Below are 57,203 nucleotides of genomic sequence, written 5' to 3' on the forward strand. Positions count from 1 at the left end.
GCGCCGGGCTCTACCACCAGCCGCCCACCGTGCTGCTCCACCTGCCGGCCATGGACGTGTCGGGCCTGAACCACGGCGTCCAGGAGGGCGCCCAGTTCGACGTGGGCGCGGAGTGGAAGCTCGGCTCGGGGCTGGAGCTGTCGGGGGACGTCTACTTCAACCCGCTGTTCCGCACGGTGGAGTTCGAGGTGATGGACGTCCTCGAGAACCGCAAGCGCCGGGGCCAGCCGTACGCGGACCCGAAGGCGCGTGGGTACGCGTATGGGTTGGACCTGATGGTCCGCCACCCGCTGGGCCGCGACTGGTTCGGCTGGGTGACGTACAGCTTCCTGCAGAGCAAGCGCCACCGCCGCTTCGCGCGCTACAACGATGACAACAGCATCCGGGAGGTCGCGGAGGGAGAGCTGCCCTTCGCCTTCGAGCAGGCCCACGTCTTCAACGCCGCCGTCAGCTACAAGTTCGGCGACAACTGGACGGTGGGCTCGGTGCTGCACTTCAACACGGGCAGGCCCGAGTCCGGCGAGGTCTCCTCCGTCACCCAGCGCGAGTCGCGCACGCACGATGGTTATCGGCTGTGGGTGCGTCAGGACGCCGACCGCGTGGAGCGACTGCCCGCGTTCTTCCGCGTGGACTTCCGCGTCGCCAAGGCCTGGGCCTACGAGGAGTTCAACGTCGAGGCGTACCTGGACATCCTCAACCTCTCGCTGCAGCAGGAGGTGTTCGCCTACGAATACAAACGGAAGGCCGGCAAGCTGCAACGCAACGCGATGGGGTTGCCCGTCATCCTGCCGATGTTCGGCCTGAAGGGGAGCTACTGAAGATGCGCCCATCTCTTCCGAGTCTGGGGTTGTCCGCCGTGCTGCTGCTGCTCGCGCCGGGGTGTGATCGCTTCCAGGATGACCTCATCTTCGTTTACGGCCGATTGGAGCGGCGCGACGGCTCGTCCGTCACCGACGGCGTGGTGCCCTATGCGAGGACGGCCCACCACGAGCCGCGTGGCGAGGCGAACGTGGAGTACGTCATGCCGGAGTTCATCCACTACGGAGAAGGCGTCACCGACGGCTACGGCGACTTCTTCCTGGAGATGCGCTACGGCGACGTGCAGTCGGCCAACTCGCCGGACCCGGACCTGCACCAGCCCTTCCGCTTCCGGGCGCAGTGGCGGGACGAGACGGGCGCGGGTGTCTTCGCGTCCTTCATCTTCCATGACGACGTGGAGCTGCCCACGCTGCGCATCTGGGATTCACAGCTCGCCGTCTCGTCGGGCGCGGAGGGCTCCGTCGTGAGCTTCGGCGCGCTTCCTCCGGTGCCGGTGCCGCCGCTCACCGGCGAGTACGCCATGACGTCGGACGAGAATCAAAACGTCATCCCGAACCTGCCCACCACACCGGAGCCCGCGCTCTTCATCGTCGATGGCGGCCAGCCCCTGTTCCGGGTGTGGGCGGCGTCGTCCGGGTGGGTCGCCAATCGCTTCGTGCTGGAGGACTTCGCCCAGCCCGCCGTCATGCTGCGGGCCCACTCCCTGGGCGAGTTCATGTTCTACCCGCTGGGAGGCAAGCACAGCCCGCTGGTCTTCCGGGTGGACTGGCGGACGGAGGAGCTTCCGCTGCCGCCCGCGGGGCTCCGGCCCGTGAGCCGCGGCGCGACGTGCCAGCCCGCTCCTTCGAGGGGCGCCTGTCCCTGGACGGACGGGAGGCTGGAGCGCGTCGCGCTGGGCCTCAAGCCGGTGGATGCCTTGACGCTCACGCTCGAGGAGCCTCGGAGCCTGCGTCACGCGGTGGTGCGCGGCGCGGAAGGCAACTTCCTGGGCTTCGTGGTGGAGGGGAGCCTGGACGCCGAGCAGTGGACGCGGATGGGCGTGCTGCGCAACTTCGCGAAGGACTATGTCCCGCCGCCCCTGAACCGCAGGGGGCCGCGCGCCTACAACGAGCAGACGCAGTGGGACAGCCCCTTCGACGGGCGGTTCTCCTGGTCCCAGGGACCGCACTTCCTGGAGGGCCCGCTGGAGCCGGTGGGACCGGTGCGCTACGTCCGGCTGCGACCGGCGGGCTTCGACCACGCGGGTGAGGCGCAGGTCTCCGGAGAGATACAGGCCCTGGGCGAGCTGTCCGTGTTCGAGTAGCCGGGCCTAGCCAGCACGCAGGCGCGCGGAGTCCTCCGCGTGCTTCTCCAGCGCCTCGGCGATTCGCGGCGCGTTCCACAGCGGGTCCAGGCACGGGCAGAAGTAGCCCGGGCCCGCCTTCTCGCGCACGGCCCACTCGAAGAAGCCGCGCGCCGTCGCGTGCAGCTCCTCCGGGAGGAAGAGCACCGCCACGTCGTACTCGGTGAAGCGCAACAGGCCCGGGACGCGCCACTCTCGCTCCCAGTCGAAGCGGTAGTTGTAGGGCGCGTTGTGGGAGTCACCCTGGATGTCCACGAAGGGCGTCATGGACCACAGGGGATGCGCCCTGGATTCCGGCGCCGCCAGGGCCTGGTCCACCTGGTGCTTGAGGGACAGGTGCGCGGGCGACGCGTACTGGACGTACCAGACGGGTCCTCCGCCCTGGGAGAGGATGAAGCTCTTGCGGAAGCCGATGCCGTACAGGCTGCGGCGCTGGACGAGCCGGGCGAGCTGGTCCAGGGGGATTTCGCTGAAGCACACCGCGCGGTGACGCTCCGCGACCTGGGGCTCCTTGCGCGCGAGCCCGAAGCCCTGGGCTCCGGGGATGAGCGTGCGCGTGCCCAGGATGTTCATCATGTTCTGGTAGGCGTCATGGAATGGCGCGCCCGGCTTCGTGAAGTGCACCACGAAGTCAGACATGTCCCGCCATTGTGCATTCGCCTGATAGCCCAGCATCGTCCTACCCCCGCGGTACTGTTCCGGAGCGGGGTGGGGCGCGCAACCCGAGTGCAGATGCCTCCCAGATGCCTGTCTGCCCTCCTGCCGGCGATGCGCGATGGGTGGGGACCTCCGTGCGCCGCCCTCGTCGCCTGCTCGGGGTGTCGGGCAGCGGCGTGCATCGCAATCGTTCCCAGGCACGTGGCCGACGGAGCGGTCAGCGGGAGAGCGAGCGATGCGCAACGGAGGATGGTTGTCGCCAGTGGAGCGGGTGCGGCGTCTCGCGTTGTCGCTGGAGCGGCTGGCCGCCCACGGGCTGGCGAGCGGCGCGGTGAGCGGCGCCACCGAGGGGCTGCAGGAAGAGCTGCCGGCGCTCGACGGCACCCTGAAGGAGCTCATCCAGGACACGGTGCTCCTGCTGGCTCGCACGGTGCACGAGGCGAACGAGCATGCGCCAGGTGCCTGGACGCACACGCTCGCGGAGAGCGCGGTCCGGAGCGCGGTGGAGGAGCTGCGGCGCTCGATGCCAGGCGTGGACCTGATGTCGCGCGAGCTGGTGGAGCGGATGAACGGGTGGCTCGAGCGCACGGCGGAGACCGAGGCGCTGCGCCGCAGGGAGCTGCGCAAGCCTGGCGCCCGGGCCCGGACGATGGCGACGGGGGCGGTGCGGGGCGCGGTGAAGGAGCTGGAGCATGACATGGAGATGGTGGCCCCCATGGCCGCGCACCTGGCGTCACGCGCGGGTCAGGGGCTCATCGAAGGGTTGAGCCACGCGCTGGAGGCGCGGTCCGAGCGGCTCGACGAGGTGCTGGAGCGAGCGGGCCGGAGGTTCGTCCACTCCGTGGTGGAGCAGTTGGCGCTGGAGCTGAAGGCACGACGAGAGGGGACGGACCTGGGCGGAGCCGTGGCGGCGATGGCCGAGCGCACTGCGGTGGCGACCGTGAGAGGCGCGTCGGAGGAGCTGCGGCGGCAGGGCAGGGCGGCGCGGGACGAGCACTCGGGCTCCTCGTTACGGGCGGCGAGCCGGGACGTGACGCTGGGCGTGCTCTCCGCGTTGTCGGAGCACCTGCGTCGGCCGTTCGCCGTCGTGGCGGGAACGGGCGGCGCGCTCATGCTCACCGCGCTCACCCTGAAGCGCTGGCGTTGACGCACGGGCTTCGTGCCCGCGTCGCGCGAGGGATGTGTCCGCCGCCGCGAGGTAGACCCGGTGGCTACGTCGAGGGGGCGGATGGGCTTCGGCTCCTCGGCGGAGAGGCCAGCTCCGGCGCCCACGTTGATGGCTGGATGAGGCGCGGCGCTTGCTTCGCGAGGCAGTCTCGGCTTGGCACCTCCGTCGATGACCGGGTGCGGCGCCGATGGGAATGCTCCCACGTGTCATCCGAAGGGGGCGCCCGGGTGAGTCGCGGAGGCCCGGAGGAAGCCCCTTGTGCGGCGACGCTCGGTGGCGACTACGATGGTCGGCCATGCTCCGCTCCCGCTCGCTGTCTCTGGTGGCCCTGTTCACGCTGGTCGTCGCGCCCTTGGCGCTCGCCGCCGCGGGTCCCCGGTTGCAGGCCTTCTTCCAGCCCGACCTCACGAACGTCGCCTACCAGCAGAAGGTCTATGCGCAGGTCGCCGGCAAGTGGAAGCAGCCAGGACGCAAGAGCGTGCCCGCCGTGGGGCGCAAGGCGGTGGTCCAGGCGGTGATTGGACGGGACGGCAAGCTCGTCTCGGCGGTCGTGGGCGTGGAGTCTGGCTCCAAGGCCTGGGACGCCGCCGCGCTGTCGGCCGTTCAGAAGGCCGCGCCTTTCGCGCCGCTGCCGGCGGACTATGTCCTGCCGACGTTGGATGCCCACTTCCACGTCGAGTGGACCGCCTCTCCTTGAACATCCAGCCACGTCGCATCGCTTCGGAGCCATCGATGACCCTCGGGTTGCCGCGCTTCGCCCTCGTGGTCGTCCTGTTCCTGTTGGCCGCGCCGCCTGTCGAGGCGGCCCGTGCGCCTCGACGCGTCACGAGCGCGACCAGCGTCATCGGCGTCTGGAAGGAGTCCCAGCACCTCTACGTGAAGGGCGACGTCGGCGTCACCGACGACCAGCTCGAGGACCTGGAGGCGTGGCTCACGGAGGAAGCGCCGCGCTGGACCGTGGTGTTGATGTCGGACGCGGAAGGGGAGCGCTACGTCGACGCCGAGGGGACGACCTTCCGCGACATCGACGCCGCGCTGCACGCGCTGGGCAAGGGCCTGTCGAACCGGACGGGCTTCGGCGCGCTGAAGAACCCCCGGACGAGGGAGCCCGATGGCACCGTGCTGTTGATCTCCCTGGCGGAGCGCCGCTTGTCGTACTTCGCCTCGGAGACCAAGGACCAACGCCGGCTGGGCGAGGACCGCTGGGCAGGCTCGCTGGACGCCCGCGCCGTCGAGGCCATGCGCAACGGCGGCCGCCTCATCGACGCGGTGAAGAACACCGTCGACTCCATCGAGACCCAACTGCGCGCCGCCCTGGACAGGGAGGAGCTTGAGCGGACCCGTCGCATCGAGGCGCTGAGGGCGAGTCTCGTGGCGCTCCAGAAGGAGCTCCCCGGGCTCGAGGAGCGTCGCGCCTCGGTCTTCAGGTCGGCGATACCGCCGGGATTGTCCGCGGCAGCCGTCGACCTCCAGGCCGCGGGCAAGACGCTCCTCCAGGCGCTCGCGCTGCTCACGCCGCCGGAGAAGGCGGACCTCGCCAGGGCGACGTCCCTGTATGACGGGCTGCGCGCGGACCTGGAGGGGCTGCGCGCGGCGATGGAGTCCCATCGGCTCGCGAGCGACCGATTGAAGGTCCTGGAGGCCGCGCTGGAGAGCCTGCCCGGGCACCGCTACGCGGGCTTCGCGAAGCCGCAGCTGGAGGCGCTGGACACGGCGGTGGAGAATGCCAACGCCGCGGTCCGCGACATGTCGCCGTCCCATCGCGACGCGCTCGTCGCCGCCGAGTCCGCTCGCGTGAAGGTCGCCGAGGCCCTGACGTCCGCCGAGAAGGACGAGCGCCGGCTCGTGGAGATCGACGAGGCGCTCAAGGCCCTCGAGGCGCTGCCGACCGCGGAGGCCGTCCAGGACGCGCTCACGAGGGCGAGGGCCGCGCAGAAGAAGGCCCGCGAGACGTTCGAGTCCCGCTCGCAGCTGCATCGCCACGCGATGGACGAGAGCGAAGAGGCGCTCCGGCGGGCGGAGCGGGAGACCCAGAAGGCGCGGAAGGCCCGGCGGATGCGGGACACGGGGGCCACGGCGGGTGGCGCGGGGCTGCTGCTCGCGGGCGTGCTGGCGCGCCGTCGTCGCAACGCGAGCCGACGCACGGCCATCGAACAACACGAGCGCTTCCGCACCGTCGTCGACGAGAAGACCCAGGCGCTGTTCGACCTGCTGGAGCGCACGCACCTGGTGGCGGGCAAGTCCCGCGACGACATCGCGCGGCGCTTCGAGGGGCTCACGCGCGAGCGGGGACAGCAGCTCGCGTCCAATGTGGACGAGCTCTTCCTGCTGGTGACGGCCGCCGCGCGGGTGCTGCACCGGGCCGAGGACCTGCTCGCGGGCTCGGGCCCGTTGCACGGGCTGGGCGCGCACCTGGGCACCTCGCGCTACGAGAAGGTCACCGAGCTGCTGCGCGACGCGCCCATCGTCTTCCACCCGGATGAAGGCGTGGAAGGCGTCCTGCGCGGGCCGCGCTCGCACGCCCAGCGACTCATCGGAGACGTGAAGAGCTATCAGCCGTTCTCGCTCTCGTTCCTGGACCTGCTGGAGGCGTTCAACTCCCACGCGGAGCGGGGGCTGCGGCTCGTGGAGGCCCTCGAGAGTGTCCCCCAGGTCGCGCTGGACGCGGTGAACGCGCTGGAGACGTTCTGCGCCCGGCTGCGCTCGCTGACGCCCGGGGCGGAGGTGCTCCGGGTGAAGCAGGTGGTCGCGCTCGTGGCGCCGTCGCTGGAGACGCTCGTCGCGGCCGCGCGCCCGCTGCTGGCCAAGGACCCGATGGCCGCGGTGGAGGGACCGCTGACGGAGGGCGGACGGCGTCTGGAGGACGCCGAGGCGCTCGTGGCGGTGATGGAGGCGGCCGTGGGGCAGGTGGCTCCCGCGGTGGAGCGCGCGGGGGCGGCGCTGGTGAAGGCGGGCCTGTCGCGTCGGTGGCTGGAGGATGCGCTCGCGGCTCGGGGCGAGGCGACGGAGGAGGTGGCGCAGGCGCTGCTCCAGGCTCCCGCGGGGGACTCGGTCGCGGTGCTGGCGCGGTCCTTCACGGCCCTGGCCGGCCAGGCGGCGGAGACCTCCGAGCTGGTGACGCTCGCGGCGCGCGCACAGGACGAGCTCGGCCGCGCGCAGAAGGAGACGGCGTCGGCGCGCGAGGCGCTGGGGCGTGAGCTGGACAAGCCCGCGTCGGCGCTCTTGAACGAGCCGGAGTCGAACCCGACGGACCGGCACTCGGTCGGCACGAACCTGCTGGCCACGGGGCGCGAGGCGCTCGCCGAGGGCCGGCTGGAGACGGCGCGCGAGGCGCTGGACGCCGTGCTCGCCCGCGTGGACGAGGTGCGCGCCATCATCGCGAGCAGTCGCGAGGCCCGGAAGACCTTCGCCTCCCGACGGGACGCCTGTCGCGAAGAGGCCCGGCGACTGGAGACGCGGGTGGCGGAGGGCACCGTGCTGCTCGAGTCGCTGCTGAAGCGCTACCGGCCCACCGCGCTGCGCCTTCGCCCCGAGGACCCCGTGCACCCCGAGGCCAACGGCACCGTCCAGGACAACCTGACGGAGGTCGTCCGGCACCGCCTCGACGCCGCGAGCAAGCTCAAGGCCGCGGAGCTGGCCTTCGCCGAGGCGCGGCTGCTCGCCTCCGCGGACCTGCTGGGCCAGGTGGAGCGCCTCCACGCGCTCAGCCATGCCCGTCTGCTGGAGGTCGATGAGAAGGCGCGACGACTCCAGGCCGCGGAGGAGCACAACGCGGGCGTCCTGCTGGCCGCCCGGGGCCTGCTCGCGGCCTGCACCGCCGATGTCTCCGACGCCCGGGTGAAGCGGTCCACCGTGAAGGCTCGGGACGCGGCCCAGGGGCTCCTCCAGGCGGCCGTGCAGACCACGGAGGCGCGGCCCGCGGACCCGTTCGCCGCCGGAGAGAAGCTCGCCGCCGCGTGTCTGTCATTGGAGCAGGTGCGCCAGTCCGTCGCCCGGGACAGGGCCCAGCACGCGCAGGCCCAGGACAGCCTGGCGTCGGCGGAGCGGGCCGTGTCCTCGGCGGACGTGTGGATCCGCCAGGCCGCCAACGACGGCATCGCCGACAGCCGGGCGACGGTGGTGGCGGTCAATGCCCTCCTGTCCCTGGGCAAGGACCTGTCCAAGGCCCAGGCGGAGTTCGGCAAGCCCCACAACGACTGGGCGGCGGTCGACACGCTGGCCGGACGCATCGCCGCCGACGCGGCCCGCAGGACGGCGGACCTGCGCGGAGAGCTGCGCTCCGCCGAGCAGGCCGCCAACGCCATCTCGGGCGCCGCCGAACTGGTGCTCCAGGCGAGCTCGTGGCGGGGGCGGCCCGGAGGCTCCTACCTCGACGAGGCCCGGCGCTCGCTGGACCGGGGCCTGTACGTCGAGGCCGAGCAGTCCGCGGGCAGGGCCTCCCGCGCCGCGTCCGACGCCATCGTGGAGGCGGAGGAGGAGCGCCGCCGCGAGGAGGAGCGCTCCCGCGCATCGTCGTGGTCCTCGTCCTCCTCGTCCTCTTCGTCGTGGTCCTCGTCCTCGTCGTCCTCCTCGTCGAGCAGCGGCTCCGGCTTCTCCAGCTCTTCCTACGGAGGCGGCTCTTCGGGGAGCGGCTCGGGTTTCGGCAGCTCAAGTTGGTAATCCCGGGCTATGGTGCGCGCCCATGGCAACTCCTCATATCTCCGCCGCACCCGGCGACTTCGCCGACGTGGTGCTGATGCCCGGTGACCCCCTCCGGGCTCGCTACATCTCCGAGCGCTTCCTGGAGGACGCCCGGGGCGTCACCTCCGTGCGCAACATGTTCGGCTTCACGGGCACCTATCAGGGCCGTCGCCTGTCGGTGATGGGGCACGGCATGGGGGTGCCCTCCATCTCCATCTACGCCACGGAGCTCATCAAGGTGTACGGCGCCCGCACGCTCATCCGCGTGGGCAGCTGCGGCGCGCTGCGTCCGGACGTGAAGCTGCGCGACGTCATCGTGGCCACCGGCGCGGGCACCGACTCCAAGGTGAACCGGATGCGGCTGTTGGACCATGACTTCGCGGCCGTGGCGGACTTCGAGCTCGCCCGCTGGGCCGTGGAGGCGGCCGAGCGTCGCAACAAGCCGGTGCGTGCGGGCTCCGTCTTCACCTCCGACCTGTTCTACCACCCCCAGGAGCAGCTCAACGCCGCGCTGGTGCGCATGGGTGTGCTCGCCATCGAGATGGAGGTCGCGGGCCTGTACGGCGTGGCGGCCGAGTTCGGTGCGCGCGCGCTGGGCCTGCTGACGGTGTCGGACCACCTGCAGACCGGGGAGCACCTGTCGCCCCAGGACCGGCAGACGACGTTCGACGAGATGATCGAACTGGCGCTTGACGTCGCGCTCAAGGTCCCGCCGCCGGCCCCCTGACGCCTCCCTTCCTGCTCGGCAAGTGTGGTGGGGGCCACTCCAGGTGGCCCTCTGGGCCGGGAGGGCGCCAAAAAATCCGGGGAGGGGCTTTGTGCTCGAACGAATCTCGGGCAATCCTTCGCCCCGGTGCGTTACCCCCTTTGGCTCCTTCTGGTCTGCGCCGGCTGTGCCGGGCGCGTGGTTCCCCACTCTGGCGGCGAGTCCGCCCTGGCCTCCGTGCGTTCAGAAGGACTGACGCAGGGGAGTCAGGAGGCGCCGCCGGCGGTCGTGCCGTCGCCGGTCGCCGTCGAGACAGCCGCCGTGCCTGTCGCCGCGGAGGCTCCGGCCGAGGGCTGCTCCTTGTCCGAGGAGGACCTGGAGGGCGAGGACGAGACGGCGGAGGCCGGCGAGGGGGAGGGCGACGACGGCGAGGGTGAGACGCCGGTGGTGGGCGGCGAGGTGCCCACGGGGCCGCTGTACACGGCGGACATCTCCGACGAGGAGCTGGCGCGGCGCTGGAAGGACGACATCGCGTCGCTGGGCTCCATGGCGGTGGGCTTCGCGCACAGTGGCCGGCTGGTGAACTCGGTGCAGTTCCCGAAGGGGGAGGGCGCCGACTGGCTCGTGGTGCAGCCCGAGATCGCGTGGGGCACGCAGGAGAGCATCGACTACCTCATCACCGCGATTCGGGAGGTGCGCTCGCGCTTCCCGGAGGCGCCGCCCATCCGCGTCAACGGCATCAGCAACAAGGAGGGTGGCTACAAGCGCCCCCACAAGAGCCACCAGAACGGCCGCGACGTGGACGTCGGCTTCTACTACCCGACGGTGGACCCCATCCGTGAGCGCGAGCGCGAGAAGTACATCAACGTGCCGCTCAACTGGGCGTTCATCCGCGCGGTGGTGACGAAGACGGACATCCAGCTCATCCTCGTGGACAAGCGCGTGCAGAAGGTCCTGTACGACTACGCGCTGTCGGCGGGCGAGGACAAGGCGTGGCTGGATTCGTTGTTCCACCCGGCGGGCATCATCCGGCACGCGCGTCGGCACCGGGACCATTTCCACCTGCGCTTCCACAACCCGAAGGCGCAGGAGCTGGGGCGCCGGGTGCAGCCGTTGCTGTCGCTGCAGCCCGAGCACAACGTGACGACGCACCGGATCCGCTCGGGTGACACGCTGGGTGGCATCGCGCTTCGGTACAACTCGTCGGTGGCGCTGATTCGCAAGGCGAACCGGATGAAGGGCAGCTTCCTGCGCGCCGGTCAGCGCCTGGCGGTGCCGCTGCGAGGGCCGTGCACGCACTGCCCCGTGCCGCCGCCCTTCGTGTTGCCGCCGCGCATGCTGCCTCCCGAGCCGAAGGCCCCGCTGGTCGCGTCGGTGGGCGCGGTGGCGGCGACCGAGGCGAAGGCCGTGACGGATTGCGCGAAGCCCGTGCTGGCTCCGGCGCCGGGCACGCAGGTGGCGAAGTCCACCGCGTCCGCGCAGCCCGCCGCGGTGGGCGCCGAGTCGATGAACGCTGCCGCCGTGCAGGCCGGTGCCGCGTCCGTGAGCAATGCCGCCGCCGTGCAGGCCGGTGCCGCGTCCGTGAGCAATGCCACCGTGCAGGTGGCGGGCACGCCGGTGAACGCCGCCGCGGGCCCTGTGGCGGGCACGCCGGTGAACGCCGCGGTGCAGGCGGGTGCCGAGTCCGTGAACAGCGCCGCCGCCGTGCAGGCCGGTGTCACGCCGATGAACGCGGCCTCGGTCGAGCCGGCTCGGGCCGTGGTGGCCCCCGCGGGCGCGGCAGCGCCGAAGCCGACGGTGATGCCCGCGTCCGCGCGCGAGCCGTCCGAAGGCGCGTCCGTGGGAATCACGCACGGACGCTGAGCCGGTTCGAGGTGCCTCGACGTGGGGCCAGTGCGGTGGCCCCACGTGAGCCCTGCTCGAGTCGCCAACTCGCGACCGACAGTCTCCGCTAGAACGGAATCCGCAGTCCCACGTCCGCGGCGGGGATGAGCTTCCACTGGGTCCGCTCATCCAGCCGGACGACGACCACCGGCAGGCGCCCGCCCACCGTCACGGCCATCTGCGGCACCACGTACAGCGCGAACGACGCGACGGGCGCGGCCGACGGGCCCATCGTCCAGCCCGAGTCTCCGTCCCCCGTCTGCACCACCACCTGCAACCCCGCCTCGACGCCCAGCGCCAGCTCCGTGTAGCGGTAGCGCTTCTTGAGCGCATAGCCCACCGTCAGGCCCGTGGTGAACTCACGGTTCTCCTCGTGCGGCCCCTGGCCCACCTCCAGCGCGAACGTCAGTCCCTGGAGCGCCTTGGACAGCTCCGCGCGGAACGCCAGCAGCGCGCCCGCGGGGTCCACCACCGTGTGGCGCATCCCCGCCGTCAATGTCAGCTCCCGGTCCCCGGGCGTCGCGGGCACATACGGCGAGATCTCCAGCGGCGCAGACGCGCGGGCCGAATCAAGCGTGCGCCCCTCGGTGACCGGCTCGGGAGAGCGGGCCACGAGGGGCTCGGGGGCGTTCTGATTCTCGGTCAGCGCGGCGGCGGCGACACGTTGCTCCACCGAGCCCCAGGGCCTCGGCTCCTGGGTCGGGTCCGGCTCCGGTGGCGGTGCCTCCTCGGGTGGGGCCTGTGTCTCCTCCGGCGTCGGCTCCAGCCACTGCCACTCCTCCGGTGACGCGATGACCACCTTGCGCGAGATGGGCACCGGATGGCTCCCCTTGAGGCCGGCGAGGGTGGGCGATGGCGGCGCCAGCTTCAGGTCGTCCCAGCGCACCTTGCTGACCTGTCCGGCCGCGGCGTTCACCGCGCCCACGTGCTGTCGTCCCGCTCGCCACGCTCGCAGCTCGTACTCGCCCGGAGGCACGGCGAGCCGAGGCACCGCGCCCGGCCCCAGCTCCGCGAGCACCTGTCCTCGCCCCGGCTTCAACAGCAGCGCGCGCTCGAAGTCCGACGGCAGCTCCAACGCCGTGCCCGGGCTCGGAAGCTGCGTGAGCACCAGCTCCCCCTTGCCCGTCAGCCGGTAGTCGTACGCCGGATGCTGCGCGCCCGTCAGCACGTCCGCGGTGGACGAGACGGTGTGCGCATACGCGTATTGATACGCCTCCGCCAACGTCACCAGCCCGTCTCCGGACGAGTCCGCCGCGCCGCGCAGCCCCGACACCAGATGGTGCGTGAAGAGCGAGCCGCCCACCTCCCGCGACTCCAGCGCCAGCTCGTCCTCCGCGCTGGACGTCAGCAGCGCGTGCCCGGTGCTGTGCACCTCATCCGTCAGCCGCAGCTCGAATGAGGGACCCGGGCGGCCTCCCTTGAAGCGCAGCAGGGCGCCGCTGCGGCAGCTGTCGACGATGGCCAGGCGCACGTCCGCGCGCGTCGCGTCCAGCCAGCGCCGCAGCTCCGAGTACAGCAGTCGCTCCGTGCCCAGCTCCAGCGCCACGCCGTCCGAGTGTCCGGAGAAATAGAACAACAGCACCACGCGCGTGTCCGGCTGACGGCGCAGGGCCTCGACCTTGCGAGCCGCCTCGTCCAGCGCGTACCGCACCGGCGCCAGCCCCTGACCCTTCAGGATGATGAGGTCCGAGGGCGCCACGTCCCCCAGCTCCGACAGCACGCCCGCGAGCTTCGTGGCGTCGGCCTCCGCGTAGCGCAGGGGCGGCCGCTCCCCGCTGCCCACGTTGTGGCCCACCAACACGGCGATGCGTCGGGTACCCGCCTCGACGGGCAGGGACGCGCACAGCACCGCGGCGACGACGAGGCAGCGCAGAGAGGTCATCACGGCTGGGTCTTCTCGAAGAGGAAGGTGGCTTGTGCTCCCGCGGCGACCGGCAACCGCCTGCGGTCCCGGATGACTTCCGCGCCTCCGGTGGAGAGCTCGCGCAGCGCCGGCGCGACCGACTCGAACGACAAGGGCTGGCGGGAGAACAGCGCGAACAGTCGCTCGGGTCCCGGGGCGTTGTCGAGCACCACGCTCCCCGGAATCTCCACCGGCAACCCCCGCGACGGCAACTGCACGCTCTCATGTCCACCGAAGGGGTAGTAGGTGTTCACCTGTCCGGCGCCATCCACCGACACCACCAGCACGTAGGGCAGGCCCAGCCCCTCCACGACGAAGCGCACCTGGTCCCCTGGGGCCAGGGCCTCGCCTTCCTCCACCTTCCACGTCCGCTCGCCCCGGTGGGCGAAGAGCTGGAGCATCGCGCCGCCCTTCACCGCGAGCTCGGGCTCCTGGGGTGAGGGCACCGCGACCAGCGCGAACAGCAGCACCACCGCCGAGGCCAGCGCGAGCGCGGGAGCCCACCAGCGCCAGTTGCTCCAGGGCATCCCGCGCGGGGAGGGGAGCTGGGCGCGGGGGAGCACGTGGGCGGTGAAGTGCCGGCGGTGGGAGGCGAGCTCCTCGGAGCGGGCGCGACAGGTGAGACAGGTGTCCAGGTGGGCCTGCGTGGTGGCGCGCTCCGGAGGGGGAAGCGCGTCCATCGCGAGGGCCTCCAGCTTGAGGCTGGAGACGTGAGGGGGGGCGTTCATGAGGGGGGCCTCCCGGCGAGCGCGTGGGCGTGCCGGTGGAAGTCTGCGAGCCGGTTGACGACGGTGCGACGGGAGATTCCGAGGAGCTGGGCCACCTCTTCCTGCGTCATCCCGTCGGCGAGGTGGAGCCAGGCGACCTCGGCCACCTTGGGGGGCGCGGTGGTGATGAGGCGGCGGGCGAGGTCCCGGTCTTCCAGCAGGCGCTCGCTGTCGACGCCGGGCACGTCGGGCAGCTCCTCCACGGGCACCGCGCGGCGGCGCCTGTCTCGGGCCTGGTTGAGGCAGTAGTTGGTGGCCACGCGGTAGATCCACGCGAGGGCGTGCTGGGCATCCGGGGCGCGGTCCAACTGGCGGTGCAGCCGGAGGAAGGTCTCCTGCGCCGCATCGGCCGCGGCGGCGTCATCGCCCAGGATCTGGCGACAGCGGGCGTACAGGGAGGGCCCGTAGGTGCGGTACAGCGTGTGGAGACGGTCTTCGGACATGGTGGTTTCGCGATCCGGCCTCCCTACCAACACCGGGGGTGGGCGGATTGCGCAAGGGCCCCTCCGGACGCGGCCGGTGTGGTACCACGGGGTCGCCCATGGCCCTCCCCCCCCGTCGAGGCCCCTCGCTGGCGCACAAGGCCCGCCAGCGCACACCCGGCCACCACTACAACGCGAGCTTCCTGTCCGCCCTGGACAAGGAGGCCATCCTGACCTGGCTGGGAGGGCTGCACCCGCTGTGGGAGGAGCGCTTCTCGAAGCACTTCCCGCCGCCGCCGGGGCAGCAGCAGCGGCGCCTGCTCCGACCGGTGTACTGGCTGGGCAACTGGCAGTTCGCGTGCCTGGACTACTACCGGCCGCCCAAGGGCGTCTGGAACCGGTGCGTGAAGGCGGAGCCGTTCCCGGAGGTGCTCCAGCGGCAGGTGACCAAGATCGAGGAGCTGGCGCGGCGCATGTTCCGGGGGCCGGACATGCCCAAGGGCTGGCACCTCAATACGTGTCTGGTGAACTTCTACGGCAACCGGCTGGAGGAGGACCGCTGGGTGGACACGGCGCGGGTGGGCGAGCACAAGGACTTCGAGCCCGGCCCGGTGGCGTCGCTGTCCTTCGGCGAGCGGGCGCTCATCCAGTTCGTGACGTCCTCTCGGCCCGGTGAGCGGGACGCGGTGGTGCTGGAGCAGTGGCTGGACGACGGGGCGCTGGAGCTGTTCGGCGGGACGCGGTGGAAGGAGGAGACGTTCCACCGGGTGCAGCGGGTGGACACGCGCGCGGGGCATGACCTGGCGCCGAAGCTGCCGGACTTCCGCACGCGCCGCATCAACCTGACGTTCCGCTACGTGCCCGACGAGCACGTGACGCCGTTCTTCAAGCTGTCGCCCGAGGCGCGCGAGGACGTGCGCGGCTACATGCGCACCCTGGCCGAGGGCAGCGCGTTCTTCCGCGCGGAGCTGGCGCGGGAGCAGACCGCCACGCCCTGAAGGCCGTGCGCCGTCGAAGCCGCGCGTGCGCGGCAGGGCGAGCGCCACGCAGGCGCGCCCGGGGGCTCCGAGAGCCTCCTGCGGCGGAGCGGCGGATGGGGGCACGCTCGAGCGGTGGTGCCGCTCAGCGGGGCCTGCGCTTGCCGTGGGTCCGGGCGTGGCGACCCTGCTCCTTGCCGGGGGACGCTCCCGAGTCCTTCTGCGGAGGACCGGGGTCCTTCTGGGATGCGAGGAAGCGCGTCCACGCCTCCTGGAACACGGGGTCCTCGCGCGGCACGGGGACGCGGGGAATCTGTCCGCGCATGATGCGTTCGATCTCCGCCACCACGTGCTTGTCCCGCGACGTGGCGAAGGTGGACGCGACGCCGCTGGCCTGCGCGCGCGCCGTGCGGCCGATGCGGTGCACGTAGTCCTCGGGCGAGTGCGGCAGGTCGTAGTTGATGACCTGTCCCACGTCCTCCACGTCCAGGCCGCGCGCGGCGATGTCCGTCGCCACCAGGCACCGGTAGGTCCCCTCGCGGAAGCCCTCGAGCGCCTGGCGCCGCTGGTTCTGCGTCCGGTCCGCGTGCAGCACCGCGCTCTTGTGGCCCTCGCGCTGGAGCAGCCGCAGCACCTTGTCCGCGCGCTCCTTCGACTTGGCGAAGACGAGCGCCGTCGAGTCGCTCTCCGCGAGCAACGTGAGCAGCAGCGCCGACTTCTCCTCCGGCTTCACGATGTAGAGCCGCTGCTCGGCCCGCTCGGCGGGAGTCCCGCTGCGGGTCACCTCCACGCGCACCGGCTTGTGCAGCCGCTCCCGCGCGAACCTGCCCACGTCGGGGCCGAGCGTCGCGGAGAACAACAGCGTCTGCCGCTTGCGAGGCAGCGCGGCGAGGATGCGCTCCAGCTGGGGCAGGAAGCCCATGTCGAGCATCCGGTCCGCCTCGTCGAGCACCAGCCCCTCCATCCGGTACAGGCTCACCGAGCCCGTCTCCAGCAGGTCCACCAGCCGGCCCGGCGTGGCGAGCACGAAGGTGGGATGGGCCTTCAGCGCCTCCACCTGCGCGGACATGTCCTCGCCGCCGATGACCACGGTGTGCGTCAGGCCGCGCGCCTCGGCGAAGACGCCCAGCGGCTCGGCAATCTGCCGCACCAGCTCCCGCGTGGGGGCGAGCACCAGCCCCAGCGTGCCCTTCCGGCCCGCGAAGCGCTCGACGAGGGGAAGCACATAGGCGGCCGTCTTGCCGGTGCCCGTGGCCGCGCAGCCGATGACGTCCTTGCCCGCGAGCGCGGGAGGGATGGCCTGGACCTGGATGGGGGTGGGCCGGGTGAAGCGCACCCGGCGCAGCGCGCCGAGCGTGTCCGGAGACAACCCGAGCCGTTCGAAGGAATCACTCACGGCCTGGGGGTATCACGGCGTCGGGCCCCGTGGGAAAGGGCCTGACGCCGGCACTGTCCTATGGCGTGTCGCGCAGCTTCTGGGCCCAGGGCTCCACGGCCCGCAGGACGCTCTTCACCCGCTCGGCGGGCTTGCCGGCGTCCCTGAGCCGCCTGCCCAGCGCGTCCAGGTGCGGCACGGCGCGCTCGGTGAGGGCCACCAGCGCGGCGGCCACGTCGCAGGTGTCCGCGGCGTCGTCCATGCAGATGACCCGGTCCTCCAGGACGATGCGCCAGATCTCCTCGCAAGAGCCTCGGCGGCGCTGGTCCGGGATGAGGAAGAACGGATGGAACGTCCGCTCCAGCCGCTTCACCGTCTGGTAGATGGGCTGGTTGTCCTTCATCGAGTCGCCGATGAGCTTCGTCACGTGGCGCGCCGCCACCTCCTCGGAGGGCGGCTCGTCGCCCGTCATGAAGAAGTATCCCTTCTTGCCGCGCTTCTCGAAGCAGTCCATCGCGGTGTGCTCGGCGGCGAAGTACATGCCCAGCTCGTAGGACTCGGAGGGGTTCGCGCCGCCACCGCGCTCCAGGAACATCCACGTGAGCCACTGGTCCATCTGCTGCTCGGAGGACTCGAACTGGCCGACCTGGAGCGGGGCCCTGTCGTAGTCCGCGTCACCCACGGCCATGAAGAGCACCTGCGGGTCCGCGATGCCCGCGTCCATCAGGTCCTTCATGAACGAGGGGAACGTCTTGCGCGCCAGGATTTCGGGGATGTTGCCCATGGAGCCCGTCACGTCGAGCGACATGACGACGGCGAGCGAGTTCGGGTGGGCCGCGCTGTCCCGGCTCTCGCGGAACTTCACCCCGAACGGGTCCATCCTGGGATGACACGCGCGCTGCTTGAACACCTCTTGCGGCGGCAGCTCGCTGCGAGCCTCCGTCATCGCCCTGTGCGCTTCGTGACTGTAGGACCCGTACCCCATGTTGGCTTGACCCCCTCGTTCGAGACACCGCGACGCTAACGCGGAGGCATGGGTGGCGTCAGCCTCGGGGCTGCTTGTCCCCGGCCGTCGGCCCCCGGGACGCCACGGTGACGCGCGCGCCCAGGGCGGCTTCCACCCAGCCGAGGAAGCGCTCGACGCGAGCCTCCGGGGCCCCACCCAGCTCCAGGGGCCTCCGCTCGGGCACGCAGCGCGCCAGGGCCCGCGTCAGGCGCGCCTGCCAGTCGAGGTCCCGCTCGGAGTCACTGGGACGCAGCGCGGTGATGCGCTCGGAACCCGGCGCTTCACGCACCAGGGTCGAGTCCTCGCCGGAGCCGACCTGCCCGGGCGCGGCGCGATATGCGTCGCACACCGGCCAGCGCGAGGTCAGCCGGTCCAGGTGCGTCACCGCGAGCGCATCCACCCCACCGCAGACCGCGAGCGCATAGCGGCCGAGCACCGCGTCGAAGGCGCCCACGCGAAAGCCGCCCTGCCAGCCGTCGGCGCCATTGTGCGGCTCGGGGAGAGAGGGCGCGAGGCTCGCGTCCTCGGTGGGGAACGGGCCCTCTCCGTGGCGCGTGGCATACGCGCGCAGCACGCCCAGCCGGTGCACCTCGCCATCGAAGCCATGCTCGCGCAGCAGGGCCAGCGCGGGCTCGAAGGTGCACGTGCTCCAGGTGGTGTGGGGATGGAAGCCGCGCCACTCGTCCAGCAGCACGCCCTGCGCGCCCTCGAAGAGCGTGGTGCCCGCGCGAAGCCGGGCCCCGAGCCATGCGTCGTCGACGACGCGCTGAAGAGGCTCGATGCTCCGCACGGCCTCCGCCCAGCGGGCACTCACGCCGGAGTCCTCCAACAGGGCCCGCTCCGGCGCGGCGTCGGAGAGTCCCTCGGTGAGGCGCAGCACTTCCTCCAGCGCCCCTCGCAAGCGCTCCTGCGCCGCGCGGGCCTTGCGCACGAGTCCGCCCGCGTCCCTCAGGTCGCCCGCGAGCACGGTGTCCTCGGGGTGCGCGAGCGCATCGCGCACCGTCTCGCCCACGCCCACGCCGCAGGTGCCATGTCGCGCATCGCCCCGAGCCAGCTCCCGCAGCCGCCCCGCCGCTTGATGGAACGGCGTGATGACGCGGGCCCGCTCGCTCACCGTCACGCGCGACAGGGCCTCCGGCACACCGCGCTCGGCGAGGTAGCGGGCCTCCACGCGCAGGGCCAGCGGATGGAAGACGGTGGAGTGCGCCAGGTGCGTCCACACGCCAGGCACGAAGGTGCCCGCGCCGAACTGGGAGAAGGTGTGGTGTCGGCCGTCCTCGGTGACGACGTTGTGCCCCGCCTGCGCGCCGCCGTTGAAGCGCACCACGAGCCGCGCGTCATGCCGACGCGTCAGCCAGTCCGTGAGGGTGCCCTTGCCCGCGTCGCCGAAGCCCAGGTCGACGACGATGTGGGCCGCGCGCGAGGCGCTCATCGCCCGTCGCGAGGGACGATGCGCCGGTGGCCGGAGCTGGCGTCGTCGACGGGCAGGTGCTCATCCTCCAGCCGCGGCTGAGGCGTGCCGTCGCGTCCCAGCGTGGCCGCGAAGGGCGTGAGCGCGCGGATGACGGCGCCGCGTCGGGAGCGATCCCTGCCCTCGCGCTCCAGGTGGCGGGCCAGCGCGTCGATGTCGGCGATGGCGCCCTCGCACAGGCCGACGAGACTGGAGGTCACGTCCACGCAGTCTCCGGGCTCCTCCAGACAGATGACGCGGTCCCCGAGCAGCTCCCGCCAGTACCGCTCGCAGTTGCGGCGGCGGGCCAGACCGGGGATGAGGAAGAAGGGCTCGAAGGCGCGCTGGAGCTCGTCCACCACCTGCTGCACGGGCAGGTCCTTCTCCAGCCCGTCCCCCATGAGCGAAGCCACCTGCGTGTGCGAGACGAACGGGTAGGGCCGCTCGTCACCCGTCATGAAGAAGTAGCCCCGGCGGTTGCGCTTGCGGAAGCAGTCCAGGTCCGTGTGGCGCGCGGCGAAGTACATCGCCAGCTCATACGACTCGTGGCCCGGCGTGCCTCCGCCGCCTTCCAGGAAGGACGAGGTGAGCCACTGGTCCATCTGTCGCTCGTTGGACTCGAACTGGCCCACCTGCAGCGGGGCGCGGTCGCTGTTCGCGTCGCCCACCGCCATGAAGAGCACCTGTGAGTCCGTCACGCCCACGTCCAGGAGCGCCCGCATGAAGCTGGGCAGCCCGCGCCGCGCCAGCAGCTCCGGGATGTCGCCCATGGAGCCCGTGACATCGAGCGCGAAGACGATGCCCAGCGAGAGGGGATGCTCCTCGCTGTCCCGACTCTCGCGCCAGTCCACCCCGCGCGGGTCCATCAACGGATGGCAGCGCTCCTGCCGGAAGAGGACCTGCCGGGACAAGGTCCCCCGGGTCTGGATGAGCGCCTCGTGCGCCTGGCTGCTGTAGCTCCCGTAACCCATCGCTCGACTCTCCTTCCACGCCACGGCGTTCCGCCGCGCTCAACGCCACCCGGGCAGGGTGAAGGGAACGAAGCGCGGAGGTCCGAAGGCCTCGAGCGCCGCCCGTGACACCTCTTCCTTCACGCTCCACGCATCGACCCGCGCTCCGCCCTGGAGCCGGGCCTGGTCGCGCAGCAGCGCGATGAGTGGCGCCGGCACCTTCGATGGCGCCAGGCCCGTCGCCGCCGTCCCACCGAGCACCCAGGCGAGGCAGCGCGCGAGCATGGCCAGGTCCGTGGCGGGCGAGGGCGTCGCGCCGTCCAGCAGCGCCTCCGGGTAGAAGTCCGGGTGGGCCACGCTGGCGGAAGGCAGGGCCAGGGTCGAGTGGTACCGCGTGGCATTGGCCCAGCCCACCAGCATCACGCCATGGTCCCTGGGGTGCACGAGCAGGTGGGGCGGCAGCACCGCGCCGTGGACGTAGCCCGCGCGGTGCACGAAGCCGAGCACCTCCAGCGCGCGCTTCCACATCCACACCGCCGCGCGCGGGTCGATGCCCTCCGGAGACACCTGACGCAGCTCCGTCAGCGAGTGCTGGAAGCCGCTCATCCAGCGATACACGGCCGCCGGGCGCGCGGTGCCCACCGGGTCCTTCACCTTGCCCCGCGCCACGGGCTGGGGGAGCAGCCGCGTGAAGTGCTCGGCGCCCTGGGCGCTGGAGCCCTGGAGCTCCTCGAGGATTTCGTACTCCCGCGCGACCAGGTCTCCATCCGACAGCGCGCGGGCGACCTTCAGCACCACCATCTCCGTGATGCGCGCGTCGCGCCGCGCGAGGAACACGTCGCAGCTGTCCCCCTGGCCCAGGCGGCCGAGCAGCACGTAGCGCGTGCCCGCCACGGTGACGCGAGGCCGGTCCGGAGCGAAGGGCGGGTCATCCGCGGGACGCGCGGGCTTGGGCCAGACGGCCACGCCCTTGGCGGACACCATCGCGCCGCAGTAGGCGCAGGTGAGGATGCCGTTCGCCGAGGCGGGGGGCGGTAGGTTCGCGCCGCAGCCCGGACACTTCAGAAGTTGTAGCTCCATCCGACCCCCTCATGCGATGCGGGGGCAGCATACCGTGCCCGCAGGAAACCCGAATGACTCCCGTTGCCCCCGTGCTGCCCGTGGTGCTCGACACCAATGTCGTCCTGGACCTCTACGTGTTCGAGGACCCGGCCCTGCGTGAGCTGCACCAGGCCCTGCGGGACGGACGCCTGGTGGCCTGGGCCGAGGACGCGACGCTGGCGGAGCTGGGCTATGTGCTCGCCTCGCGCCACTTCCTGCCGGGCCGGGCCCAGGACACGCGGAGCACGGCGCTGGCGCGCTATCGCGAGCACGCGCGGGTACTGCCGGCGGGGGAGGGAAACCCGGCGCTGGAGCTCCCCCGATGCAAGGACCGCGACGACCAGAAGTTCCTCGTCCTGGCCGCGCGGGCCGGGGCGTCGTGGCTGGTGAGCAAGGACAAGCGCGTGCTGTCCATGGCGGACCGGCACGGGATGCCCTTCCTCATCCTCACGCCCCGGCAGGCGGTGGCGCGACTGTCCGCTCAGGCATTGGAGGCGGGGCGGTAGCGCAGCACGCGCGCGGCCTGGGCGTTCACCACGAAGGCGGTGATGCTCTCCAGGCGCGACTTGCCCGCCTTCTCGCTCCACTCGAGCACGTAGAAGAAGACCGGGTCGTCCGAGCCCTGCATGTTGCCGTAGACGACCACCGAGTCGGCCCGCTGGTCCTTGTATGTGATGAGCGTCTGGCGGAAGGTGAGCCACACCTCGCGATTGCCGGAGGCCTCGGAGGTGCCGCGCAGGAACGCGGTGGGCTTGTCGAGCGGCCCCTGGAGGAACTCGCCGCCCGAGGCCCGGTGCTCCAGCAGCTCGCTCTTGGAGCCCGACAGCTCCGAGAAGACGCCCGAGCACTCCTCCTCGCAGGTGAAGTCCGATTCGGCGGGGGCCTCGCGGCGCTCCTTCTCGCACCGCTTCTCGCACGCGACGAGCTCGCGGCCCTCCTGGGCGAGCGCCTTCTGGATTCGCGCCTTCATCTGCGCCTGGGTGGTGTCGGCCTCGAAGAAGGTGGTGTCCGCCAGGTGGAGCAGCCCGGCCACGCGCACCAGGCCCGGGTCCTCCATCGCGGACAGCGCCGCGCTCGCCGCGGCCTTCTGGGGGCGCAGCTGCGCGGGCTTCACGCGGGTCCACGTTCCACGGGCCTCGGAGTCGGTGCCCGCGCGGTTCAGGTCGACGCGGTCGAACTCCGCGGCCATCTGCCGGGCGCGAGCGAGCGCGGCCTTGTACGCGGGCTTCTCCGGCACGGTGGCCAGGAAGTCGGAGGCGGCGACGCTCATCACCCCACCGGGGCGCGAGAGCATCTCCTTCTCCGTGAAGTCCTTCTCGAAGAGCGTCTCCACCTTGTAGCGCGGCGCCCACTCCACCTTCGCCTTCGTGTCGTTGCGCGCGGCGGCCATCTTCCGCTCGTACGCGTAGGCGCGCACCTGCTCGAAGGCCGCCGTCTCCGCCTCGGCCTTGTACGGGTCCTCACCCTCCACGTACACGCGCAAGTCACTCAGGCACGTGTCGTCATACGTCGCGCCCGGATAGGTGGACACGAGCGTGAGCCGCACGCCGCCCACGCGCTCCGGCACGGGCACGCGGACCTCCTGCCAGCCGAGCACGTCGCGCAGCTCCGCCTCCACCGGCGCGCCCGTCGTCTGCGGGCCCGTCTCGCCCTGGACCAGCGGCTCCAGCTTCACCTTCCGGGGACGCGCGTTGGCGCGGTAGAGCTTCTCGGACTTCTGGTAGCCGTTGCGCACGAAGACGCGGAACACCTTGGCGCGCGTGAGGGACGGTCCCCACCACTCCAGGGCCTCTCCCTCGCCGCGCCCCTTCGCGCCCTCCACCCACGCGGTGGCCGGGTCGTCGTCCGCGACGTAGAGCGGCAGGTAGTTCTGCGCGTGCTTGTTCCAGCCGTTCTCCAGGAACGTGGACGCCGTCACGCGGCGCGGATGCAGCCGGTGCGCGCCGCCCGCGTCGGGCTCGAGCAGGACGGGGGGGGCTGCGGCGAGGATGAGCGACAGGAGGATCATGGCTTGCGCTCCAGGGTGTGGCGGGGTGGCGGAAGGGGTGCGGCCCACAGGACGTGCCGTGAGAGGCCCGCGGGGTAGAGTCCCGAGTCTTCCTGCTCGCGGGACACCAGGTGGTAGACGACGCGCGCGTAGCGGGCCGTGGACGGGATCCGGACGCGGAGGGGGCGGCCTGGGACGAGTCGGGTGTCCTCGATGGCGCCCAGGTGGGCCAGCGGCTCCGGGGCCCACGGGCGGACCTCCAGGCGGCGGCCCAGCGTGGCCACGGTGGTGGCGGACTCGAAGAGCGGATTGTCGGCGACCTCCACGCTCACCCAGCGCATGACGTCGCCGGAGGGGAAGCCGTGGCCCACTTCGCGCGTGGACAGCACGAGCTCGCCATCGCGCGGCTCCACGACGAGCGCCGCCTTGAGCGCCTCGGTGCGCCGGGTTCCGCCGAGGCCGTGGTCACCCCGGGGCATGTGGCAGTCGGTGCAGTGGCGCGTGTCTCCGGTGGCCTTGCGCCAGGCGGTCCACTCGCCCACGGTGTCCTGTTGCCACTGCGTCTTGGAGAGGCGCACGCGCTGGCCATCGATGTTCAGGACGGGGAAGCCGAACTGGTGGCAGCCCGCGCAGGGCATGCCCGGGGCGGCCTGGGCCTTGTCGATGCGCGCGTGACAGGCCGCGCAGGTGACGCCGTGCTCCTCGGGGGGACTGTTCGCGGGCAGCGCGCCGCGCTCCAGGTTCCGCGCGAGGGGCGCGTGACACTGGACGCACCAGCCCGGACGGTCCTCGGTGATGGCGACCTGGAAGACGTCATCCGTGCGCGCCGAGGCATGGCCGCTGTTCCTCCAGGCGTCGACCTCGGGCGCGTGACACTCGGCGCAGCGCTGGAGGCTCCAGTCCGGCAGCCCGTGTGGCGCCGGGCCCACCTCCATGCGCGCGGTTCCCTGTGGGAAGCGGGCACTCGGCGCGGAGGCGAGGAGCGAGCAGGTGAGGAGGAGGAGCGCGTGCACTGTTGAACGTGGAGTGTATTCGCATGGGACTCGCGGACGCACCTCCCCCCGGGCGTGCGGGAGCGGTAGAACCGGACCCATGAAGGCCTACGAGATTCGGGACGGATTCGGGTTGGAGAAGCTGGTGTCGTGCGAGCGGCCGGACCCCACGCCGGGCCCGTTCCAGGTGCGCGTGCGGGTGAAGGCGACGAGCCTGAACTACCGCGACCTGATGATGGTGGAGGGGCGCTACAACCCGCGGCAGAAGCTGCCGCTGGTCCCCAACTCGGATGGCGCGGGAGTGGTGGACGCGGTGGGGCCGGGTGTCACGCGGGTGAAGGTCGGAGAGCGGGTCATCGGGCTCTTCGCGCAGGCGTGGGCCGCCGGTGAGCCGACGCGCCTGGCGCAGCAGTCCACGCTGGGTGGGCCGCTGGATGGCGCGCTCGCGGACACGATGGTGCTGCGCGAGGACGGGGTGGTGCCCACGCCCGACTACCTCACCGACGAGGAGGCCGCGACGCTGCCCTGCGCGGCCCTCACGGCGTGGAGCGCGCTGGTGACGCATGGCGCGCTCAAGGCGGGGGACGTGGTGTTGCTCCAGGGGACGGGAGGCGTCTCCATCTTCGCGCTGCAGATTGCGCGGATGATGGGGGCGCGCGTCCTCATCACCTCGAGCCGCGACGACAAGCTGGAGCGCGCGCGAGGACTGGGGGCGCACGACGGCATCAACTACGTGACGACGCCGGACTGGGACAAGGCGGCGCGTGCGCTCACGGGCAACGCGGGCGTGGACCACGTCGTGGAGGTGGGTGGGGCGGGGACGTTCGAGAAGTCGCTGCGCGCGGTGCGGCCCGGCGGCACGGTGTCCGTCATCGGCGTGCTGAGCGGGGTCGCGGGGGCGGTGCCGTTGACGTCCATCCTGATGCAGAACCTGCGGGTGCAGGGCATCCTCGTCGGACATCGGCAGAGCTTCGAGGCGCTGCTGCGTGCGTTCTCGCAGCACTCCGTCCGCCCGGTGGTGGACCGCGTGTTCCCCTTCGACGAGGCGGTGGCGGCGTTCCATCACCTGAAGAGCGGGGCCCACTTCGGCAAGGTCGTCATCCGCGTGGGATGACGTGACGCCGTGTCGAAGTGGGGAAGGGCCCGGTGACGACTGGCGTCCACCGGGCCCTGGGGCCTCAGGAGCCGGTCTCGGTGGGGCCCGAGTCGGACGGGTTGTTGTTGCGCGCGACGTAGCTCACCTGGGGACCGCCTCGGGGACCGCGAGGGGCGTTGCCCCGGTTCGAGTTGGGGCGCTGCTGGCGCGCCTCGCGCAGCGTGTTGCCCCCCGGGCCGGTCGGCGGACGGGTCTCCACGGCGGGCTGCGAGGGCCGATTGGGACCTCCGCGACGCTCGCCACGGGGAGGCCGCGCGTCATTGCCGGCGAAGGTGTTGCTCGCGCCTGCCTGGACCTCGTTGCCCTGTCCCCGGTGCTCGACCAGGGGCTGACGCTCGTCGCGGTTGCCGCGTCCGTTCATCGGGGGCCGTGAGTTGGCGTGGCCGTTGCGGGGCTCGGACGGGTCTCCGCGGCGGTTTCCATTGCGGAAGTCGCCGGGACCCCGCGGGCCACCGTTGCGTGAAGCCTCCGCGCCACGCGTGTCCCCGCCCTCGAACGCAGGGGCGACGGACGCGTGCGCGTCCTGGCCGTTGCGAGCTTCACCCTGGAAGTCCCTGGGGCCTCCATTGCGACGCTCACCCTGGGCACCGCGAGGGCCACGGCCACGTGAATCACCGGAGCCCGGTGCCGCCGCGTCGCGACGCTCGCCCTGGAAGCCGCGAGGACCTCCGCCGCGTGAATCGCCCGCGCCGCGAGCCTCGCCCGAGAAGCCGCGAGGACCGCCACGCGAGTCACCCGGGCCCTGCGCGGCATCACCGTTACGGCGCTCGCCCTGGAAGCCGCGAGGACCGCCACGCGAGTCGCCCGAGCCCTGCGCGGCATCACCGTTACGGCGCTCGCCCTGGAACCCACGAGGCTCACCGCGCGAATCCCCAGCGCCTTGCGCCCCATTACCGTTGCGGCGCTCGCCCTGGAAGCCACGAGGAGCCCCGCGCGAGTCTCCAGCGCCTTGACCTGAGTTGCCCTGGAAGCCGCGAGGTCCACCACCGCGCGACTCTCCCGCGCCGCCCTGCGGCCGATGCGCGCCGTTGCGCGAGTCACCGTTGCGCGCTGCCTCGCCGTTGCCGTTGTACGCGCCGCCCTGGAAGCCTCGAGGACCTCCATTGCGCTGCTCTCCCTGCGGCGGCCGCGCGCCATTCGCCTGCGGCGGCCGAGCACCACCACCACCCGCCGGACGCGCCTGCTGCGACGCGGGCGGGTTCGGACGGTTGTTGCCCGAGCGCGGCGGTCCTCGCCCCGGACCCCTGCGGCCTCCTCGCTGCGCCGGAGCGGCGGGCGGCTTGCCTCGCTCGCCACCCCCCTGCCTCAGCACCAGCGCCTCCAGCTCGAGCAGCTCCGCCTCGGCGGCCTCCTCGGGCGTCATCGCCGGCTTGGGCGGAGCGGGCGCGACCTCGACCTGCGGCGCGCGCTGCTCCAGTCGCGGATGGCCGCCCCCGAAGCGCGCGTCCGGACGGCCCTTGCCCTGGCCCCCACGGCGAGCCCCCTCACGGAAGCCTCCCGAGGGCACGAAGTCCGGCGTGAGCTCGCGCCGCACATAGGCGCTCCAGATTTCGCCGGTGTCCCCCGCCATGCCGTACAGCGCGGGCGCGTACGTCGCGAGGAACTCGCGCACGTTGTCCAGGTCGCGGCGGAAGTAGAACTCCGCGCGGTTGTTGCGCGCCGCGGCGATGGTCTGCGGGAAGTCGATGATGACCGGCCCCGCGTACCCCATCAGGATGTTGTACGGCGACAGGTCTCCGTGGATGAGGTCCGCGCACAGCATGCTGATGACCTGCGCGCGCAGGTCCACGTACATCGCCAGCGCCTCCTCGGGCGTGGTCGGCGGCGCCTCGACCAGGCGCGGGGCCGGATGTCCCTGCGCGTCGATGACCACCTCCATCAGGAGGATGCCCTCGTAGAACAACACCGGCGTGGGCACCCGGACGCCCTGCGCGTGCAGCTTGTAGAGCGAGTCCGACTCCGCGCTCTTCCAGGCCTCCTCCGCGGCGGCCTGCCCGAACTTGCTGCCCTTCTCCATGGCGCGACGCGTGCGCGAATTGCGCACCTCACGCCCCTCCCGGTAGCCCACGTTGTTGCGGAAGTTACGCTCGTGGCGCTCCTTGTACAGCTTGGCCGCCACCACCTGCCCGGCGTGCTGGACGAGCCACACCTCCGCCTCCTTGCCCGTCTTCAGTTGGCCGAGAACGGCCTCGATGATTCCATCGGCGAGGAGGGTCTCTAGCGAGTCATTCATTCAGAGGCGGAAGTCCAATGGGGGGCGGGCGGGGGCATTCCAATGCGCGCGGGGCGGCCCTGCTCGCAGCGCGCGGCGGCATGTGAACATCTCGCGGGGCCCTCTTGCTACCAGCATGACGCCAGGAGCAATCAGGTGAACCAACGCCCGGCCTGCTAACAGTTTGTCCGCCAGGGTTCCAGGCCATCGATGCGCTCCAGCCCGGCTGGGTCAAAGTTGACCAAGACCTTGGAATCCCTGGAGAAAAGTCCGGATGCCGGACCACCGCCCTCCAGACGTCCATGCGAGCGCCGGGCCGTGGGGCCGGACAGGGGCCAGGCACCGACGAGTCGACACTCGGTGTGCGGGCGAGCGGAGGGGCCGCCGGTGGGCTCTGCCGGGGAGACGCCGGCCGGGGACCTGCACCCAGGGGCTGCCGACCCGCACCAGGAGAGCGCTACGATGCGCGCCGCCCAGGAGGGGCTCACCCATGGCGACGAAGAAGCGCAAGTCGAGTGCTGCGAAGAAGTCATCCCGGCGCGCCTCCACGACGAAGAAGGCCGCGACGAAGAAGCCCACGGCCCGGAAGGCCACCGCGAAGAAGAGCGCCGCGAAGAAGGGCGCGGCTCGCAAGAGCACCGCCAAGAAGGCCGTCACGAAGAAGCGCGCCGCGAAGAAGGGCTCGACCCGGAGGCCCTCCCGTGGAGGCAGGAAGTCCGCGCCCGCCACGGCGCCCCTGTCACCGCGCCTGGTCGTCTCGCGGGACGTGCCCGAGACGCCGCTCCCCGCCGTCCCGGACGAGCGCCCCGCCCCCAGCCTCGCCTCCGTGGAGCAGGTGGAGACGTCCTCCGCCGGCATCCTCCCGCTGGCGCCCGAGCACGCGGCGGTGGACGAACTCACCAGCTCCGGCAACGAACTGCTCGACATCTTCCAGCGCTACGACCGCAACCGCACCGGTGCCATCGAGCGCGCCGAGTTCGCGCGGCTGCTGGAGGCGCTCGGGCAGGACGTCACGGACGAGGAGCTGGAGATCGCCCTCGACATCGTCGACGCGGACCGCACGGGGAGGATCTCCTGGATGGAGTTCAAGGCGTGGTGGCGCAGCCGCTGAAAGCGCGCGCCACCAGCACGCTGGGCAGGGGCCCGTGCCCGTCGTGGGCGGGCCCCTGGGCCCTGGCCTGCTCGCGTGGTCTCGAAAATAGGAGCGGGGGCGGAGCTGACCTACACTCGGGAGGGTAGGGGGAGTGGTGTCCGACCTGGCGTCCAGAGCCCATACCACCGTCTTCGAGCACGCGCGCGACGCGGTGCTCGTGCTCGACGCTGCCCAGCTCATCCAGCAGGTCAACCGCGCCGCCGAGCGCATCTTCGGCCCGCGCGGTGAGCTGGTGGGCATGGCGGTGACGCGCCTGTTGTCGGGGTGGCGTCCGCCGGACACGCGCGGCTCGCCGGACACGCCGCACGAGACGGAGCTGGCCGGACAGCGGCCGGGCGGTGCCGGGCCCGCGTACTACCTGCGCGTGCAGACGCTGGCCCAGTTCGACGCGGCCGGAAACGCGCTGGGCTGGGTGCTCCAGCTCCAGGACATGCGCGGCAGCCTGGAGGTCGAGGCCTCCATCCGTCAGCAGAAGGAGTTCTTCGAGGCGGTGGTGCGCAACAGCCCCGTCGCCATCGTCACCATCACCCGCCAGTTCATCGTCCTGTCGTGGAACCCCGCCGCCGAGCGGCTCTTCGGGTACACGCCGCAGGAGGCGCTGGGCAAACACATCTTCGACCTGGTGGCCACCGAGGACAGCGTCCTGCCCGAGGCGAAGAAGGCCCAGCGCGACGTCACCCAGCGCGGGCGCGTGCACTCCGTCACGCGGCGGCTGCGCAAGGACCACACGATGGTGGACGTGGAGCTGTTGGCGCTGCCGGTGTCGGTGGGCGGCCGGCAGCTGGGCTTCATCGCCATCTACCACGACATCACCGACCTCCAGCGCGCGCGCCAGGCGGCCGAGTCCGCCAACCAGGCCAAGAGCCTGTTCCTGGCGACGATGAGCCACGAAATCCGCACGCCGATGAACGCCATCATCGGCATGACGGGGCTGATGCTGGACACGCACCTGACGGGCGAGCAGCGCGAGTTCATCTCCACCATCCGCCAGAGCAGCGAGGCGCTGCTCACGCTGCTCAACGACGTGCTGGACTTCTCCAAGATCGAAGCCGGCCGCTTCGAGACGGACCGCCACCCGTTCGACCTGCGTCAGTGCGTGGAGTCGGTGCTGGACCTGCTCGCGGTGCGCGCCAGCGAGAAGGGCTTGGACCTGGGCGCGGACATCTCGCCCGACGTGCCCCAGGTGGTGATGGGGGACGCCTCACGCCTGCGCCAGGTGCTGCTCAACCTGGTGGGCAACGCGCTGAAGTTCACCGAGTCGGGCGGCGCCGTCGTCTCCGTGGACGGGGTCCGCCGCGCCGAGGCGACCGACGCGCCGTGGGAGCTCACCTTCTCCGTGCAGGACACGGGGCCGGGCATCCCCGAGGAGAAGCGCCAGGGCCTGTTCCAGCCGTTCAACCAGCTCGACGTGTCGGTGGCGCGGCGCTTCGGCGGCACGGGCCTGGGGCTCGCCATCTCCAAGCGGCTGGTGGAGGCGATGGGCGGGCGCATCTGGGTGGAGAGCGAGGGCGTGCCCGGCCGAGGCACCACGTTCTTCTTCGCGCTCACCGTGCAGGCCGCGCCGCAGACGACGGCGGGCTACCTGCGCTCGGACGAGCCGCTGCTGCGCGGCCGGCGCGTGCTCATCGTCGACGACAACGCCATCAACCGCCGGCTCCTGGGACGACAGCTCCAGGCGTGGGGCGCCGAGCCGGTGGAGGCGGGCTCCGGCATGGAGGCGCTCTCCAAGCTCCAGTCGGGCGGCTCCGGGTTCGACCTGGCGCTCATCGACCACCAGATGCCGGGACTGGACGGTCCCTCGCTGGCGGCGCGGATCCGCGAGCGCGACGACCTGCGGGCGCTGCCGCTGTTCCTGCTGACCTCACCGGGACGCCGCGCCGCGCCTCCGCCGGGCCTGTTCTCCGGGGTGCTGTCGCGCCCGATGAAGGCCTCGCAGCTCCACGACACGCTGATGTCCTGCTTCTCCAAGGACGTGCCCCGGGTGCGCGTGGAGCCCGCGCCGACGGGGGCTCCCGCGCCGCGTGACAGGCCCGGAGACCGCGTCCCCTTGCGCATCCTGCTGGTGGAGGACAACCTCACCAACCAGCGGCTGGCCAGCCTGATGCTGGACCGGCTCGGCTATCAGGTGCAGGCGGCGTCCAACGGGCGCGAGGCGCTGGAGTGGTCCCTGCGCCAGCGCTTCGACGTGGTCTTCATGGACCTGCAGATGCCGGAGATGGACGGCCTGGAGGCCACGCGGCGCATCCGCAAGGAGCTGCCGCCCACGGTGCAGCCGTGGGTCATCGCGATGACGGCCAACGCGATGGACTCCGACCGGGAGCAGTGCTTCGAGGCGGGGATGGACGACTTCCTGTCCAAGCCCATCCGCGTGGAGGCGCTCACCGCCGCGCTGGTGCGCTGCCAGACGCCGCGGCCCGTCGGCGGCACCCGCACGCGGCCGGAGCGCGTCGTCATCGCGGAGCAGGGGCTCTCCGACGACCTGGTGCCCGAGGCCGCGCGCATCCCCGGCCTGCAGCCCGCGGCGCTGGCCCGGCTGTGGCGGGAGCTGGGCTCGCAGGCGGGGAACATCCTCCCGGAGCTCATCGACACCGCGCTGCAGAGCATGCCCGCGCTGCTCGACGACGCGTACACGGCGCTGGGGCAGGGGCTGCTCGACGACCTCAGCCGCGCGGCGCACACGCTCAAGTCCAACGCGGCCTGGTTCGGCGCGTCGGCCCTGGAGACGCTGAGTCGGGAGCTGGAGCTGAGCGCGGACGCGGGCGATGACGTCGACTCCCTGCGCGAGCGGCTGGACCGGTGCCGGGCGGAGCTGTCCACGACGCGCGGACTGCTGTCTCGCCTTCGTGAGAGCATCGCCCTGCCCACGGCGCGCCGCTGAGGTCCCGGTCAGCCCTCCGGGGGCTCGGGCGTCCCTCGCGCGGCCGCGCACTTCGAGGTGAACGATGAGTGACTCTCCCAAGGATTCCTCCCACCCGGGCGCCGCGCGCATCCGAGGCCTGGAGCAGGTGGACCGGCTGTCGGTGCCGCTGCCGCATGGCACCGAGGTGACGACGCGCGTGGAGCGGATGACCTCCGGCGGGCGGCGCATCCCCCAGGGCGTGGTGGGGCGCGTGGTGCGGGCGAAGGACGGCGGGCTCGACATCCAGATCGTCGGCGTGGGCGAGGTGTGGTTCGCGCGCGACGAGCTGGTGCCCCGGCGTCCGGGACAGGTCCAGTTCGCCCAGCGGCGCGAGGCCGCCTGGAACGCGCTGGGCCCCTGCGTGGTGTTGGAGACGCGCGTGGGCAGCCATGCGTGGGGACTGGCGAACGCGCAGTCGGACGTGGACGTGCGCGGGGTGTTCGCCCTGCCGCTCTCGTGGAGCTTCGGCCTGGTGGAGGCGCCGCAGGACCTGGTGAGCGCCGACGGCAGCACGACCTATTGGGAGGCGCGCAAGACGGTGGAGCAGGCCCTGCGCGCGGACCCGAACACGCTGGAGACGCTGTTCGTCCCGGGCGCCCGGGCGCTGGATGAGCTGGGCGAGTGGTTCCTCGCGGAGCGCGAGGCCTTCGTCTCGCAGTCCATCTTCGGCAGCTTCGGTCGCTACGCCATGAGCCAGCTCGACAAGCTCACGCGCAGCCAGCGGCTCGCCGAGCACCGGGACCTGCTGCTGGAGTGGCTGTGCGAGGACCCCACGCCGGACCTGGACGAAGTGGCCCGGCGACTGGCGGACATCTCCCCGCGCGGCGCGCCCACGCCCGAGGACGCGCTGCTGGCGGCGAAGACCTACGTCAAGCAGCTCTATCGCTCGCTGTCGGACCAGGGCCTGCTCGCCGCCAACGACTTCGCGGCGCTCACCGCCTACGCGCGTGGAGGGGGACAGCGTCCTCCGTCGGCGCGGGAGCTGCGACCGAAGAACGCGTACAACCTGCTGCGGTTGATCGCCACGGCCACGGGCTGGCTGCGCCACGGCGAGCCCGTCTTCGAGGCGACGGGTGCCCTGAAGGCTCGGCTGTTGGACATCAAGGCGGGGCAGGTCCCGCTCGAGGACGTGCTGCGCGACGCGGAGGCGATGGCACCGGAGCTGGAGGCGGCGCGGCGGGAGAGCCGTCTGCCGGAGCAGCCCGACTACGCGCGAGCGGACCGGCTGCTGCGGCGGGTGGGGGATGAGGTGGCGCGGCGCTGGGTGACGAAGGCGCCGGGGCCCTGGGGACGCGAGGCGCCCGAGGCCCCGCGGATGGAGTGGAGGGATTCGGAATGAAGGGCACGCTGACGGAGCACGAGAAGACGGTGGCGGACCGCGTGCTCGACGAGGAGTCCGCGCGACGCGAGCACCTGGTGGTGTCGCTGACGGGGGCGCATGCCTACGGGTTCCCCTCGCCCGACAGTGACCTGGACCTGAAGTCCATCCACGTGGCGCCCACCGCCATGCTCCTGGGGCTCAGCCCCCGGCAGCTCAACGCCGAGCGCCTGGAGGTGGTGGATGGCGTGGAGGTGGACTACTCGTCCAATGAGCTCGCATCCGTCCTCCAGGGACTGTTGCAGGGCAATGGCAACTACCTGGAGCGCATCCTGGGCGCCATCACCCTGCGGGCCTCTCCGGACCTGGAGTCGCTCCAGCCGCTGGCGCGCGAGGTGCTGTCGCGGCGGGTGTTCCGTCACTACAACGGCTTCGCCCACGGCCAGCTGCGTGAGTGGGAGAAGAGCGGCTTTCGCTCCGCCAAGAAGCTGCTCTACGTGCTGCGCACCACGCTGACGGGCACGCACCTGCTGCGCACCGGGGGCGTGGAGACGGACGTCACCGAGCTCTTGGACGCCCACGGCTTCCCCGAGGCCCGCGAGCTGGTGGAGCAGAAGCGGCGCGGGGAGAAGAGCGAGCTGCCGGAGGCGCTGAGCGAAGCGTGGCGCGTCCGGGTGGCCCGCTCGTTCGAGGTGCTCGACGCGGCGCTGGCGGTGTCGGTGCTGCCCGAGGCGCCGCCCTCCAACGCCGTGGACGCGCTGGAGGCCTGGATGCTGGAGCTGCGGCGCCGGCGCTTCTGAGCCGCGCGTTCAGGGCGAGGTGGCGGACAGCCTGGACAAGGAGCGGTCCTTGACCTTGAGCCAGGCCTGCTGGCGGAAGAGATACGTGGAGCAGAGCTTCCGCCACGTCCACACGTCCGGCAGGTTCCACCAGCCCTCGGGCGGCTCGAGGCCGATGTCCCTCAGGTTGCCGATGCCCCGGTAGCCGACGCCGTCGAGGCCGTTGGCGCTGTTGGACTCCAGCACCAGGGCCTTGTCGGTGGCGGGGTGGTGGTCCACCACGAGGAAGGTGTGGCCGGAGCGCCACGGGTTGCGCCAGCCCTGGATGAGCGTCCACGGATGCGGGTGGGCATCGGCCGAGGGCGCGGGGATGGCCATGCCGCTCTCGACGGCGGCGGTGACGGGGGAGAAGAAGTCCTCCGTGGAGGCAATCATCATCTGCCGGTGGCGCCGCGAGTCCCACGCGAAGTTCGCGCCGTGGGCGTCCGCGAAGGCCTTCACCGTGAGCGCCTCGACGAAGGTGCAGCAGTTGTTGAACAGGGGCGGCGCGCGAGGCACGCGGATGCCCGGGAGGTCCCAGGGGTAGTACGCCTGGTCCAGGTCGTAGCGGAAGTCCTTCAGGCCCTGGAGCAACGTGACGAGCTGGCTCTCGGCGATGGCCAGCGGGTCGTCATCGAAGGGCAGCCGCACGGCGGGCGGAGGCTGCGCCTGGTTCGTCACGCTCACGTAGTGCTGCGTGCGCCAGCGCGTGCAGACCCAGGTGTCCAGCGCGCCCAGCGTGGGGACCTCCAGGCGCACGAAGTCGGTGTCCGGCGTCGGGCTGCCCGGCCTCTCCTCGAGCACGAAGTAGGTGCCCGCCTCGACGTAGCCCTCGAACTGAGACTGGGTGTCGGGCTGGACGAAGCCCCGCATGCGGATGGGCAGCTTCGCGACACGATGGCTCTGGGACACGACGACCCCCCCTCGGTGTGAATGACTTCGGGTGAAGTCTATCTCACTCGGGGAGGACGTTCATGGGACGCGCCAGGGCTGGAGCGGGGTGTCTGTCCTTACGGGTCTGTTTCCCCGGGGAGGCCCGAGGCGCTCGCGCGTGACAGCTCCACCTGGAGGGTGGCCCCGTCGGGACGGTGGGCCCATTCGAGGAACGACGCGCGGAAGGACTCCACCGCCTCGACGAGCGGCGTGCCCGGCCTCCACGCGAGCGCGCTCGGGTCCCGGGCCTCCAGGCCGATGAGCAGCGAGCCCCCGGCTCCCGGCGCCTGGAGGGGACGCACCGTCAGGCGGCGATCACTCTCCAGGCGGTACGCCAGGGCCGTGATGTGCCCGAGCAGCCACCCCTGGGCGACCTCGCGCCCCTCAGGGGTCTTCGCGTCGGCGCTCAGCCGCAGTCGGGTCGACGGTTGGCTGGTCGAATCGAGCGGCTCGAACAACAGGGACCACGCTCCGGGCGTCCCCGTCCTGCGCGCCTGGGCCACGAGCTCCCTCGCGCGCGCCCACTCCTCGCGAAGGATGCGGGAGGTGGAGCGCGACACGTTGCGTGTGGTGTTCCTCAGCGGCGCCACGGGGGCGATGATGGGCAGCAGGTCCCGCTTGCCATCCGGCCGGTAGCGCGCCGTCTCCATCGTCAGGGCCACGGGCTGGGGCCAGGGCCACGTGGCGAAGGTGTCGAAGAAGTGCGCGAGCAGGTCCACGTCGGACTTCACCGCCTCGGGCGCCGCGCGCGTGGTGGCCCAGGCCGCGAGCACCGTCCACGACAGGCCCCCGAGATAGCCGAGCGCATGTGAGTAGAGCCCTCGAGCCCGGGCCCAGGCCTTCACGGCACGCAGCAGCCTCCGGAACCTCGCGTGGGTGTCCTCGTCCGGACCGAGCGCTTCCAGCACGCCCTTCATGTCCGCGAGCCCCAGCACCGAGCGCAGGCCCGCGGGGTCGAACGCGTCCGCGTGTCGCGCGAGCAGCTCCAGCGGGTCCAAGGACCCGGCGCCCTCGGGCCGACTGGCGTGGGACACCTCGAAGCTCACGCCGCCCAGCACCACCTTCACCAGCGGGATGGCCGCATCGGCGACGAAGCGCGAGGCCGCGCGGCTCTCGGGCTCCGACCTCGCCAGCTCCCCCAACAGCTCCCGCGCGAAGTCCTCCCGTGACTGGCCCGCGGGGCCGAGCGCCACCGCGTCCACGTCACTGCCCGCGCCATCGGTCCCGAGCAGATAGGAGCCATACGGATGCAGCGAGGCGCCCACGCGAGCGCACAGCACCCGCAGCCGCTCCACGGCCTCGTCGCGCTTCGCCCGTGTCTCGGGAGCGCTCTCGACGGCGCCCACGTTCCCGAGCGCGGAGCGCAGCGCGTCGTCACCGGTGCCCGCTGTCGTGGCCTCCGCGCGCGCGACACCCAGCGGAATGCGTCGGACGACCTCGAACGGCGTGTTGCCCTGGCGGCGGATGATGCAGACCTCGCGGACCTCGAAGCTCAGCGGACGCCAGCCCCGTGCCCACGTGGCGACGGTGCGCTCCACGTCCACGTCGTCCGAGTGGGGCACCTGCCCCACGGACAGATGCGGGTGGAACCCATGGGCCGGGGGCGCGCACTCGGGCACCACGGAGACGAGCTTCGCGTGCAGTCGCGCCAGGGCACCTCGGGGCGCGTCCTCGGGCCTCAACCACGCCGTCGCGCTGGCGCGGTGGTCGAAGTGGTCGAAGTCGGAGAGCGTCACCTGGAAGGGCTCGATGCTCCGCGCGGCCTCGCCGAGCAGCGCCGCCACCGCGTCGAAGTCCTCCTCGGGGAGGAAGGGGTAGAGCAGGGTGACGTGGGGCATCCACCGCTCGAACTTCGCGTCGTGCTTCTTGCGCAGCGCCTGGATGGGCGGCCACACGGACTCGGGAGGGATGAGCACCACGGCGGTGTGATGGACGAGCCGGGCCGCCGCGGCGCCCGTCACGGAGGAGGCCGCGCGGGTGTCGCGGCGCAGGACGCAGCGGATGCCGAAGTGGTCCGACGCGAACAGCGGCTCGCCGGACGGAGCACGCGCGCCCTTCAGCGGGGCTTCGCCGAACAGCTCGATGGACTCCGGCGAGAGTCGCCCCGAGGGCGAGGCCACCAGCACGCGGTCCAACCGCTGGAGCCGTCCGGACACGGTGGTGATGGCGGCCAGCGAGTTGAGCCGAGGATTGTACGTCTCCCCCTGCTCGGACGGGCGCAGCGTGGGCCATGCATCCACGAAGCCCGCGCGGCGGAAGGACTCCACCTCCGCGTCTCCGTCGCCGAAGTTGAAGTCCCCGGCCAGCACGACGTCTGGCGCGCCCGCGTCGTCGTCGCCCGTGAGTGTCGGGAGCTCCTCCAGCAGCGCCTGGACCTGGGTGGCCCGGGCCGCGGCGCCGGTGGCCTCGCGGTTGCTCGTCAGGTGCGGCGTGGCCACCCACAGCGGGCCGCCCGCCAGTCGCAGCTCGCCCACGATGAGGCGCTTGTCGCGCGAGAAGACCCGCTGCCACACCGAGGCGAGGGGCTCGCGCGACAGGAGCACCTGCCCGTAGGGGACGACGGTGTTCGCCTCGGGACCGTCCGACACGTGGTAGCGCTCGCGCACCCAGCCCTCCGCGAGCAGGGCCCGCAGGAAGGGCGCGGTGACTTCTTGAAGGACGATGACGTCCGCGTCGGTCTCGCGCAGCAGCGCCAGGGCCGCGGGCGTGCGGTGCTCGGTGGCGAGCTTCTCCCGGTCGTACAGGTCGAAGAGGACGTTGAAGGTGGCGACGGTGAGTCGCTCCGGCGCCAGGCGCGCGTCCCCCGGCGCCGAGGATGGGGACTTCATCCAATCCCCGGCCCGCGCGTCGTAGCGATGGACATGCAGGCGCGCGAAGCCGGGGACCTCGCGAGGACGGGGCGGGGTGGGGGCGGGAGCCTCGGCGGGTGGCTCGACGAGGTGATTCAGCCGGTCGATGCGCTCCTTGCGGTCCCACACCACCTCGCGCCCGCGCTTGAAGTACCAGACGCGGTGCCAGGGGATTTCGCCGTCCGGCACGAAGGCCTCGAACGGCATCTCCTCCAGGCGCTCGCCGTGGGTGTCGTAGCCGATGACGAACTCACGGGCCTCCAGCCGAGGGTCCCACCGGATGCGGTGGTACACCTCCCGGCTCGTCGTGAAGCGTTCCTGGGACATGGTGAGCACCCACGGGGAGAAGAGGAGGGACGGCGAGCCGCTGGCTTCCCGCGAGCGTAGTCGCGCTGACCGCTCGAAGGGGGACGTCCCGCGCGCCGCACCGGACGCCGCGGGACTCACCCGGCTGACAGTCCGCTTCAGGACGGACTGACGCCCGCCACCAGGTAGAAACGGAACTCCCCCGAGTTGACGCCGTAGGCCGCGTCCACGCCCACCAGCGGCAGGACGATGTTGCGCAGGTACAGCCGCAGGCCCGCGCCCACGCCCTGCGCGAAGGTGGAGCCCTTCAGGCCACTCTTGCTGTCGGGCAGGTAGCCGCGCACCACGCGCCCGTTCACGTCCCGCAGCTCACCGTCGGCGGGCAAGTCCCTCCACACCATCAGCCCCGTGTCGGAGAAGCCCACGCCCCGGAAGGACAGCTGGCGGATGGTGAAGAGCGGGAAGTGGTACTCGGCGGTGAACGACAGGCGCGTGTCGCCGCGGAACTGCCGGTGGACGAAGCCGCGCAGCGAGTTGCCGCCCATCACCAGCTCCTGGTGGAAGGGCAGGTCCACGCCCGCGGCCGCCTCGCCGCGCAGCACCACGTTGTGCTCCTCGAACAGGCGCAGGCCATGGCGGTACAGCAGCCCGAAGCGCCGGTAGCGGAAGTCGCTGCCCACCTCGGGATTGGACACCTCGTAGGAGGCCTCCAGGTTGATGCCCTCCATCACCGCGTGCAGGTTCTGCCGCGTGTCGATTCCCACCATCAACCGCACCGACGCGTCCTGCTGCGCGGGGCCGGTGGAGAACGCGGGCGTGGTGACCTCCTCCTTCGCGTCCGGCGACTTCGCGTCGATGCTCATCAGCCGGTACTTCACCGCGGCGCGCACGCGCTCGAAGAGCATCACGCCGAACTCCCCGGCGAGCGAGGCCGAGTTGAGGCGCGTGCGGCGCACCACCTCCGGGTCCTCCTGGCCCGCCCCCGGCTGGTACTCGTCCATGCGGTCGCTTCGGAGCTGGCCCTCCAGACTGAAGCGCAGCTGCGGCAACCCGAAGACGTTCTGGTCCAGGTAGCCGACGAACAGGCCGCTCTCCGCGGTGCTCACCTGCGCGGCGGTCGCGAACTTCTTGCTGCGGCCCCACAGGTTGTTCTCCGCGTACAGCACGCCGCCGCCCACGTTGTCCGACGACAACGCGAAGGTGGGCGCCACCACCCACGAGGCCTTCTCCTCCACCTCCAGGATGAGGCGGACGCGGCCCGGGCCCGTGGGCTCGGTGCGCACCGTCACCTCCTGGAACAGACCGGTGGCGAGCAGCCGTCGCTCCACCTTGTCCAACTGCTCGAAGGTGAGCTCGTCCCCCGCGTCGATGCGCGAGTACGCCTGCACCGTCTCCGGGCGCGTCTTCTCCGGACCGCGCACCACCACCTCGTCCACCACCTGTCCCGGCTCCTGCGCGCCCGCCTGCCCCGCCCCCAGGGCGAGTCCCAGCATCGCGCACCACTTCACCACTCGTCCGCTCATGACTCGTCGCACATCCATGACCGCGTCGGGGGCTACCGGCCTCAAGCCCTCCGGACCGCACCCTACCGCCACCGCCGGTCCATCGGGATTGCGGAGTGACGGGAAGGCACGACAGTGGAACATTTGCTATGCCTGCCCCCGAGGAAGCTCCGGGACGTCCCCGGGGTCGTGTCCCGATGACCGGTCTGTTTCGCCAGCTCCGACGCCGACGTCTGCTGCGGCGGCCGTTCCCCTCCGAGTGGCTGGGCCACCTGGAGGCCCATGTCCCGTTCTTCTCCCGGCTGTCGCCCGCCCTGCGCGAGGACTTCCTCGCGAAGCTGAAGGTCTTCGTCTGGGAGAAGGAGTTCATCGGCGCGGGGGGCCTGGCCATCACCGACGAGATTCGCGTCGTCGTGGCCGCCACCGCCGTGCAGCTCGTCGTGCACCTGGACCTGTCGTATTACGACCGGCTGCGCGAAGTCATCGTCTACCCGGACGCCTTCCTGCTGCCGGACCGCACCGGCGTGGTGCTGGGGGAGGCGAAGCACTGGGGCTCGGTCATCCTGTCCTGGGCCGCGGTGCTCGGCGGGTTGAAGAACCCCGACGACGGCCACGACACCGCCACCCACGAGTTCGCCCACGTGCTGGACCGGGCCGACGGCGCCTTCGACGGCACGCCGAAGCTGCGCAGCTACTCGCACTACCGCACCTGGGCCTCGGTGATGAGCGAGCACTTCCACGCGCTCCAGCAGGGCCGCCCCCGCGAGCGCCAGGTGCTGGATGACTACGGCGCCCTCAACGAGGCGGAGTTCTTCGCCGTGGCCAGCGAGAACTTCTTCGAGCGGCCCGAGCGGATGCGCAGGAAGACCCCCGACTTGTATGAAGAGCTGAAGCGTTTCTACGGGTGGGACCCCGCCTCTGGCACTTGAGCCCGCGCACCGAGCGCCGCGCTGTGGTAGGCGCGGTATCCAGCAGCCTCCGGAAAAGAGCCCCTCCATGACCGCAGCCGCCGTGCCCTCGGTGTCCATGTTCGTCGAGCTGGAGCGCGAGGCCTGGCGGGCGTTGCGCGCCTCCACGCCGCTGACGCTCACGACGGAGGACCTGGACGGGCTGCGAGGGCTGGGCGAGCACCTGGACCTGGAGGAGGTCTCGGACGTCTACCTGCCGCTGTCCCGGCTGCTCAACCTCCAGGTGGCGGCCGCGCAGCGGCTGTGGGCCGAGCAGCAGGCCTTCCTGGGGGGCTCCACGCAGAAGGTGCCGTTCATCATCGCCATCGCCGGCAGCGTCGCGGTGGGCAAGAGCACCACGGCCCGCATCCTCCAGGCGCTCTTGGCTCGCTGGCCGGACCACCCGCGGGTGGAGCTGGTCACCACGGACGGCTTCCTCTTCCCCAACCGCATCCTCACCGAGCGCGGCCTGATGAACCGCAAGGGCTTCCCGGAGAGCTATGACCGGCGCGCGTTGGTGCGGCTGCTCGCGGAGCTCAAGGCGGGACGCGCGGAGGTGACGGCGCCCGTGTACTCGCACCTGGTCTACGACGTGGTGCCCGAGGAGGCGAAGGTCATCCGCCAGCCCGACATCCTCATCCTGGAGGGCCTCAACGTCCTGCAGTCCGGCGTCGTCGGGCAGCGCATCCCGCACACCTTCCTGTCGGACTTCTTCGACTTCTCCATCTACGTGGACGCCAGCGAGCAGGACATCCGCCGCTGGTACGTGGACCGCTTCCTGCGCCTGCAGCAGACGGCCTTCCGCGACGAGCGCAGCTACTTCCGGCGCTTCTCGGACCTGACGCCCGAGCAGGCGACGGCCATGGCGGAGAACATCTGGGGCGACATCAACGGCCCCAACCTGGCGCAGAACATCGCGCCCACGCGCTCGCGCGCCCGGCTCATTCTGCTCAAGGGGCCGGACCACAAGGTCAAGCGCGTGCGGCTGCGCAAGCTGTAGCCGTCACGGCGGCGAGGGCTTGCACAAGGAGCCGTCGGCGAGCTTCGCCAGGCGCTCGCGCAGGACGTGCTCCTGCTCCGTGCTGCGCTGCTCGCGCAGGTGTCCCAGCGCGCGGTGCTCCAGCTGGATGGCCTCCTCGCAGCGCCCCTGTCCCGCGAGCGCCAGCGCCAGGGTGTCCAGCGCGGAGGGGCTCCACGGCGCCAGCGACACGGCCCACTGGGCCAAGGGCAGCGCCTCCGCGGAGCGGCCCTGGGTGACGTACAGCCACGCCAGCCCCTTCGTGGCGGGGATGCTCCGCGGCTCCAGCGAGAGGGCCTTCTTGTAGGCGGCCTCGCGCTCCTCCTGGGCGGCCTCGTCCGACTCCAGCGCGGCGCCGAGCAGCAGCCACGCGCCGCTGTCATCGGGGTGGGCGCGCACCGCGGTCCTCGCGAGCGCGAGCCTCTCCTCGCGCGAGGCCTCGGCGGACTTCACCGCCAGGGCCGGGAGTCCCTGGGGGTCGATGCGCAGGGCCTCGTCCAGCTCCTTGCGGGCCAGCACCTGGCGGTTCTTCACGAGCGCCGCCTGCCGGGCCATCGACGCCCCCAGCGCGGCCAGCTTCGAGCGCGTGGCGTGCACCTCCGCGTCCTCCAGGGTTCGCTCGACGAAGGCCAGGTCCGTGGGTGGCACCACCACCTGCCGTGGCGGGGGAGGGCGCCCTCGGAGGTATTCCCAGAGCGTCTGGTCCATCGTGCCCTGCGCCAGCTCCGGCAGTGCCCCGCGGAGGGCCTCGTCGGGCGCCATCCCTTGGGACAGCCGCGTCTGGAATTCAGCGAAGCGCTCGGCGCGCTCGTGGATGAGCCAGTGCACCAGCGCCCAGCTCCCCGCGTACATGGAGGAGAGCTCGCGGTCCTGCTCCTCGAAGTTCAGCCCCGGCTCCCAGGCGAGGGTGCCTGGAACCACGCCACCGCCCTGGGCGCTGTCCACCGATTCGCGCAGCATCCGGGCCGCCACATAGGTGGCATCTTTGTTGGGGACGCCCAGCACGGCGCTCCTGCCGTCCGCCGTGAGCTGCGCGGTCTCCAGGTACTCGGCGAGCCCCTCGGAGAGCCACAGGGGCTGGCGCAGCAGGACGTAGGAGCTCAGGTAGTGCGCCAGCTCGTGGTTGAGCCGCGAGGAGGCGTCCATGGACAGGGCGGAGTAGCGACGCGCCCACGCCGAGGGTGGGCCGGACAGGACGATGAGCGCCTCGGTCTCCGAGCGGTGGTAGAGCGCCTGCACGCGGCGCGGGTAGAGGCCCTTGAACTCCTTCCAATCCGCGAGCACGTAGACGGACAACTTCGCCATTGGCTGTCGGAGCGCGGAGGGCCACATGCCCGCGAGCAGCACGATGCGCATGCGCTCCAGCTCTCCCATCGCCTCGCGAGCCTGCTCGGGAGGCAGGTCCGTGCGCAGCGTGTAGTGCTCGCTGTCCAGCTCCACCCAGCCGCGCCCTCCCTCGCCGGGGCAGCGCGTGAAGCGCGGGCCGATGACGCAGCCCGAGGCGCCCAGCCACAGCGCCAGCATCAGCAGGGACAGTCGCAAGCGCTCGTACACGAAGACACACACTCGTCGGGCTGGAGGTTGAAGTCCCGACAGCGTAGCGCGCTTCGATATGCGTGGGGATTGCTCTCGTTTCCTCGAAGGTCTCCCGGAAAGGAAGGCGACATGACGACTCGAACACAGGTCCGCGGATGCGGGCTGATGGGGTGGGTGTGCGCGCTCTGGATGGTGTCGTCCGGATGTTCTGACGCAGTCCATCCCGAGGTGCCCCAGGTGACGCTGGAAGGACCCATCGTCGCCATTCCGAGGACGCTGGAGCCGGGCTCCATCGAGCGGCTGCGCTCGGGGCTGGGCTCGGCGGCCACGGGCCTTCAGGACGACTCGCCCGGCACCTTCTACCTGGCGCTGCGCAGAAGTGAGCTGGGCAAGCGCTGGTTCATGTCTGTCTATCTGGAGCAGCACACCCCGGAGAGCCTCTACGGCAGCAGCGCCACCTCCTTGGGCGTGCGCGTGGTGTCCTTCCAGGAGCAGAACGGCCGGTTGTATGCGTTCGACGTGGACGACACGAAGGTGCGCAGCACGCTCTTCAAGCCCGAGGAGATCGTCGAGGCGTGGCCCGTCATCGAGGACCATCCTGGCTTCTCGCGCCTGCGGGGCTCGGACCAGTACGTGCTCTTCGACCCGGCCGCGGGCCTGGACCGGGTGATGGGCATGGATGCGTTCACCCGCACCTTCTACGGGCCGCCGTTCTCGGTGGAGCTGGCGTTCGCGCAGCGCTTCCGCGCGCTGAAGGACGGGGTCTCCTTCCAGAAGGTCATCACCGGACGCGCGTATGGCTATGCGGACTTCGAGGCCTCACCCGACGAGACGTTCCGCGTCACCGCGACGGTGGGCGTCGCGCTGCGCCGCTATCAGGAGGGCCAGGGCTTCACGCCCATGCAGACGCCCCCGACGCCGGCGTACTTCTACGAGAGCGCCAGCCGCATCGTCCCCAACACCCGTGGCCTCGTCGAGACGCTGGTGGGCAAGTGGAACATCCGGCCCGGGATGAAGCCCATCACCTGGGTGATCAGCGACACGTTGCGCACGTCCCAGGCGGACCCTCGCTACCTGCCCTACGACATCATCGGCGCGGTGAAGAAGGGCGTGGAGTCCTGGAACCAGGCCTTCGGCTTCACGGTCTTCACCGTGCGCATGGCCGAGCCCGGAGAGTCCTTCGGGGACGACGACAAGAACTTCATCCTCTTCGACCCGGACCCGTCCTACGAGACGGCGTTCGCGAACTGGCGCACGAACCCGAACACCGGCGAGACGCTGGGCGCGAGCGTGTATCTCAGCAGCGCGTGGTTGGACCACGCCATCGAGGTCATCGGCTCGTTGCCGACCGGGGCCGCGCCCGCGGTGGCCGTGAGGCCTCGGCCCGAGAAGGCCCTCCAGCTGTCGTGGAACGGCATGGCGCCCTCCCACCTGTGCGAGCTGCACCTGGCGGACGCGGCGGCGAGCCTCTCCGGTCCGCTCCGGGCGCAGGGGTCCGCGCTAAACGAGCTCCCCGTGCCTTCGCCCGAGGAGCGGGTGGAGCGCTTCTTCACCGTCGTGGTGATGCACGAGGTGGGGCACACGCTGGGCTTGCGGCACAACTTCAAGGGCTCGTTCGCGAAGCCGTCCAACTCGGTGATGGAGTACACGTTCGCGCCGGAGCAGGACCTGCGGGGCGAGGCGGTCGGCCCCTATGACGTCGCCGCCGTCCGCTATCTGTATGGCCTGTCCTCCTCGCCGCCGACGGAGCCGTTCTGCACGGACGAGGACTCGTTCACGGACCCGGACTGCACCCGGTACGATGCGACGCCCGCGCCGCTGGAGCTGTTCTACGGTCCCGCCTATCGACAAGCGCTGGAGGCGCACCTGGCGGGAAGTGGCCGCGGTCCCGATGACGCCCTCCTCAACGGTGTCCTCCAGTACCTGAGGGCCTCCCGCCTCTCCGCCCAGCGTGTCCGGGCCTGGACTCTCGCCATGCAGGGGCTGGAGGCGCCCATTGCTCCGGAGGTGCTGGCGGCGGACCCGGGCTACGGCGCGAGGGCGGATGCCATGACGCGCGTGGTGTTCCAGCGGCTCTACCTGGATGCGTCGCCGCTGCGTGGCTACGTGAGGAACGCCCCCCGGACGGACACGGTGGTGACCCCCCTGATTCTCGCGCAGCTGCGCGCCAACCTGCTCGACCTGGATGGTGTGCGCACCTTCGCCACGCGGAAGGTGATGGTGCGGATCCTCAAGCAGGTCCAGACGTTCGAGGCCTACGCCATCCTCCGGGAGGGGCGGCTCGCGGTGGAGGCTCAGCTGCCGGGCCTCTCCGGGCGGCAGCTGCTCGAGGCGGAGGACCTGGCCGCGCTCCTTCGCCAGGCGACCTCGCCGTACTTCAACAACTAGCCGGCGCGGGGCTTCAGCGACGGGGAGGGCGGCTCATCTCGATGTGAGGGATGCCGTCCTCGTCGTAGACCTCTCCCTCCGCGATGAAGCCGAGGCTCGTGTAGAAGGCGCGCAGGTAGTCCTGGGCGGAGATGCGGATGGTGGCGTCGGGGTACAGGGCCTCGAGTCGCGCGAGGCCGCGCTCGGTCAGCTCCCTGCCCAGTCCGCGTCCCCGGGCGCGCGGCGAGGTCACCACGCGGCCCAGGCTCGCGGCGCCGGGGAACTTCACGTCGGGCGGGAGGATGCGCAGGTACGCGCAGAGCAAGCGCTCCGGGCCCTCGCCCTCGTGGGAGAGCAGGTGCAGCGAGCTCGGGTCCAGGCCATCGACGTCCTGGTAGATGGAGCGCTGCTCCACCACGAAGACCTCCTGCCGCAGCGCGAGCACCGCGTACAGCTCCTCGAGCGTCAGCTCCGCGAACGCCTTCCATTGCCAGCTGGGCATGGGCGGGCGTCTATCACGGATGGCCCCCGTGGAGCGGCGTCGACCGGGCGTTGCCTTCTTCGGAGGTGTCCCCGCGATGCGCTCGGGTGTGGCCGGGGACCATGGAGTCGACCTGGCGCCAACGGTGAGCTGACCCGTGTGGGCGTGGCCAGCGCGGCGGCAGCGACTCATCGCCCCTGGCGAGGCGGACCGCGTGGGTGTCGCCGACGCGCTGCATCGCAACGACTCGGCGACGTCGGCGAGCTGATGCTCGCTCGCCACGGCAACGGCTGGGGGACTCCAGGCCTCATCGGGCGGCGGCCCGCTCGCCAGCCTGGCCGGCGGGGCGGAGTCCCGCTCCTGGGGCGGGGAGGGCGGGCAGGGAGGCTGGGCAAGTTGGCGGGGTGGCCATTATACGTAGGCCGCCATGAGCCAATCGCCGCTGACGTCACCCGTGCCTGGAGCCGCCGAGGACGTGGAGGCGCTGGCCTCGTTGCTGCGAGGACGGCGCACGGTGGTCCTCACCGGCGCCGGGTGCAGCACGGAGTCGGGCATCCCCGACTATCGCGGCCCGGGCACCCGCGCCCGCGCGCGCAACCCCATCCAGCACCGCGAGTTCCTCCAGCGCCCCGAGGTGCGGGCCCGCTACTGGGCGCGCAGCCTGCTCGGCTGGCCCCGCTTCGCCGCCGCCCGTCCCAACGCCGCGCACCAGGCGCTGGCCGCGCTGGAGCAGGGCGGCCATGTCCAAGGGCTCATCACCCAGAACGTGGACCGGCTGCACCACGCCGCGGGCAGCTCGCGCATCATCGAGCTGCACGGCGCGCTGGCCCGCGTGCGCTGCCTGGACTGCGGGGCGCAGGAGGCGCGCGTCGACCTGCAGGAGCGTCTCTTGTCGCTCAATCCGGACTTCACCCACCAGGTGCTGGAGCTGCGGCCGGACGGTGACGCGGAGCTGAGCTCGGAGGCGCTCCAGTCCTTCCGGGTGCCCGCGTGCCTGCGCTGCGGCGGGACGCTGAAGCCGGACGTGGTGTTCTTCGGGGACAACGTGCCCGCGCCCACGGTGGCGGATGCGTTCGGGTTGCTGGAGGAGGGGGACGCGCTGCTGGTGGTGGGCTCGTCGCTGGCCATCTACTCCGGCTATCGCTTCCTCGTGCGCGCCTCCGAGCGACAGGTACCCATCGCCATCCTCAACCTGGGCGAGTGTCGCGGCGTGGAGCTGGCGGACCTGTGTATCGAAGCGAGCGCGGGGGACGTGCTGCCCCGGCTCGCCTCGCGACTGACGCGGGCCTGAGGTCGCGCGTCAGGGGATGCGCACGTGGGCGGTGAGGTGGTCCACGAAGGCTCGCACGCGCGAGGGCAGGTGGCCTCCCTGGCTCATGAAGAGGATGTGGATGGCCTCGGTGTCGCCGGGGTTGTGCGCCTCGAGCACGGGCACGAGGTGTCCCTTGTCCAGGTCGTCCTGCACCTGGAAGCGCGCCAGCCGCGCCAGCCCGACGCCGGCCAGGGCGAGCTGTCGCAGCGCCTCGCCGTCACTCGCCTGGACGTTGCCGATGGGCGGCACGGCGAGCTGCGCGTCCTCTTCCTTCAGGGGCCAGCCTTCGATGGCGCGCGCGTAGCTGAAGCCCAGCCGGTTGTGGGCGCCGAGCTCCTCGGGCGACTGGGGCAGGCCGTGACGCTTCACGTAGTCCGGTGAGGCGACGATGACCATCCGCGTCTCGCCCAGGCGGCGCGAGGTGAGCTGGGAGCTCTTGAGCTGGCCGTGGCGGATGGCCACGTCGGTGCGCTCGTCGAGCAGGTCGATGAGCTGGTCCGTCAGAACCAATTCCACCGACACGCCGGGGTGACGGGCGAGGAAGCCGGGCAGCAGGGGGATGAGCAGCACGCGGCCGAAGGCGGCGTTGGTGTTGACGCGCAGGCGGCCTCGAGGCTCGTCGCTCGTGGCGGCGCCGCGCTCGGCCTCTTCCAGCTCGGCGAGGATGCGCACGCTGCGCTCATAGAAGCCGCAGCCCTCCGGGGTGAGCTGGAGCGCGCGGGTGGAGCGGTTGACCAGGCGGGCTCCCAGTCGCTGCTCCAGGCGGGCCACCAGCTTGCTCACCGCCGAGGGCGTCATCCGGAAGGCGCGGGCCGCGGCGGAGAAGCCGCCCAGCTCCACCACCTTCACGAAGACCTCCATCTCTCCGAAGCGATTGACGTCGAGTCGAGCCATGGTGAGCCGAAGTCACAAGTCCTGTTCCGCACGGCGCTCTACCGCACGGAAATCGTGCCGTCCATACAAGGGCCCATCCACTTCTTCATCGGAGGGCCACGAAGCCATGCCGCTGGCCTTGTTCGCATTGACCGCGGGCGCCTTTGGAATCGGCGTCACGGAGTTCGTCATCATGGGGTTGTTGATGGAGGTGGGCGCTGACCTGGGCGTCTCCATCTCCACGGCGGGGCTGCTCATCTCCGGCTACGCGCTGGGCGTGGTGGCCGGGGCGCCCGTGCTCACGGTGCTGACGGGACGCTGGTCCAGAAAGCACGTGCTGCTGGGATTGATGGTCATCTTCACGGTGGGCAACGTGCTCTGCGCGCTGGCGCCCACGTACGGCACGCTGATGGCGGCCCGGGTGCTGACGGCGCTGTCGCATGGGACCTTCTTCGGCGTGGGCTCCGTGGTGGCGACGGGGTTGGTGCCGGTGGACCGGCGTGCGTCCGCCATCGCCATCATGTTCACCGGCCTGACGGTGGCGAACATCCTCGGCGTGCCGCTGGGGACGTGGCTGGGGCAGGCATCTGGCTGGCGCGCGACGTTCTGGGCGGTGGCGCTCATCGGGCTCGTCGCGGTGGCGGTGATTGCGGTGTACGTGCCGAAAGATGGCGCGCCGGAGGAGCCGGGGGATTGGCGCGCGGACTTGCGAGCCCTGGGGCGGCGGCCGGTGTTGCTGGGGTTGTTGACGACGGTGCTCGGCTTCGCCGGGGTGTTCGCCGTGTTCACCTTCATCGCGCCGTTGCTGACGCGGCTGGGTGGGTTCTCGGCGTCGGCGGTGTCACCCATCCTGCTGGTCTTCGGGGGCGGGTTGGTGGTGGGGAACCTGGTGGGCGGGAAGCTGGCGGACCGGAGGCTGGTGCCGTCGATTCTCGGGACGCTCGCGGTGCTGGCGGTGGTGCTCTTCGGGATGACGTTCGTCTGGGAGGACCGCGTGCTCACCGTCATCGCGGTGGGGGTGTTCGGCGCGGCGGCCTTCGCCACGGTGCCGCCGCTCCAGATGTGGGTGCTGGAGAAGGCGCGAGGGGCGGGGCAGAGCCTCGCGTCGAGTCTCAACATCGGCGCGTTCAATCTGGGCAATGCGCTGGGGGCGTGGTTCGGCGGGGTCGTCATCGACGACGGACCGGGTTTGGGAGCCATCACCTGGGTGTCCGCGCTGGTGCCGGTGTCCGCGATTCTCGTCGTGCTGGTGGCGCTGTGGATGGAGTCGCGTGAGCCGCGCTCCGGCGCGGTGCTGCATGGGAGCCTGCAATGAATGCACAGGACAAGGTGGCGCTCGTGGTGGGGGCGCAGGGTGTCATCGGGAAGAACCTCATCGAGCACATGGCGTCGCTGGGAGACTGGGAGGTCATCGGCCTGTCGAGACGCGGGGGCGAGTCGGCGGGGCGGGTGCGGCACGTGAAGGTGGACCTGCTCGACGCGGAGGACTGCCGGGTGAAGCTGGCGGAGCTGGGGCGGGTGACGCACGTCTTCTATGCCGCGTATCAGGACCGGCCGACGTGGGCGGAGCTGGTGGCGCCGAACCTGGCGATGCTCGTGAATGTCGTGGAGGCGCTGGAGCCGGTGGCCCCGGGGCTGCGTCATGTCAGCCTGATGCAGGGCTACAAGGTGTATGGCGCGCACCTGGGGCCGTTCAAGACGCCGGCGCGGGAGACGGACCCGGAGCACATGCCTCCGGAGTTCAACGTGGACCAGCAGCGCTTCCTGGAGCAGCGTCAGCGGGGCAAGGCGTGGACGTGGTCGGCCATCCGTCCATCGGTGGTGGGAGGCGTGGCGCTGGGCAATCCGATGAACCTGGCGTTGGTGCTCGCGGTGTATGCGTCCATCTCGAAGGAGCTGGGGTTGCCCTTGAGGTTCCCGGGGAAGCCGGGGGCGTACCATGCGCTGTTGGAGATGACGGACGCGGGCCTGCTCGCGAAGGCCACGGTGTGGGCGGCGACGGAGCCGCGGTGCGCGAATCAGGCGTTCAACATCAACAACGGAGACCTGTTCCGGTGGAGCGAGCTGTGGCCGAGCATCGCGCGCTACTTCGGGTTGGAGGCGGCGCCGGGGTTGCCCATGTCGCTGGACGTGGTGATGGCGGACAAGGGGCCGCTCTGGGACGCGATGACGGCGAAGCACGGGCTGGCGGGGCATTCGTACCAGGACGTGTCGTCGTGGCGCTTCGGTGACTTCGTCTTCTCGTGGGACTACGACATGTTCGCCGACGGGACGAAGGCGCGCCGCTTTGGTTTCCACGAATTCGTCGACACCCAGGCCATGTTCTTTCGCCTCTTCGACGAACTGCGACGCATGAAGGTCATCCCGTAGGCGCGCACCGTCGACACGTGTGATGGAATCCCCGAGACGACTCGAGCGCCTCGGGAGGCACGACAGTGGGCGAGAATCCGATGCAACAAATTATCGATTTCATCCTGGAGCTGGACAAGCTCAAGGGCGTGACTCGCAAGGTCAAGCCGCTGGGGCTGTCGCGGTACGAGAACTCCGCGGAGCATAGCTGGCAGCTCGCGATGCTGGCCCTCTCGCTCTCCGCCTATGCACCCGCGGGCACCGACATGGACCGGGTGGTGCGCATGCTGCTCGTGCACGACGTGGGAGAGATCGACACCGGTGACACGCTGGCCTTCGTCGAGGGCGGCTGGAAGGAGCGCAAGGCGGCCGAGCTCGCGGCCGTGGAGCGCATCTTCGGAATCCTGCCCGAATCCCAGGGCCCGCTCTTCCTGGCCCTGTGGCGCGAGTTCGAACAGGGAGAATCCGCCGAGTCCCGATATGCGAACGCCGTGGACCGCGCCATGCCCGTCCTCCTGAACCTGTCCAATGAAGGGCAGAGCTGGCGAGAGAACGGCGTCAGTCACGCCCGCGTGGTGGCTCGCATCGCTCCGCCCATCCAGGCGGGTTGCCCCGCCCTGTGGACCTATCTGGAAGGCCGGCTCGAGGACGCACGCCAGCGCGGCTGGTTCGGCGCCTGAGTCTCACGCGGCCTGGGGACTTCGGGGCGCGGACACGTGTCCCGCTCGCACCACGTAGTCCCCGAAGCCCTCCCCGGGTTGCCGCTCGCGCGCATACGCGGCGAACAGCGGCTCGAGCGTGTCGAGGATGGCCGCCTCGTCGATGTTCTCCCGGTACAGCCGATTGAGCCGCTGCCCCCGACTGTCGCCACCCAGGTGCAGGTTGTAACGGCCCGGTGCCTTGCCCACGAGTCCAATCTCCGCGAGGTACGGCCGCGCGCACCCATTCGGACAGCCGGTGATTCGCAGCAGGATGTTCGCGTCCTGGAGGCCATGCGTCTTCAACCGCGCCTCCACCCGCTCCACGAACGTCGGCAGGTAGCGCTCGGCCTCCGCCATCGCCAGTCCACACGTGGGCAGCGCCACGCACGCGAGCGCGTTGCGCCTCAGCGGGCTCGCCGTCCGGAAGCCCTCCAGCCCATGCGCCCGGACGAGCGCCTCGATGCGCTCCCGCGACTCCGGCGGAATCCCCGCGATGATGAGGTTCTGGTTCGGCGTCAGCCGGAAGTCACCCGAGTGGATGCGAGCAATCTCCCGCAGCCCCGTGAGGTGCGGCGCCCCAGGCCGGTCCGCCACGCGCCCGCTGTCCAGGTGCAGCGTCAGGTGCCACCGCCCATCATGGCCCTCACGCCAGCCGAAGCGGTCCCCGTTGTGCTCGAAGGTGAAGGGCCGCGCGGGCTCCAGCGCGAACCCCAGCCTGCGCTCCAGTTCCTCCCTGAACCACGCGACACCCTTGTCTTCGAGGACATACTTGAGCCGCGCGCGCTTGCGATTGCCCCGGTCCCCGAAGTCGCGGTGGATCTTCAGCACCTCCTCCGCCACGATCAACATCTGCTCAGGCACCACGAAGCCGATGACATCCGCGAGCCGGGGGAACGTGCTCGCGTCTCCATGCGTGGCCCCCAGGCCGCCGCCCACAGTGACGTTGAAGCCCTTCAAGGCTCCGTCCTCGAGGATGGCGATGTAGCCCAGGTCCTGGGCGAAGAGGTCCACGTCGTTCTCCGGCGGTACCGCCACCGCCGCCTTGAACTTCCGTGGCAGATACGTCGCGCCGTAGAGCGGCTCGTCCTCGCCTCCGCCCACCTTCTCCTCTCCGAGCCACAGCTCATGGTACGCGCGCGTCTTGGGCAGCAGGTGCTCGGACAGGCGCACCGCCCAGTCGTGGACGACCTCGTGCACCCGGGTGTCCACCGGGTTGGGGTTGCACAGCACATTGCGGTTGACGTCACCGCAGGCGGCCAGCGTGTCGATGAGGGCCGCGTTGATGCGCGCGATGGTCGGCTTGAGGTCTCCCTTGAGGATGCCGTGCAGCTGGAAGGCCTGCCGGGTGGTGATGCGCAGCGTCCCGTTGGCGTGCTCACGCGCGAGCCCGTCCATCACCAACCACTGCGACGCCGTGCACACGCCGCCGGGCAATCGGGTGCGCAACATGAAGCTGTAGTCCGGCTCCAGCTTCTGCTGCCGACGCTCCTCGCGAGCGTCCCGGTCGTCCTGCTGATAGCTGCCATGGAACTTGATGACGCTGGTGTCGGCGGGGGCGATGGCGCCCGTCACCGGGTCGGCCAGGCTCTCCGCCAGCGTGCCGCGCAACAGGCGGCTGTTCGCCTTGATGTGTTCGACTTCCGAGAGGGGCTTGGGCTGAGGGCTCATGTCTTCGCTCGCAATCGGGCTTCAGTAGACGTCACGCAGGTAGCGCCGCTCGTCCCGCAGGGATTTCAACCAGTCCTCGGCGTCCTCGCGGCCGCGAGCGCCGTGCTCGACGACGATGTCCACGAGTGCCTGATGGACATCCGGCGCCATGCGCTGGGCATCGCCGCACACGTAGATGGCCGCGCCTCCCTCCAGCCAGGCGTAGAGCTCCTTGCCCGACTCGCGCAGGCGCTGCTGCACATAGACCTTCTCCGCGGTGTCGCGCGAGAAGGCCACCGACAGCCGGTGCAGCGTCTTCTTCTTCAACGCCTCCAACCACTCCGTCTGGTACAGGAACTGGGTGCGGAAGTGCTGCTCGCCGAAGAAGAGCCAGTTGCGGCCCTTCGCGCCGGTCTCCGCGCGCTCCTGGACGAAGCCCCGGAACGGCGCCACTCCCGTGCCCGGACCAATCATCACCACGTCCCGCGCGCCGTCCTCCGGGAGCCGGAAGCGCTCGTTGCGCTCGACGAAGACGCGGACCGTGTCCGTCCCGTCCACACGCGTGGCCAGGTGGTGGGACGCCGTGCCCAGGTGCCGCGCGCCGAAGGCCGTGTAGTCGACCACCGCCACCGTCAGGTGCGCCTCCGCGCCCACGCGCTTGGGACTCGACGCAATCGAGTAGAGCCGAGGCGTCTGCTTCCTCAACGCGAGCACCAGCTCCGACGCGCTCCAGGGGGCGGGGTGCTGACGGAGCACATCGATGACCTGGTGCGAACGGAGCAGTGCACGGAAGGACTCCGAGCCCCCCGGAGACAGCAACGCGCCGAGCTCCTCGCTGCCGCCGAGCGCGGCCTGTCGCTCCAGGAATGGACGGCTCAGCCGTGTCAGCTCCAACTCCTCCGTCAGCCAGTGGCCGAGCGGCCAGGTCTTCCCATCGCGCGTCACCGGCTCCGAGCCATCGAGGCGCAGCGTGGTCAGCACCGCCTCCACCAACTCGGGACCATTCGGTGCCCACACCCCGAGCGCGTCGCCCGGGGTGTACTCGAGGCCCGAACCCTCCAACGACAGCTCCACGTGGCGCACGTCCTTGAGCGCGCCGCGCCCCGTGATTCGCTGGTTGGCCAGCACGGGCGCTGCGAACGGAGCCTGCTTGCTGACGACGGGGGCCGTGGAGCTGCCTCGCAAGGGAACGACGGTGGCGACGACGGGCGTGTGAGGCTCCAGCGCTTCCCGTGCGCGCTCCAGGGTCTGGTCCAGCCAGCCGGAGGCCACGGGCTCGAAGTCCAGGTCGCAGTCGGCGCGCGCCGCCAGCCGTGAAGCGCCCAACTCCGCCAGTCGCTCGTCGAGCTGTCGTCCCACCTCGCAGAACTTCGGATAGCTGGAGTCACCCAGCCCGAGCACCGCGTAGCGCAGCCCTTCCAACCGGGGCGCCCGCTTGCCCAGGAGGTGCTCGCAGAATCCGCGCGCGTCGTCGGGCGGGTCTCCATCGCCCTGCGTGCTGATGACCACCACGAGCAGCTTCTCCCGGGCCAGCTCCCGCACCGGATACTCGCTGGCTCTCACCAGGCGCACCGGCAACCCGGCGCGCTCCGTCTGCTGCTTGAAGCGCTCCGCGAGCAGGCGGCTGTTCCCCGTCTGCGTCCCGTAGACGATGGTGAGCGGCGCGACGGAGGGTTCCGCCGGTGGCGCGGCGTGAGTCACCGGTTGCACGCTGGGCGCGCGTGTCGCGAGCCCCGCGGCGTAGCCACTCAGCCAGTGCAGGGCCGAGGCATCCAACCCCTCCACCAGCCGCAGCAGCTGCGTGCCCCGCTCCGCGCCGAGCAGCGCGTCGACGAAGGGCGGGGTCGGAGTCATGCTCCCTGGAGACGAGACGCTCATGACCCGACCTCCGACGTCAGGCGCTCCACCCATTGCTCCAAGGTCTCGGTGTCGTCCAGCTCCCGCCACTGCGTCCGCGCCTCCTGGGCCTCCTCGCGCAGCACCCGGCGAAGCTGGGGCGCGTCCGCGTGGACCAGCGCCACCAGCCCCGCGCGTGACAGGGCGAGCGCGACCTCCACATCGCCCGCGACGGTCGCCACGACGCGGCCGAGGTCGAACAGCCTGCGCTCCAGCGCGAAGGCGCGACCCGCGGCCTCCGGTGTCGGGGGAAGCAGGACGATGGCGCCGGCCTGTCCCAGCCGCCGCTCACGCTCGACCTGGGACACCAGCGACGTGCCCGTGCGGGACACGGACTCGGCCGGGCCCAGCACCATCCCCGCGCCCACCGTGTCGTGGGTGAGGGCGTCGATGACGATGAAGGCGCCCGTGCGACGGTTCTCCTGGTACGCGTCGCACAGGAGCGGGCGGCGGCACACCAGTCGCACGCGGCCGATGTCGTTGAGCGCGAGCGCCTCCACGGGCGCCTCCGACAGGTCCTCCAGCTCCTTGCGCCACAGCACGCGCTCGACTTGCGCGGGGGTGGTGCGGGTGCCCTGCTTCACCAGGTAGCGGCGCGTCGCATCCAGCGGCTGCTCGCCGAACCACACCAGCATCGCGTCCAGGTGCTGCAGGGACAGCGGCGGCTGGTCCACGTGGGAGAGCACGTCGCCCCGGCTCACGTCCACGTCGTCCGAGAGGCGCAGCGTGACGGACGCGGTCGCCGAGGCGTCCTCGCGCGGACCGTCGAACGTGTCGATGGCCTCGACCCGGGTCCTGCGTCCCGAGGGGAGCACCTGCACCTCGTCCCCCACGCGCACCGTGCCCGAGGCGACCTGTCCCGCCAGCCCTCGATAGTCCTGGTGCGGTCGAATCACGTACTGCACGGGGAAGCGGAACGGCGCGCCGTCCAGCCGGCGCTGATGCGGCAGGGACTCCAGCCAGCTCAAGAGCGTGCCGCCCTCGTGCCAGGGCGTGTGCGCGCTGGGGCGGGTGATGTTGTCGCCCCGGCTCGCGCTGACGGGGAACAGCCGCACGCCCTCGAAGCCCAGGGTGCGCGCGAAGTCCGCCAGCTCGCTGCCGATGCGCTCGAAGGTGGCGCGCTCGTAGCCCACCAGGTCCATCTTGTTCACCGCCACCGCGAGGTAGGGGATGCCCAGCAGCGAGGCGATGTACGCATGTCGCCGCGTCTGCGGCAGCACGCCCAGGCGCGCGTCCACCAGGATGACCCCCGCGTCCGCGGTGGAGGCCCCCGTGGCCATGTTGCGCGTGTACTGCAGGTGTCCCGGCGTGTCCGCGATGATGATCTTCCGGCGCGCCGTGGACAGGTAGCGGTAGGCGACGTCGATGGTGATGCCCTGCTCACGCTCGGCGCGCAGGCCATCGGTGAAGAGGGAGAAGTCCAGCTCCTCCTCGTCCCCCCCGCCGGCGGCGGCCTTGAGTCCCTGGGCCAGTGCCTCGGTGCGCGCGGCGGCGGCCCGCTTCGCGCTGGCCTTTCGCACGGCGGAGATCTGGTCCTCGAACAGCCCATCGCATTCGTACAGGAGCCGGCCGATGAGCGTGGACTTCCCATCGTCCACCGAGCCCACCACCGCGAGGCGCAGCAGGGCACGGTGGGCGTGCTCGTCGAGCAGGCGCTGGAGGTCGGGCTCGCGTGGAGCCTGGAGTGCGGTGTCCATCAGAAGTACCCCTCGCGCTTCTTCAGCTCCATGGAGCCTTCTTCGTCGTGGTCGATGAGCCGGCCCTGGCGCTCGGACTGTCGGGCGTGGACCATCTCGTGGATGACGGCCTCCACGGTGGTGGCCGAGGACTCGATGGCGCCGCTGAGCGGGTAGCAACCCAGCGTCCTGAAGCGCACCTTGCGCGGCGTGGGCTTCTCGCCGGGGCGCAGGCGCATGCGCTCGTCGTCCACCATCAGCAGGGTGCCGTTGCGCTCGATGATGGGCCGCTCGGCGGCGAAGTAGAGCGGCACCACGGGGATTCGCTCGCGCAGCACGTAGTGCCACACGTCCAGCTCCGTCCAGTTGGACAGGGGGAAGACGCGCATGCTCTCGCCCGCGTCGACGCGGCCGTTGTAGAGGTTCCACAGCTCCGGACGCTGACGGCGCGGGTCCCACTGGCCGTGCTTGTCCCGGAACGAGAACACCCGCTCCTTGGCGCGGGACTTCTCCTCGTCGCGGCGGGCCCCACCGAAGGCGGCATCGAAGCCGTGCAGCGCGAGCGCCTCCAGCAGCGCCTGCGTCTTCATCGCGTGCGTGTACTTCTGGCTGCCGTGGTCGAACGGGTTGATGCCCTCGGCGAGCGCCTTGCGGTTCTGGTGCACCAGGAGCTTCAGCCCGTGCCGTGCCACGAAGCTGTCCCGGAACGTGTACATGTCCCGGAACTTCCACGTGGTGTCCACGTGCAGCAGGGGGAAGGGCAGGGGCGCGGGATGGAAGGCCTTGCGCGCCAGGTGCAGCAGCACCTGCGAGTCCTTGCCGATGCTGTAGAGCATCACCGGGTTGGCGAACTCGGCCACCGTCTCCCGGAGGATGTGGATGCTCTCCGCCTCCAGCTCCTCCAGGTGTGTGGCGCGAGCGTGTGTCGTGTCAGTCATGTCCGGCCTCCGCCCGACGAGGAAGGGGTTGTTCCGGCGCCGAGTCACGGCGCGCGGTGAGTGAGGCGAGCCGCGCACGCAGCGAGACCACCTCGCCCACGACCAGGAGCGCCGGGGAGCCAAGGCCCGC

General features: G+C 71.3%; 44 protein-coding genes (2 of these 44 cut by a window edge). 21 read left to right on the top strand and 23 right to left on the bottom strand.

Annotated elements, in window-relative coordinates; genetic code table 11:
• Together K8640_RS36245 and K8640_RS36250 are read left to right on the top strand one after the other, a co-directional pair.
• Positions 1-818, top strand: the 3' portion of a protein-coding gene (locus K8640_RS36245) for a TonB-dependent receptor domain-containing protein (protein ID WP_223751273.1). It extends 1,942 nt beyond the left edge of the window; 818 of the gene's 2,760 nt are visible here — the last part of the coding sequence; the start codon falls outside the window, past its left edge; its stop codon occupies positions 816-818.
• Between the two features lie 2 nt (positions 819-820).
• Positions 821-2,122, top strand: a complete 1,302-nt coding sequence (locus tag K8640_RS36250) for a hypothetical protein (protein WP_223751274.1) — start codon at positions 821-823, stop codon at positions 2,120-2,122.
• Between the two features lie 6 nt (positions 2,123-2,128).
• Here K8640_RS36250 and K8640_RS36255 read toward each other — a convergent pair whose 3' ends face one another.
• Entirely contained in the window at positions 2,129-2,800 is a 672-nt protein-coding gene (locus K8640_RS36255) for an abortive infection system antitoxin AbiGi family protein (RefSeq protein WP_223751275.1), read from the bottom strand.
• A 253-nt stretch (positions 2,801-3,053) separates the two neighbouring features.
• Here K8640_RS36255 and K8640_RS36260 point away from each other — a divergent pair, with 253 nt between their 5' ends.
• The 5 genes from K8640_RS36260 (at position 3,054) to K8640_RS36280 (ending at position 11,235) form a co-directional block, all read left to right on the top strand.
• Positions 3,054-3,965, top strand: coding sequence for a hypothetical protein (locus K8640_RS36260; RefSeq protein ID WP_223751276.1), 912 nt, complete (start codon positions 3,054-3,056; stop codon positions 3,963-3,965).
• 316 nt (positions 3,966-4,281) lie between these two features.
• On the top strand, positions 4,282-4,683 hold the full coding sequence (locus K8640_RS36265; RefSeq protein ID WP_046712560.1) for a TonB family protein: 402 nt from the start codon (positions 4,282-4,284) through the stop codon (positions 4,681-4,683).
• 35 nt (positions 4,684-4,718) lie between these two features.
• On the top strand, positions 4,719-8,645 hold the full coding sequence (locus K8640_RS36270; protein WP_223751277.1) for a hypothetical protein: 3,927 nt from the start codon (positions 4,719-4,721) through the stop codon (positions 8,643-8,645).
• Between the two features lie 22 nt (positions 8,646-8,667).
• Positions 8,668-9,393: a purine-nucleoside phosphorylase gene (deoD, locus tag K8640_RS36275; RefSeq protein ID WP_141328160.1), complete on the top strand. Its 726-nt coding sequence runs from the start codon at positions 8,668-8,670 to the stop codon at positions 9,391-9,393.
• 267 nt (positions 9,394-9,660) lie between these two features.
• Entirely contained in the window at positions 9,661-11,235 is a 1,575-nt protein-coding gene (locus K8640_RS36280; RefSeq protein ID WP_223751278.1) for a penicillin-insensitive murein endopeptidase, read from the top strand.
• An 88-nt stretch (positions 11,236-11,323) separates the two neighbouring features.
• Here the strand turns inward: K8640_RS36280 and K8640_RS36285 are convergent, their stop codons facing one another.
• Genes K8640_RS36285 through K8640_RS36295 form a run of 3 tightly spaced genes read right to left on the bottom strand, consistent with a single transcriptional unit; the run spans position 11,324 to position 14,369 of the window.
• Complete coding sequence (locus K8640_RS36285; RefSeq protein WP_223751319.1) at positions 11,324-13,138, bottom strand: caspase family protein; 1,815 nt, start codon at positions 13,136-13,138, stop codon at positions 11,324-11,326.
• Positions 13,138-13,887 (bottom strand): DUF4384 domain-containing protein, encoded by a 750-nt coding sequence (locus K8640_RS36290; protein WP_223751279.1) that lies wholly within the window; start codon positions 13,885-13,887, stop codon positions 13,138-13,140. Before K8640_RS36290 ends, K8640_RS36285 begins: the two co-directional genes overlap by 1 nt.
• Positions 13,884-14,369 (bottom strand): RNA polymerase sigma factor, encoded by a 486-nt coding sequence (locus K8640_RS36295; protein ID WP_141328153.1) that lies wholly within the window; start codon positions 14,367-14,369, stop codon positions 13,884-13,886. The genes K8640_RS36290 and K8640_RS36295 overlap by 4 nt, the downstream gene beginning before the upstream one ends.
• A 98-nt stretch (positions 14,370-14,467) precedes the next feature.
• Here K8640_RS36295 and K8640_RS36300 point away from each other — a divergent pair, with 98 nt between their 5' ends.
• Positions 14,468-15,346 carry an alpha-ketoglutarate-dependent dioxygenase AlkB gene (locus tag K8640_RS36300; protein ID WP_223751280.1) on the top strand — a complete coding sequence of 293 codons (879 nt, stop codon included), beginning with the start codon at positions 14,468-14,470 and terminating at the stop codon, positions 15,344-15,346.
• A gap of 124 nt (positions 15,347-15,470) precedes the next feature.
• On the opposite strand, the gene K8640_RS36305 is transcribed toward K8640_RS36300, so the two are convergent.
• From K8640_RS36305 to K8640_RS36325, 5 genes are all read right to left on the bottom strand, one after another.
• Positions 15,471-16,721 (bottom strand): DEAD/DEAH box helicase, encoded by a 1,251-nt coding sequence (locus K8640_RS36305; protein WP_223751281.1) that lies wholly within the window; start codon positions 16,719-16,721, stop codon positions 15,471-15,473.
• Positions 16,722-16,779: 58 nt separating this feature from the next.
• Complete coding sequence (locus K8640_RS36310; protein WP_223751282.1) at positions 16,780-17,646, bottom strand: VWA domain-containing protein; 867 nt, start codon at positions 17,644-17,646, stop codon at positions 16,780-16,782.
• 97 nt (positions 17,647-17,743) lie between these two features.
• Positions 17,744-19,138 (bottom strand): adenylosuccinate synthetase, encoded by a 1,395-nt coding sequence (locus tag K8640_RS36315; protein WP_223751283.1) that lies wholly within the window; start codon positions 19,136-19,138, stop codon positions 17,744-17,746.
• Complete coding sequence (locus K8640_RS36320; protein ID WP_223751284.1) at positions 19,135-20,127, bottom strand: VWA domain-containing protein; 993 nt, start codon at positions 20,125-20,127, stop codon at positions 19,135-19,137. The genes K8640_RS36315 and K8640_RS36320 overlap by 4 nt, the downstream gene beginning before the upstream one ends.
• A 39-nt stretch (positions 20,128-20,166) precedes the next feature.
• Positions 20,167-21,186, bottom strand: coding sequence for a hypothetical protein (locus K8640_RS36325; RefSeq protein WP_223751285.1), 1,020 nt, complete (start codon positions 21,184-21,186; stop codon positions 20,167-20,169).
• A gap of 53 nt (positions 21,187-21,239) precedes the next feature.
• On the opposite strand from K8640_RS36325, the gene K8640_RS36330 reads away from it, so the two are divergent.
• Positions 21,240-21,713: a putative toxin-antitoxin system toxin component, PIN family gene (locus K8640_RS36330; protein ID WP_223751286.1), complete on the top strand. Its 474-nt coding sequence runs from the start codon at positions 21,240-21,242 to the stop codon at positions 21,711-21,713.
• Here K8640_RS36330 and K8640_RS36335 read toward each other — a convergent pair.
• Both K8640_RS36335 and K8640_RS36340 read right to left on the bottom strand, forming a co-directional pair.
• Positions 21,689-23,215: an NADase-type glycan-binding domain-containing protein gene (locus K8640_RS36335; protein ID WP_223751287.1), complete on the bottom strand. Its 1,527-nt coding sequence runs from the start codon at positions 23,213-23,215 to the stop codon at positions 21,689-21,691. The genes K8640_RS36330 and K8640_RS36335 overlap by 25 nt on opposite strands.
• Entirely contained in the window at positions 23,212-24,129 is a 918-nt protein-coding gene (locus K8640_RS36340; protein ID WP_223751288.1) for a cytochrome c family protein, read from the bottom strand. Before K8640_RS36340 ends, K8640_RS36335 begins: the two co-directional genes overlap by 4 nt.
• Before the next feature lie 157 nt (positions 24,130-24,286).
• Between K8640_RS36340 and K8640_RS36345 the strand changes: the two genes are divergently transcribed.
• Complete coding sequence (locus K8640_RS36345; protein ID WP_223751289.1) at positions 24,287-25,300, top strand: NAD(P)-dependent alcohol dehydrogenase; 1,014 nt, start codon at positions 24,287-24,289, stop codon at positions 25,298-25,300.
• A gap of 64 nt (positions 25,301-25,364) precedes the next feature.
• Here K8640_RS36345 and K8640_RS36350 read toward each other — a convergent pair whose 3' ends face one another.
• Positions 25,365-27,575: an RIO1 family regulatory kinase/ATPase gene (locus K8640_RS36350; protein WP_223751290.1), complete on the bottom strand. Its 2,211-nt coding sequence runs from the start codon at positions 27,573-27,575 to the stop codon at positions 25,365-25,367.
• Between the two features lie 469 nt (positions 27,576-28,044).
• Between K8640_RS36350 and K8640_RS36355 the strand changes: the two genes are divergently transcribed.
• The 4 genes from K8640_RS36355 (at position 28,045) to K8640_RS36370 (ending at position 33,724) form a co-directional block, all read left to right on the top strand.
• Entirely contained in the window at positions 28,045-28,665 is a 621-nt protein-coding gene (locus tag K8640_RS36355) for an EF-hand domain-containing protein (RefSeq protein ID WP_223751291.1), read from the top strand.
• Positions 28,666-28,801: 136 nt separating this feature from the next.
• Positions 28,802-31,585, top strand: a complete 2,784-nt coding sequence (locus tag K8640_RS36360) for a response regulator (protein WP_370640432.1) — start codon at positions 28,802-28,804, stop codon at positions 31,583-31,585.
• 64 nt (positions 31,586-31,649) lie between these two features.
• Positions 31,650-32,945, top strand: coding sequence for a DNA polymerase beta superfamily protein (locus K8640_RS36365; RefSeq protein WP_223751293.1), 1,296 nt, complete (start codon positions 31,650-31,652; stop codon positions 32,943-32,945).
• A complete protein-coding gene (locus K8640_RS36370) occupies positions 32,942-33,724 on the top strand; it encodes a DNA polymerase beta superfamily protein (protein ID WP_223751294.1) in 783 nt (260 codons plus the stop codon). Before K8640_RS36365 ends, K8640_RS36370 begins: the two co-directional genes overlap by 4 nt.
• A 9-nt stretch (positions 33,725-33,733) precedes the next feature.
• On the opposite strand, the gene K8640_RS36375 is transcribed toward K8640_RS36370, so the two are convergent.
• The 3 genes from K8640_RS36375 to K8640_RS36385 form a co-directional block, all read right to left on the bottom strand.
• Positions 33,734-34,654, bottom strand: a complete 921-nt coding sequence (locus K8640_RS36375) for a hypothetical protein (RefSeq protein WP_223751295.1) — start codon at positions 34,652-34,654, stop codon at positions 33,734-33,736.
• 98 nt (positions 34,655-34,752) lie between these two features.
• Entirely contained in the window at positions 34,753-37,851 is a 3,099-nt protein-coding gene (locus tag K8640_RS36380) for a poly(A) polymerase (RefSeq protein WP_223751296.1), read from the bottom strand.
• A gap of 137 nt (positions 37,852-37,988) precedes the next feature.
• Positions 37,989-39,353, bottom strand: a complete 1,365-nt coding sequence (locus tag K8640_RS36385) for a BamA/TamA family outer membrane protein (RefSeq protein WP_223751297.1) — start codon at positions 39,351-39,353, stop codon at positions 37,989-37,991.
• Between the two features lie 176 nt (positions 39,354-39,529).
• Here K8640_RS36385 and K8640_RS36390 point away from each other — a divergent pair, with 176 nt between their 5' ends.
• Together K8640_RS36390 and coaA are read left to right on the top strand one after the other, a co-directional pair.
• Positions 39,530-40,261: a M90 family metallopeptidase gene (locus tag K8640_RS36390; RefSeq protein ID WP_223751298.1), complete on the top strand. Its 732-nt coding sequence runs from the start codon at positions 39,530-39,532 to the stop codon at positions 40,259-40,261.
• 67 nt (positions 40,262-40,328) lie between these two features.
• Positions 40,329-41,279, top strand: coding sequence for a type I pantothenate kinase (gene coaA, locus K8640_RS36395; RefSeq protein ID WP_223751299.1), 951 nt, complete (start codon positions 40,329-40,331; stop codon positions 41,277-41,279).
• Between the two features lie 3 nt (positions 41,280-41,282).
• Here coaA and K8640_RS36400 read toward each other — a convergent pair whose 3' ends face one another.
• On the bottom strand, positions 41,283-42,851 hold the full coding sequence (locus K8640_RS36400; protein WP_223751300.1) for a DUF1570 domain-containing protein: 1,569 nt from the start codon (positions 42,849-42,851) through the stop codon (positions 41,283-41,285).
• 111 nt (positions 42,852-42,962) lie between these two features.
• On the opposite strand from K8640_RS36400, the gene K8640_RS36405 reads away from it, so the two are divergent.
• Positions 42,963-45,221, top strand: coding sequence for a zinc-dependent metalloprotease (locus K8640_RS36405; protein ID WP_223751301.1), 2,259 nt, complete (start codon positions 42,963-42,965; stop codon positions 45,219-45,221).
• A 13-nt stretch (positions 45,222-45,234) separates the two neighbouring features.
• Here K8640_RS36405 and K8640_RS36410 read toward each other — a convergent pair whose 3' ends face one another.
• On the bottom strand, positions 45,235-45,702 hold the full coding sequence (locus K8640_RS36410; RefSeq protein WP_223751302.1) for a GNAT family N-acetyltransferase: 468 nt from the start codon (positions 45,700-45,702) through the stop codon (positions 45,235-45,237).
• A gap of 406 nt (positions 45,703-46,108) precedes the next feature.
• Between K8640_RS36410 and K8640_RS36415 the strand changes: the two genes are divergently transcribed.
• The gene (locus K8640_RS36415; RefSeq protein WP_223751303.1) at positions 46,109-46,972 is read left to right on the top strand and encodes an NAD-dependent protein deacetylase; all 864 of its coding nucleotides are present in this window, start codon (positions 46,109-46,111) and stop codon (positions 46,970-46,972) included.
• Positions 46,973-46,981: 9 nt separating this feature from the next.
• Here the strand turns inward: K8640_RS36415 and K8640_RS36420 are convergent, their stop codons facing one another.
• Complete coding sequence (locus K8640_RS36420) at positions 46,982-47,887, bottom strand: LysR family transcriptional regulator (protein ID WP_141327618.1); 906 nt, start codon at positions 47,885-47,887, stop codon at positions 46,982-46,984.
• A gap of 106 nt (positions 47,888-47,993) precedes the next feature.
• Here K8640_RS36420 and K8640_RS36425 point away from each other — a divergent pair, with 106 nt between their 5' ends.
• From K8640_RS36425 to K8640_RS36435, 3 genes are all read left to right on the top strand, one after another.
• Positions 47,994-49,181: an MFS transporter gene (locus tag K8640_RS36425; protein ID WP_223751304.1), complete on the top strand. Its 1,188-nt coding sequence runs from the start codon at positions 47,994-47,996 to the stop codon at positions 49,179-49,181.
• The gene (locus tag K8640_RS36430; protein ID WP_223751305.1) at positions 49,178-50,236 is read left to right on the top strand and encodes an SDR family oxidoreductase; all 1,059 of its coding nucleotides are present in this window, start codon (positions 49,178-49,180) and stop codon (positions 50,234-50,236) included. Before K8640_RS36425 ends, K8640_RS36430 begins: the two co-directional genes overlap by 4 nt.
• Positions 50,237-50,316: 80 nt before the next feature.
• Positions 50,317-50,895: an HD family hydrolase gene (locus K8640_RS36435; protein WP_223751306.1), complete on the top strand. Its 579-nt coding sequence runs from the start codon at positions 50,317-50,319 to the stop codon at positions 50,893-50,895.
• 3 nt (positions 50,896-50,898) lie between these two features.
• Here the strand turns inward: K8640_RS36435 and cysI are convergent, their stop codons facing one another.
• The 5 genes in view from cysI to cobA are tightly spaced (at most 21 nt apart) and all read right to left on the bottom strand, a layout consistent with a single transcriptional unit that may run on beyond the window.
• Entirely contained in the window at positions 50,899-52,584 is a 1,686-nt protein-coding gene (cysI, locus tag K8640_RS36440) for an assimilatory sulfite reductase (NADPH) hemoprotein subunit (RefSeq protein ID WP_223751307.1), read from the bottom strand.
• Positions 52,585-52,605: 21 nt separating this feature from the next.
• Entirely contained in the window at positions 52,606-54,441 is a 1,836-nt protein-coding gene (locus K8640_RS36445) for an assimilatory sulfite reductase (NADPH) flavoprotein subunit (protein WP_223751308.1), read from the bottom strand.
• Entirely contained in the window at positions 54,438-56,156 is a 1,719-nt protein-coding gene (locus K8640_RS36450; protein WP_223751309.1) for a GTP-binding protein, read from the bottom strand. The genes K8640_RS36445 and K8640_RS36450 overlap by 4 nt, the downstream gene beginning before the upstream one ends.
• Positions 56,156-57,073, bottom strand: coding sequence for a sulfate adenylyltransferase subunit CysD (gene cysD, locus K8640_RS36455; RefSeq protein ID WP_223751310.1), 918 nt, complete (start codon positions 57,071-57,073; stop codon positions 56,156-56,158). Before cysD ends, K8640_RS36450 begins: the two co-directional genes overlap by 1 nt.
• On the bottom strand, positions 57,066-57,203 hold the 3' end of the coding sequence (cobA, locus tag K8640_RS36460; RefSeq protein ID WP_223751311.1) for a uroporphyrinogen-III C-methyltransferase. 663 nt of this gene lie beyond the right edge of the window; 138 of the gene's 801 nt are visible here — the last part of the coding sequence; the start codon falls outside the window, past its right edge; the stop codon is at positions 57,066-57,068. The genes cysD and cobA overlap by 8 nt, the downstream gene beginning before the upstream one ends.

Origin of the sequence: Myxococcus sp. XM-1-1-1 (assembly GCF_020037095.1) — a bacterium.
In the GTDB taxonomy this organism is placed as follows: domain Bacteria; phylum Myxococcota; class Myxococcia; order Myxococcales; family Myxococcaceae; genus Myxococcus; species Myxococcus fulvus.

Excerpts from the sequence above, each read along its gene's own strand:
- K8640_RS36250 (WP_223751274.1), top strand. The coding sequence starts at position 821 with ATGCGCCCATCTCTTCCGAGTCTGGGGTTGTCCGCCGTGCTGCTGCTG.
- K8640_RS36255 (WP_223751275.1), bottom strand. The coding sequence starts at position 2,800 with ATGTCTGACTTCGTGGTGCACTTCACGAAGCCGGGCGCGCCATTCCAT.
- K8640_RS36260 (WP_223751276.1), top strand. The coding sequence starts at position 3,054 with ATGCGCAACGGAGGATGGTTGTCGCCAGTGGAGCGGGTGCGGCGTCTC.
- K8640_RS36265 (WP_046712560.1), top strand. The coding sequence starts at position 4,282 with ATGCTCCGCTCCCGCTCGCTGTCTCTGGTGGCCCTGTTCACGCTGGTC.
- K8640_RS36270 (WP_223751277.1), top strand. The coding sequence starts at position 4,719 with ATGACCCTCGGGTTGCCGCGCTTCGCCCTCGTGGTCGTCCTGTTCCTG.
- deoD (WP_141328160.1), top strand. The coding sequence starts at position 8,668 with ATGGCAACTCCTCATATCTCCGCCGCACCCGGCGACTTCGCCGACGTG.
- K8640_RS36285 (WP_223751319.1), bottom strand. The coding sequence starts at position 13,138 with ATGACCTCTCTGCGCTGCCTCGTCGTCGCCGCGGTGCTGTGCGCGTCC.
- K8640_RS36290 (WP_223751279.1), bottom strand. The coding sequence starts at position 13,887 with ATGAACGCCCCCCCTCACGTCTCCAGCCTCAAGCTGGAGGCCCTCGCG.
- K8640_RS36295 (WP_141328153.1), bottom strand. The coding sequence starts at position 14,369 with ATGTCCGAAGACCGTCTCCACACGCTGTACCGCACCTACGGGCCCTCC.
- K8640_RS36300 (WP_223751280.1), top strand. The coding sequence starts at position 14,468 with ATGGCCCTCCCCCCCCGTCGAGGCCCCTCGCTGGCGCACAAGGCCCGC.
- K8640_RS36310 (WP_223751282.1), bottom strand. The coding sequence starts at position 17,646 with ATGACGGAGGCTCGCAGCGAGCTGCCGCCGCAAGAGGTGTTCAAGCAG.
- K8640_RS36315 (WP_223751283.1), bottom strand. The coding sequence starts at position 19,138 with ATGAGCGCCTCGCGCGCGGCCCACATCGTCGTCGACCTGGGCTTCGGC.
- K8640_RS36320 (WP_223751284.1), bottom strand. The coding sequence starts at position 20,127 with ATGGGTTACGGGAGCTACAGCAGCCAGGCGCACGAGGCGCTCATCCAG.
- K8640_RS36325 (WP_223751285.1), bottom strand. The coding sequence starts at position 21,186 with ATGGAGCTACAACTTCTGAAGTGTCCGGGCTGCGGCGCGAACCTACCG.
- K8640_RS36330 (WP_223751286.1), top strand. The coding sequence starts at position 21,240 with ATGACTCCCGTTGCCCCCGTGCTGCCCGTGGTGCTCGACACCAATGTC.
- K8640_RS36335 (WP_223751287.1), bottom strand. The coding sequence starts at position 23,215 with ATGATCCTCCTGTCGCTCATCCTCGCCGCAGCCCCCCCCGTCCTGCTC.
- K8640_RS36340 (WP_223751288.1), bottom strand. The coding sequence starts at position 24,129 with ATGGAGGTGGGCCCGGCGCCACACGGGCTGCCGGACTGGAGCCTCCAG.
- K8640_RS36345 (WP_223751289.1), top strand. The coding sequence starts at position 24,287 with ATGAAGGCCTACGAGATTCGGGACGGATTCGGGTTGGAGAAGCTGGTG.
- K8640_RS36350 (WP_223751290.1), bottom strand. The coding sequence starts at position 27,575 with ATGAATGACTCGCTAGAGACCCTCCTCGCCGATGGAATCATCGAGGCC.
- K8640_RS36355 (WP_223751291.1), top strand. The coding sequence starts at position 28,045 with ATGGCGACGAAGAAGCGCAAGTCGAGTGCTGCGAAGAAGTCATCCCGG.
- K8640_RS36365 (WP_223751293.1), top strand. The coding sequence starts at position 31,650 with ATGAGTGACTCTCCCAAGGATTCCTCCCACCCGGGCGCCGCGCGCATC.
- K8640_RS36370 (WP_223751294.1), top strand. The coding sequence starts at position 32,942 with ATGAAGGGCACGCTGACGGAGCACGAGAAGACGGTGGCGGACCGCGTG.
- K8640_RS36380 (WP_223751296.1), bottom strand. The coding sequence starts at position 37,851 with ATGTCCCAGGAACGCTTCACGACGAGCCGGGAGGTGTACCACCGCATC.
- K8640_RS36385 (WP_223751297.1), bottom strand. The coding sequence starts at position 39,353 with ATGAGCGGACGAGTGGTGAAGTGGTGCGCGATGCTGGGACTCGCCCTG.
- K8640_RS36390 (WP_223751298.1), top strand. The coding sequence starts at position 39,530 with ATGACCGGTCTGTTTCGCCAGCTCCGACGCCGACGTCTGCTGCGGCGG.
- coaA (WP_223751299.1), top strand. The coding sequence starts at position 40,329 with ATGACCGCAGCCGCCGTGCCCTCGGTGTCCATGTTCGTCGAGCTGGAG.
- K8640_RS36405 (WP_223751301.1), top strand. The coding sequence starts at position 42,963 with ATGACGACTCGAACACAGGTCCGCGGATGCGGGCTGATGGGGTGGGTG.
- K8640_RS36410 (WP_223751302.1), bottom strand. The coding sequence starts at position 45,702 with ATGCCCAGCTGGCAATGGAAGGCGTTCGCGGAGCTGACGCTCGAGGAG.
- K8640_RS36415 (WP_223751303.1), top strand. The coding sequence starts at position 46,109 with ATGAGCCAATCGCCGCTGACGTCACCCGTGCCTGGAGCCGCCGAGGAC.
- K8640_RS36420 (WP_141327618.1), bottom strand. The coding sequence starts at position 47,887 with ATGGCTCGACTCGACGTCAATCGCTTCGGAGAGATGGAGGTCTTCGTG.
- K8640_RS36425 (WP_223751304.1), top strand. The coding sequence starts at position 47,994 with ATGCCGCTGGCCTTGTTCGCATTGACCGCGGGCGCCTTTGGAATCGGC.
- K8640_RS36430 (WP_223751305.1), top strand. The coding sequence starts at position 49,178 with ATGAATGCACAGGACAAGGTGGCGCTCGTGGTGGGGGCGCAGGGTGTC.
- K8640_RS36435 (WP_223751306.1), top strand. The coding sequence starts at position 50,317 with ATGCAACAAATTATCGATTTCATCCTGGAGCTGGACAAGCTCAAGGGC.
- cysI (WP_223751307.1), bottom strand. The coding sequence starts at position 52,584 with ATGAGCCCTCAGCCCAAGCCCCTCTCGGAAGTCGAACACATCAAGGCG.
- K8640_RS36445 (WP_223751308.1), bottom strand. The coding sequence starts at position 54,441 with ATGAGCGTCTCGTCTCCAGGGAGCATGACTCCGACCCCGCCCTTCGTC.
- K8640_RS36450 (WP_223751309.1), bottom strand. The coding sequence starts at position 56,156 with ATGGACACCGCACTCCAGGCTCCACGCGAGCCCGACCTCCAGCGCCTG.
- cysD (WP_223751310.1), bottom strand. The coding sequence starts at position 57,073 with ATGACTGACACGACACACGCTCGCGCCACACACCTGGAGGAGCTGGAG.